At 60.8% G+C, this 57,671-nt stretch carries 45 protein-coding genes (1 of these 45 running past the window's edge); 17 read left to right on the forward strand and 28 right to left on the reverse strand.

The window, feature by feature from the left end:
• Window positions 1–330 precede the first annotated feature (330 nt).
• The 3 genes from NKH80_RS18565 (at window position 331) to NKH80_RS18575 (ending at window position 4,353) form a co-directional block, all read left to right on the forward strand.
• On the forward strand, window positions 331–2,097 hold the full coding sequence (locus NKH80_RS18565; protein WP_352992857.1) for an AMP-binding protein: 1,767 nt from the start codon (window positions 331–333) through the stop codon (window positions 2,095–2,097).
• Window positions 2,098–2,304: 207 nt separating this feature from the next.
• Window positions 2,305–3,165, forward strand: coding sequence for a hypothetical protein (locus NKH80_RS18570; RefSeq protein WP_352992859.1), 861 nt, complete (start codon window positions 2,305–2,307; stop codon window positions 3,163–3,165).
• A gap of 84 nt (window positions 3,166–3,249) precedes the next feature.
• The gene (locus tag NKH80_RS18575) at window positions 3,250–4,353 is read left to right on the forward strand and encodes a calcium:cation antiporter (RefSeq protein WP_352992861.1); all 1,104 of its coding nucleotides are present in this window, start codon (window positions 3,250–3,252) and stop codon (window positions 4,351–4,353) included.
• A gap of 208 nt (window positions 4,354–4,561) precedes the next feature.
• Here NKH80_RS18575 and NKH80_RS18580 read toward each other — a convergent pair whose 3' ends face one another.
• Window positions 4,562–5,266, reverse strand: coding sequence for a hypothetical protein (locus NKH80_RS18580; protein ID WP_352992863.1), 705 nt, complete (start codon window positions 5,264–5,266; stop codon window positions 4,562–4,564).
• Between the two features lie 27 nt (window positions 5,267–5,293).
• Window positions 5,294–6,541 carry a coiled-coil domain-containing protein gene (locus NKH80_RS18585; RefSeq protein ID WP_352992864.1) on the reverse strand — a complete coding sequence of 416 codons (1,248 nt, stop codon included), beginning with the start codon at window positions 6,539–6,541 and terminating at the stop codon, window positions 5,294–5,296.
• Between the two features lie 504 nt (window positions 6,542–7,045).
• Here NKH80_RS18585 and NKH80_RS18590 point away from each other — a divergent pair.
• Window positions 7,046–7,648, forward strand: a complete 603-nt coding sequence (locus NKH80_RS18590) for a cupin (protein WP_352992866.1) — start codon at window positions 7,046–7,048, stop codon at window positions 7,646–7,648.
• Between the two features lie 55 nt (window positions 7,649–7,703).
• On the opposite strand, the gene NKH80_RS18595 is transcribed toward NKH80_RS18590, so the two are convergent.
• Window positions 7,704–8,612: a hydrogen peroxide-inducible genes activator gene (locus NKH80_RS18595; RefSeq protein ID WP_352992868.1), complete on the reverse strand. Its 909-nt coding sequence runs from the start codon at window positions 8,610–8,612 to the stop codon at window positions 7,704–7,706.
• A 147-nt stretch (window positions 8,613–8,759) separates the two neighbouring features.
• Here NKH80_RS18595 and katG point away from each other — a divergent pair, with 147 nt between their 5' ends.
• On the forward strand, window positions 8,760–10,958 hold the full coding sequence (gene katG, locus NKH80_RS18600) for a catalase/peroxidase HPI (protein WP_352992870.1): 2,199 nt from the start codon (window positions 8,760–8,762) through the stop codon (window positions 10,956–10,958).
• An 81-nt stretch (window positions 10,959–11,039) separates the two neighbouring features.
• Here the strand turns inward: katG and NKH80_RS18605 are convergent, their stop codons facing one another.
• A complete protein-coding gene (locus NKH80_RS18605) occupies window positions 11,040–11,717 on the reverse strand; it encodes an MIP/aquaporin family protein (RefSeq protein ID WP_254819333.1) in 678 nt (225 codons plus the stop codon).
• 344 nt (window positions 11,718–12,061) lie between these two features.
• Between NKH80_RS18605 and NKH80_RS18610 the strand changes: the two genes are divergently transcribed.
• From NKH80_RS18610 to NKH80_RS18635, 6 genes are all read left to right on the forward strand, one after another.
• The gene (locus NKH80_RS18610) at window positions 12,062–13,351 is read left to right on the forward strand and encodes an RsmB/NOP family class I SAM-dependent RNA methyltransferase (RefSeq protein ID WP_352992872.1); all 1,290 of its coding nucleotides are present in this window, start codon (window positions 12,062–12,064) and stop codon (window positions 13,349–13,351) included.
• A 126-nt stretch (window positions 13,352–13,477) separates the two neighbouring features.
• On the forward strand, window positions 13,478–13,936 hold the full coding sequence (locus tag NKH80_RS18615) for a PaaI family thioesterase (RefSeq protein ID WP_023677140.1): 459 nt from the start codon (window positions 13,478–13,480) through the stop codon (window positions 13,934–13,936).
• 152 nt (window positions 13,937–14,088) lie between these two features.
• Window positions 14,089–14,757 (forward strand): 5'-methylthioadenosine/S-adenosylhomocysteine nucleosidase, encoded by a 669-nt coding sequence (locus tag NKH80_RS18620; protein WP_352992874.1) that lies wholly within the window; start codon window positions 14,089–14,091, stop codon window positions 14,755–14,757.
• 55 nt (window positions 14,758–14,812) lie between these two features.
• Window positions 14,813–16,375, forward strand: coding sequence for a glutamine-hydrolyzing GMP synthase (guaA, locus tag NKH80_RS18625; protein ID WP_352992877.1), 1,563 nt, complete (start codon window positions 14,813–14,815; stop codon window positions 16,373–16,375).
• A gap of 333 nt (window positions 16,376–16,708) precedes the next feature.
• Window positions 16,709–17,641 (forward strand): alpha/beta hydrolase, encoded by a 933-nt coding sequence (locus tag NKH80_RS18630; RefSeq protein ID WP_352992879.1) that lies wholly within the window; start codon window positions 16,709–16,711, stop codon window positions 17,639–17,641.
• A gap of 19 nt (window positions 17,642–17,660) precedes the next feature.
• A complete protein-coding gene (locus NKH80_RS18635) occupies window positions 17,661–18,605 on the forward strand; it encodes an RNA polymerase sigma factor (RefSeq protein WP_352992881.1) in 945 nt (314 codons plus the stop codon).
• A gap of 358 nt (window positions 18,606–18,963) precedes the next feature.
• On the opposite strand, the gene NKH80_RS18640 is transcribed toward NKH80_RS18635, so the two are convergent.
• On the reverse strand, window positions 18,964–19,611 hold the full coding sequence (locus tag NKH80_RS18640; protein ID WP_352506873.1) for a TetR/AcrR family transcriptional regulator: 648 nt from the start codon (window positions 19,609–19,611) through the stop codon (window positions 18,964–18,966).
• A gap of 101 nt (window positions 19,612–19,712) precedes the next feature.
• The gene (locus NKH80_RS18645) at window positions 19,713–19,901 is read right to left on the reverse strand and encodes a hypothetical protein (protein ID WP_352992883.1); all 189 of its coding nucleotides are present in this window, start codon (window positions 19,899–19,901) and stop codon (window positions 19,713–19,715) included.
• Between NKH80_RS18645 and NKH80_RS18650 the strand changes: the two genes are divergently transcribed.
• Window positions 19,900–20,793 (forward strand): NAD(P)/FAD-dependent oxidoreductase, encoded by an 894-nt coding sequence (locus tag NKH80_RS18650; protein ID WP_352992885.1) that lies wholly within the window; start codon window positions 19,900–19,902, stop codon window positions 20,791–20,793. The genes NKH80_RS18645 and NKH80_RS18650 overlap by 2 nt on opposite strands.
• 638 nt (window positions 20,794–21,431) lie before the next feature.
• On the opposite strand, the gene NKH80_RS18655 is transcribed toward NKH80_RS18650, so the two are convergent.
• A complete protein-coding gene (locus tag NKH80_RS18655) occupies window positions 21,432–22,403 on the reverse strand; it encodes a LysR family transcriptional regulator (RefSeq protein ID WP_352506870.1) in 972 nt (323 codons plus the stop codon).
• An 807-nt stretch (window positions 22,404–23,210) separates the two neighbouring features.
• Here NKH80_RS18655 and NKH80_RS18660 point away from each other — a divergent pair.
• Complete coding sequence (locus NKH80_RS18660) at window positions 23,211–23,807, forward strand: DUF8737 domain-containing protein (RefSeq protein ID WP_352506868.1); 597 nt, start codon at window positions 23,211–23,213, stop codon at window positions 23,805–23,807.
• A gap of 437 nt (window positions 23,808–24,244) precedes the next feature.
• Here NKH80_RS18660 and NKH80_RS18665 read toward each other — a convergent pair whose 3' ends face one another.
• Window positions 24,245–24,724: an SRPBCC domain-containing protein gene (locus NKH80_RS18665; protein WP_352506867.1), complete on the reverse strand. Its 480-nt coding sequence runs from the start codon at window positions 24,722–24,724 to the stop codon at window positions 24,245–24,247.
• A gap of 16 nt (window positions 24,725–24,740) precedes the next feature.
• Complete coding sequence (locus tag NKH80_RS18670) at window positions 24,741–25,100, reverse strand: ArsR/SmtB family transcription factor (RefSeq protein ID WP_352506866.1); 360 nt, start codon at window positions 25,098–25,100, stop codon at window positions 24,741–24,743.
• A 570-nt stretch (window positions 25,101–25,670) separates the two neighbouring features.
• Here NKH80_RS18670 and NKH80_RS18675 point away from each other — a divergent pair.
• Entirely contained in the window at window positions 25,671–26,882 is a 1,212-nt protein-coding gene (locus NKH80_RS18675; protein WP_352992887.1) for a carboxymuconolactone decarboxylase family protein, read from the forward strand.
• Window positions 26,883–27,078: 196 nt separating this feature from the next.
• On the opposite strand, the gene NKH80_RS18680 is transcribed toward NKH80_RS18675, so the two are convergent.
• Entirely contained in the window at window positions 27,079–27,675 is a 597-nt protein-coding gene (locus NKH80_RS18680) for an NADPH-dependent F420 reductase (RefSeq protein WP_352992889.1), read from the reverse strand.
• A gap of 41 nt (window positions 27,676–27,716) precedes the next feature.
• On the reverse strand, window positions 27,717–28,451 hold the full coding sequence (locus tag NKH80_RS18685) for an SDR family NAD(P)-dependent oxidoreductase (protein WP_254818893.1): 735 nt from the start codon (window positions 28,449–28,451) through the stop codon (window positions 27,717–27,719).
• A gap of 262 nt (window positions 28,452–28,713) precedes the next feature.
• On the opposite strand from NKH80_RS18685, the gene NKH80_RS18690 reads away from it, so the two are divergent.
• The gene (locus NKH80_RS18690) at window positions 28,714–29,610 is read left to right on the forward strand and encodes a LysR family transcriptional regulator (protein WP_352992891.1); all 897 of its coding nucleotides are present in this window, start codon (window positions 28,714–28,716) and stop codon (window positions 29,608–29,610) included.
• 263 nt (window positions 29,611–29,873) lie between these two features.
• On the opposite strand, the gene NKH80_RS18695 is transcribed toward NKH80_RS18690, so the two are convergent.
• The 6 genes from NKH80_RS18695 to NKH80_RS18720 all read right to left on the reverse strand — a co-directional run bounded on the left by NKH80_RS18695 (window position 29,874) and on the right by NKH80_RS18720 (window position 37,677).
• Window positions 29,874–32,174: a mechanosensitive ion channel family protein gene (locus NKH80_RS18695; protein ID WP_352992893.1), complete on the reverse strand. Its 2,301-nt coding sequence runs from the start codon at window positions 32,172–32,174 to the stop codon at window positions 29,874–29,876.
• 362 nt (window positions 32,175–32,536) lie between these two features.
• Window positions 32,537–33,607, reverse strand: coding sequence for an adenylate/guanylate cyclase domain-containing protein (locus NKH80_RS18700; RefSeq protein WP_352992895.1), 1,071 nt, complete (start codon window positions 33,605–33,607; stop codon window positions 32,537–32,539).
• 3 nt (window positions 33,608–33,610) lie between these two features.
• Window positions 33,611–34,102, reverse strand: coding sequence for a Rab family GTPase (locus NKH80_RS18705; protein ID WP_352992897.1), 492 nt, complete (start codon window positions 34,100–34,102; stop codon window positions 33,611–33,613).
• A 15-nt stretch (window positions 34,103–34,117) separates the two neighbouring features.
• Window positions 34,118–36,688 carry an OmpA family protein gene (locus NKH80_RS18710; RefSeq protein WP_352506857.1) on the reverse strand — a complete coding sequence of 857 codons (2,571 nt, stop codon included), beginning with the start codon at window positions 36,686–36,688 and terminating at the stop codon, window positions 34,118–34,120.
• Between the two features lie 94 nt (window positions 36,689–36,782).
• Window positions 36,783–37,448: a DUF3450 domain-containing protein gene (locus NKH80_RS18715; protein WP_352506856.1), complete on the reverse strand. Its 666-nt coding sequence runs from the start codon at window positions 37,446–37,448 to the stop codon at window positions 36,783–36,785.
• 37 nt (window positions 37,449–37,485) lie between these two features.
• Window positions 37,486–37,677: a hypothetical protein gene (locus tag NKH80_RS18720; protein WP_352702003.1), complete on the reverse strand. Its 192-nt coding sequence runs from the start codon at window positions 37,675–37,677 to the stop codon at window positions 37,486–37,488.
• Between the two features lie 307 nt (window positions 37,678–37,984).
• Here NKH80_RS18720 and NKH80_RS18725 point away from each other — a divergent pair, with 307 nt between their 5' ends.
• A complete protein-coding gene (locus NKH80_RS18725; RefSeq protein WP_352992899.1) occupies window positions 37,985–40,840 on the forward strand; it encodes a trifunctional glycosyltransferase/class I SAM-dependent methyltransferase/polysaccharide deacetylase in 2,856 nt (951 codons plus the stop codon).
• A gap of 86 nt (window positions 40,841–40,926) precedes the next feature.
• Here the strand turns inward: NKH80_RS18725 and NKH80_RS18730 are convergent, their stop codons facing one another.
• The 5 genes from NKH80_RS18730 to NKH80_RS18750 all read right to left on the reverse strand — a co-directional run bounded on the left by NKH80_RS18730 (window position 40,927) and on the right by NKH80_RS18750 (window position 48,073).
• Window positions 40,927–41,607 carry a redoxin domain-containing protein gene (locus NKH80_RS18730; RefSeq protein ID WP_254818884.1) on the reverse strand — a complete coding sequence of 227 codons (681 nt, stop codon included), beginning with the start codon at window positions 41,605–41,607 and terminating at the stop codon, window positions 40,927–40,929.
• A gap of 19 nt (window positions 41,608–41,626) precedes the next feature.
• Window positions 41,627–44,926, reverse strand: a complete 3,300-nt coding sequence (locus NKH80_RS18735; RefSeq protein ID WP_352992901.1) for an ATP-binding protein — start codon at window positions 44,924–44,926, stop codon at window positions 41,627–41,629.
• Window positions 44,927–45,141: 215 nt separating this feature from the next.
• Window positions 45,142–46,527, reverse strand: coding sequence for a hypothetical protein (locus tag NKH80_RS18740; RefSeq protein ID WP_352506852.1), 1,386 nt, complete (start codon window positions 46,525–46,527; stop codon window positions 45,142–45,144).
• Window positions 46,528–46,650: 123 nt separating this feature from the next.
• Window positions 46,651–47,175 carry a GNAT family N-acetyltransferase gene (locus NKH80_RS18745; protein ID WP_302895874.1) on the reverse strand — a complete coding sequence of 175 codons (525 nt, stop codon included), beginning with the start codon at window positions 47,173–47,175 and terminating at the stop codon, window positions 46,651–46,653.
• A 73-nt stretch (window positions 47,176–47,248) separates the two neighbouring features.
• Window positions 47,249–48,073 carry a hypothetical protein gene (locus NKH80_RS18750; RefSeq protein ID WP_352992903.1) on the reverse strand — a complete coding sequence of 275 codons (825 nt, stop codon included), beginning with the start codon at window positions 48,071–48,073 and terminating at the stop codon, window positions 47,249–47,251.
• Window positions 48,074–48,271: 198 nt separating this feature from the next.
• Between NKH80_RS18750 and NKH80_RS18755 the strand changes: the two genes are divergently transcribed.
• On the forward strand, window positions 48,272–49,687 hold the full coding sequence (locus NKH80_RS18755) for an adenylate/guanylate cyclase domain-containing protein (RefSeq protein ID WP_352992905.1): 1,416 nt from the start codon (window positions 48,272–48,274) through the stop codon (window positions 49,685–49,687).
• 66 nt (window positions 49,688–49,753) lie between these two features.
• Here NKH80_RS18755 and NKH80_RS18760 read toward each other — a convergent pair whose 3' ends face one another.
• From NKH80_RS18760 to NKH80_RS18785, 6 genes are all read right to left on the reverse strand, one after another.
• Window positions 49,754–50,233: a class I SAM-dependent methyltransferase gene (locus NKH80_RS18760; RefSeq protein ID WP_352475785.1), complete on the reverse strand. Its 480-nt coding sequence runs from the start codon at window positions 50,231–50,233 to the stop codon at window positions 49,754–49,756.
• Between the two features lie 207 nt (window positions 50,234–50,440).
• Complete coding sequence (locus NKH80_RS18765) at window positions 50,441–51,622, reverse strand: ABC transporter permease (RefSeq protein WP_352992907.1); 1,182 nt, start codon at window positions 51,620–51,622, stop codon at window positions 50,441–50,443.
• Window positions 51,619–52,617: an ABC transporter permease gene (locus NKH80_RS18770; RefSeq protein WP_254818875.1), complete on the reverse strand. Its 999-nt coding sequence runs from the start codon at window positions 52,615–52,617 to the stop codon at window positions 51,619–51,621. Before NKH80_RS18770 ends, NKH80_RS18765 begins: the two co-directional genes overlap by 4 nt.
• Window positions 52,618–52,619: 2 nt before the next feature.
• The gene (locus NKH80_RS18775) at window positions 52,620–54,518 is read right to left on the reverse strand and encodes an ABC transporter substrate-binding protein (RefSeq protein ID WP_352801166.1); all 1,899 of its coding nucleotides are present in this window, start codon (window positions 54,516–54,518) and stop codon (window positions 52,620–52,622) included.
• Entirely contained in the window at window positions 54,515–56,410 is a 1,896-nt protein-coding gene (locus NKH80_RS18780) for an ABC transporter ATP-binding protein (RefSeq protein ID WP_254818873.1), read from the reverse strand. Before NKH80_RS18780 ends, NKH80_RS18775 begins: the two co-directional genes overlap by 4 nt.
• Before the next feature lie 149 nt (window positions 56,411–56,559).
• Window positions 56,560–57,671 carry the 3' portion of an adenylate/guanylate cyclase domain-containing protein gene (locus tag NKH80_RS18785; RefSeq protein WP_352752083.1) on the reverse strand. The gene runs 229 nt beyond the window's last position, so the window shows 1,112 of its 1,341 coding nt (coding positions 230–1,341); its start codon lies beyond the right edge, outside the window; its stop codon occupies window positions 56,560–56,562.

Consider the following 57,671-nt stretch of genomic DNA (forward strand, 5'->3'; position numbering starts at 1 on the left):
GCCATCGCATCAAGAAATGCGCCTGGAACGATGACTATCTCATCAATGCCATCACTCATATGCGATAGCCCTGCCCTCGAGGGGGGGAGATAAGCAGCTGCGCCGACCCGAAGCAATTTCCCGACATACAGCAATTTTGTTCTTGCTTTGTGCCGGCAGCTATGCTACTAATCTCGCTATGGTGCCAATTGGCCCAGAAGACCCGCCCGCCGAGGCGGGTTTTTTGTTTTTGGCCCTGACAGGCGAGTTCCAGCGCAAGCCCCACCATCGACGGGATTTCCACCACCCCGCCGGGCTGATAGGCTTGGCTGGTCTGCGGAGGACACGGCGATGCCGATCAATCTCGACGAGTTGAAGAATGCCACCAGCCTGCGCGGCAAGCGCGATGGCGGCTCGTTCATTGCGCCGGTCGACGGCACGGCGCATGTCTCGGGCGAGCGCAGCGTGCCGCTGCTCAACCTGACGATCCCGGCGCTGTTTGCCGATACGGTCAGCAAATACGGCACGCTCGATGCCGCCGTCTTCGTCGAGCAGGACAAGCGCTTTACCTGGGAGGAACTCTCGGAGACCGTCGATGCGCTGGCCGCCGGCTTCCTGGCGCTCGGCCTCGAGAAAGGCGACCGCGTCGGCATCTGGTCGCCGAACCGCTGGGAATGGCTGGTGACGCAATTCGCCACCGCCCGCATCGGCCTGATCCTGGTCAACATCAACCCGGCCTACCGGCTGGTCGAGCTGGAATATGCCTTGAACAAGGTGGCTTGCCGAGCGCTCGTCACCGCCGCCAAGTTCAGGAGTTCCGACTATCTCGGCATGATCGAGACGCTGGCGCCGGAGATCACCACGGCCACCCCCGGCAAGCTCGACGCCAGCAAGCTGCCGGCGTTGAAGATCGTCATTCGCATGGACGAGGAGAGTTCGCCGGGCATGTTCAATTTCGCCGACGTGCTGGCGATGGCCGGGCGCGACGAGCATGACAAGCTCGACCGCATCTCCGACGGGCTGAAACCGGACGACTCCATCAATATTCAGTTCACCTCAGGCACGACCGGCGCGCCGAAAGGCGCGACGCTGACCCACAACAACATCGTCAACAACGGCAATTTCGTCACCGCGGCGATCCGGCTTACCGTCGACGACCTGCTGTGCATCCCGGTGCCGCTCTACCACTGCTTCGGCATGTCGATGGGCACGATGGGCTGCGTCACCAAGGGCGCGACCATGGTTTTCCCGAGCGAGGGGTTCGATGCCGGCGCCACGCTGAAGGCGGTGGCAACGGAACGCTGCACCGCGCTTTACGGCGTGCCGACCATGTTCGTCGGCCTGCTCGACCATCCGGATTTCGCCTCCTTCGATCTCACCAGCCTGCGCACCGGCATCATGGCCGGCTCGCCATGCCCGATCGAGGTGATGAAGAAGGTGGTGTCGCTGATGCACATGGCCGAGGTGACCATTGCCTACGGCATGACCGAGACCAGCCCGGTGTCCTTTCAGAGCAGCGTCGACGACCCCCTGGAAAAGCGCGTCTCGACCGTCGGCCGCGTCCATCCGCATGTCGAGGTCAAGGCGATAGACGCCGAAGGCGCCACCGTCGCGGTCGGCGCGCCGGGCGAGCTCTGCACGCGCGGCTATTCGGTGATGAAGGGCTATTGGGACGACGAGCAGAAGACCCGCGAGGCCATCGACGCAGAGGGCTGGATGCACACCGGTGACCTCGCCACCATCGACGCAGACGGCTATTGCAACATCGTCGGCCGGGTCAAGGACATGGTCATCCGCGGCGGCGAGAACGTCTATCCGCGCGAGGTCGAGGAATTCCTCTATCGCCACCCCAAGATCAAGGAGGTGCAGGTGTTCGGCATTCCCGACCCGAAATATGGCGAGGAGCTGTGCGCCTGGATCGTGCTGAAGCCCGGCCAGATCACCACGGAGCAGGACATCAAGGCGTTCTGCGCCGGCCAGATCGCCCATTTCAAGATCCCGCGCTACATCCGCTTCCGCACCGAATTGCCGATGACGGTGACCGGCAAGCCGCAGAAATTCCTAATGCGCCAGGCGATGATCGACGAACTAGGATTGGTGACGCAGAAGACGGCTTGAGGGAATAATCTTACAAAGTTCCGAGCTTCGCTTTAAGTACTAGAGTCGGTTAACTCTGTTTTTGGGGGATTTGTTTTTGAAAATATCGGCGGCTTAATAGGTATGGCATCCAACAGCTGGAATTTATATTGGGTTACTTCAGATGGGTACGAGGATTGTTTTATTGCTGCAAAAAATAGCCGGAGCGCGCGCTGTGTTGAATGTCGCGTGAATGATTTTGAGTTGGGCGAGGTGATTGCAGAACGGATTGTGTCTATCCCCAAAAAGGTTTTTAGAAGATATAGGAGGCAGGATCGCTACAAGGAAAACCCTTGGCCATGGTATGTTTATGGGAAAGAAATATTTCGAGACCTTGGTGCAGAATTCAGAAAAATTGAAAATAAGGAGGAAATGCTGTTATGTGATATCGTGTTTAGTGTCCATGATTACAGGCCGTGCAGTATAGAAAGAGAGAGATCGATTGGATCCAGAGCTGTAGACGAACTGAGAAGGGATCCAGGACTTGCCGATCTGGTGAACAATTATGATGACGAGGACGTTTGGAATGGACCCGTTATTCATATTGTAACCATGCTGGGTATGTGCTTAGTAAGGTGTCACCAAATAGAGAATTACATTGTGAACTCTTTTTTACTTGGGATATCGAAAAAACAAAAGCTTAAATATAAGACGCTAAACGATCTAAAAGACGGTTGGAAAAGGAAAACGCTCGGCAATATGATAGCCTCAATGGAAGAGGCTTGGGAAATTGATCCAATGGTAAAGGCCGGATTTCAGCTTTTTTTGGAAATGAGAAACAGACTGATTCACGGACTAACGACAGACGATAGATTTGACATTCAAACCAGCTGGGGCCAGCGAGAGTTGTTGGCCTTTCTGTACTTTTTCGATATCCATTCCCGTATCGTCAAGAGGGCATTCAGGGCTAGTTTTTACGCAAGTATAGAGTTTGCGATACATCAATGGGGGCTGCCTGACGGAGCTACCAAGAGAATCTTAAATAAGAAGCAGAAAGAGGAATCAGATCTATTCTTCCATTTCTTTACTATGAAAGAAGGTAACATCTAATTCGCGTAGGTCCACCAGTGTGTGCGATGATGCTGTCCAAATAGGCCTTCCGCAGGGTCCGCAGAAATGCACAAGGCTTGAGGGATGAAGGGTTTCGCAAGATCGGCGGTTTCCTACGGCATGCCGTTGGCCGCGCTGGCGATGGCTGTCGCGGTCAGGGCCAGCGGGGTGTCGGTGGACGAAGGGTCGCTGGGCACCAGGATATTTATTGGCGCGCTGTCGAGCGCGATCATGTTCATCACCATTTTCGTGGTGCTCGACCACGCCGAGGTGGTGGCCCGGCGGGTAGGCGAGCCGTACGGCACGTTGGTGCTGACCATCGCCGTGACGGCGATCGAAGTATCGATCATCGTTTCGATCATGCTGCATGGCGCGAACAACCCGACGCTTGCACGCGAATCCGTGTTCTCGACGGTGATGATCACCTCCACCGGTGTTGTCGGCATGTGCCTGACGTTTGGCGGCTGGCGCCATCGCAAGCAGGCAATCGTGCGCCAAGGCACCAGCGCCTATCTGGCGGTTCTGGTCGCGCTGAGCGTCATGACGCTCATTCTGCCGACCTACACGCGAACCACCGATCCCGGCACGTTCTCGGCGGCGCAGCTTGGCTTCGTCAGCGTGCTTTCGGTGCTGCTGTATGCCGGTTTTCTGTTCGCGCAGACTGTCCGCCACCGCGACGATTTCATCGACGCACAAGCACACGGCGCCACAGTGCGAACCGACGCCCACGAAAGCCTCGCCGCCGGCGCTATTCTCCTGCTGATCGGGCTGATCGGCATTGTCATGCTGGCCGAGCAAGTCGCCGCAAGCGTCGAAGATGCGCTCATTGCCTATGAGGTGCCCCAGGCCGACGCCATTGTCGGCGCGATGATCGCCGGGCTCGTCTTGATGCCGGAGGCGATTTCAGCGGTCCGTGCCGCACTCAACAACGAGCTGCAGCGCGGCCTGAACGTCGCCATGGGTTCGGCCTGCGCGACGATCGGCCTGACAATACCGGGCATAGCCGCCGCCAGCCTGCTCACCGGAAGAGGGCTGACCCTGGGGCTGCCGGCGACCGACACGGTGCTTTTGGTCCTGGCGCTTTTCATCTGCAATGTAAGCTTTAGCACCGAGAGAACGACGTTCCTGACCGGGCTGGTGCACCTTGTGGTGTTTTTTACCTGGGTGTTTTTGATATTTATGCCGTGAGGGAGTGGGAGGCGAAGATGGGCTAGACTAGTTTAGAAGCTCGAAGGCGAGGTCGCCCGAAATGCCGCCGAGCCGAGATGGGATAGCGGCGATCATGAAGGTCAGCGTGCCCTCACCTCCGGCGCCACCGCCGAAGAACGCCGCCTTGTAGATGGCGAAGCGGATCGTACCGGCTGTCGGCGTGCAGCGCTGTCAATCAAGCTTGGTGCTATATTATTGCAGTGACCCTGCCCGACGCATCGAGGCGACAACTGACTTGCGCCTGCCGGACTTCGATGCCGCCTTCTCTCGCGTAGTCTATTCGCACGTCGATCGGCGCCGTGAGTGCACCCCGAAGTTGACGCAAGGCGCCTGCGCTTGCCGCGTGGACACGGACGGCGCCCAGCGGCGTCGCAGCGGCCATGATCGCCGCGCGGCAGGCTCGCACGACCGCAATCGGCGTACCGGGTCTCGGTGTCAGTGGCCCCAGAGATCCAAAGGGATATCCCTCGGTGAAGTCACCCTCACCGGCTTTGGAAGGCCTGAGGACGGGTGGCAGCACGATGGATTGCCTGGCGGTCTTCGCAGAGGCAGGGGCCGACGCTGCAGTCGAACTGTCGGGTGCGGTAGCCGCCTCGTTTTCGGCGGACGGATCGTCGCCCACACTGGCATTTGTGCTTGTGTCACCAACGTTGCCGCTGGCACCAACGCCTGCGTCGACTGATCCGTCATCTGCACCGACCGAAGCTCCAAGATTTGCTCCGCCTACGCCGTCGACGCTCGTGCCCGCCCCGACAGATACGCCTTGCGAACCGGCGCTCACTCCAGCACCGACCCCGACACCGCCGGCCCTACCGCCCACGCCTGCTTCAAGTGCCGAGGCAGGCCCAATTGTAGTCCCGATCACCAAGGCGGCTGCGACATACTTGTTCATAGTCGTCTCCCCTGCGGCTTTCGCTCACTAGTCTTCACTGGCGCGGCTCGAGCTTTTTGATGGCCGTGTTGGAAGCAATGCTGCGGGAAGAGGTATGGTTGCCAGCAGAGCAGTTTGCGGCGACTTTTGGACCTTCACTCTCTGTTTTTCCGGCAAGCCCGGTTTACGGGCTGGTTTGGCGCCCGAACACGATAACCTACTTGCAAGTGCACTCGCGGGGGTACGTGTTTTCGGCGCGCACTCCACAGCCGCAGTCCGACGCTTACCCTTGACAGTATCAATTGCCTCACGCGCCGCACTGAGGCTGCGGGCTAGGCCGATAGCCCTTTCACGCTCTTGGTCGAGCGCCGCACTCAATGCTACCGAATTCTGCTTTAAAGCATCGCGTTCCTGGCGAACAATATCGAGGTCACGTACAGCTGAATCTGCTCGTTCGCGTCCCCGTTCGAGTCTTTCTCGAACCTGCTTTAGAGCGGCCTCGGCCACCTGTCGGTCCCTTATGGCGTTGGCCTGCTCGACGGCTGCCAGATTTGCGCCTGTCTTCAGAGCATCGATAGTTTGGCGAGCCGTGGCAAGTTCTTGTTCCAAGAGCTCAACCTTGTGCCGCTCGTCATCAAGCGCTCGCTTCGCAGCAAGCTGGGAGGCTTCCATAGAGGGGTGCGCGCCAAGCGCGGCGGCCTGCTCGCTGTTCCAGAGACTGGCTTCAGCTCTGTAGCTTTCGATAACGCGCTGCGCCGTCTCCAGATCGAGCGCGAGCGCTTCGTCTGTTCGCTGCTGCTCTTTTAGGGCTTGTGCTTGCTGAGCCACCGTGTCTGCCAGCACGTGTGCTTGGGCGCTTAGCTCACGTATGCTGCGCTGCATGACGTCTAGCTCCGCTCGTGCTGCGGCCAATTCGCGGCGTAAAGCCACTTCATGCTCGCCCAGGCGCGTTTGCGCACCCTCCTTGAGTGCCTGTGTTTCGCTGAGCACCAGCTCTCTAGATAGACAGGATCCGAGCGCGCTCGGTTGTGGCTTGCCCGGTTCTTTGTCGACCTTGGTATGTTCGGAAACCACGACCGACGAGCTGTCGTTAGCCATGGCAACCGCTGGCGCTTCGGGCGCCAACTGACCATTTGCCGGAGATGCCAACAGCAGAACGAGGCATAGCGGAATGAGGGACGGCACGCCGTTATACCCCCTGCCGCTTATCTGGTGAGGTAAAATCAATGGCCGTCGTTTAATAAAGGTGAAGTCACAGCGGAGACATTTTGACCTGGTAGTCTGCACATGATTCATCACTGAACCTCAACGATCGCAGCCCTCACCGCTATTGTATTCTCCACTTACTGCACGCCGCGGCGCCGTGGATGCCGCACCAAAAAGATCAATGCTAGTGAAGCACCCTCGGCAACGCCAAAGCGCGGATTCGCGCAAAGGCTGTTTCGTATTTCCTTAGTTGTCATCATTCGAACAAACGGAACTTTCGGCTTTCGGGATGACCATCTTCTCTCCCCAACGGCTGTGATGCGGCGCAAAGCAGCCATTCAGGCTGCGAAGGTCGACCTCGGGTCACACCAGACTTTCCATTTCACGGTACGGCGCATCTCCCCCTCCAATGCCGCCGCCTCCGACCGACGAATATTTGTTGCCAGTTTCACACCTCGTCGTGCTGGATCTTGTCGCGACGCCAAGCACCGTCCATGACTGCCGCACCGTTCGCAGATCTCTGCCGCCAGCGGAACCGACCGCCATCCAACCGGTTAATCGGTATGAAGCTTCCACCAACCCCAAGGGCGCACCATGAGCATTCTGCAAACCACGAAGAAAGCCGTCGAGCAGGTCACTGGTATCGCCAGACCGGACAGGCGAGAGGTTGCCGACCTCCTGAGGCCGCGCAAACCAAACGCGTTTCGGTTCAGCGATGATGGCCTGGTGCCCAACCATCCGTTCTGGCCGCTTGTCGTCTATCGCGGCGCTGTGAAGCTGCCCGAAGACTTCGATCCGGCGGCCGTCATGGAGGCGCTTTTCGAGGCAAATGGCTGGGGCGATAGCTGGCGCAACGGCATCTACGGCTACGTCCACTACCATTCGCGGATACACGAGGTGCTCGGCGTTGCGCGCGGCACGGCCAAGGTCCGCTTTGGCGGCAACAAGGGACGAACGCTGTCGCTGAAGGCCGGCGACGTCGCGGTTCTTCCGGCCGGCACCGGGCACCAACGTCTTTTCGCATCCGACGATTTTCTGGTTGTCGGCGCCTATCCTCCATCCGGCACCTATGACCTGTGTACGACCGCCGCCGACCATGCCAAGGCAGTCGTCACGATCCCCAGGGTTGGCCGTCCGCGCAAGGACCCTGTCTATGGAAGCAACGGCCCGTTGCTCGCAGCCTGGGAAAAGGATTGAAGCCGTTCCTTGCGGGTTGGCTTCGGGGCTAAAACCGGATCCTTGACCCGCCGCTCTACACTGCCAGCACCGCCGCATCCAGCCCGCGGATGATCTTCGCCAGTTCGACGCATTCGTCGTGCCGAACCTTGTTGCGCCGCCAGGCGAGGCAGATCGTGCGCTGCGGCATCGGTTCCTGGAACGGCACGATCTTCAAATCGGGGATAGTGCTGGCTGGCCCGGCCGCCATCTCGGGGATGAGCGTGACGCCGAGCCCATGCGCCACCATCTGTAAGAGCGTCGTCAGGCTGGTCGCGCCATAGCTTGCCATCGCCACCGGCCGCACGTTGCCGCAGACGGCGAGCGCCTGTTCGCGCAGGCAATGGCCTTCCTCGAGCAGCATCAGCCGCTCCAGTGCCGGGCTCTCCGGTGGCACCGGCGGCGAGGCGAAGGCGGGGTCGCCGGCCGGCACGGCCAGGAAGAACCGGTCGGAGAAAAGTTCCTCGGTAACCAGACCTGGGTAATCGAGAGGCAGCGCCGCGACGAAGGCATCGAGCTTTCCCGAACTGGTGTCCTCGACCAGCGAGGCGGTCACGGCTTCGCGCAGTTCCAGCTGCAAGGCCGGGAAATGCCGTTTCAGCTCCGGCAGCACATGCGGCAGCAGATAGGGCGCCACCGTCGGGATGATGCCGAGCCGGAAGCGGCCTTCCAGCGCCGGGCGGCCGCGCCGGGCCGTCGCCTCGACGTCGCGGACGTCGGCAAGAATGCGCTCGATGCGCGGCAGCAGGGCCACGGCCTCGTCGGTCATCCGCACCACCTTGCCGCCGCGCTCGAACAGACGGCAATTCAGCCGCAGCTCCATCTCGGCGATCTGCGAAGACAGCGCCGGCTGGCTGACGCCGGCGAGTTTTGCGGCACGGCCGAAATGCAGCGTCTGCGCCAGCGCCTCGAAATAATGCATCTGCCGGACGGTCAAACCGATCATAAGGAAAACCTATCAGAATAAACAGCAAAGGCAATTTGTCTTTATCGGCTGGGCGGGCTAGTCTGGAACCATTCCAGGATGGCGCGGCCGCTGGCCCTGCCCGGAAAATCAACAAAATCCCGGACAATCAACAAATCGGAGGCAAAGATGGACGCGAAAACCGACGACAACAGCGCCGGCAAATGCCCGGTCCCACATGGATCGGCCAGCAGGACCAACCGCGACTGGTGGCCAAACCAGCTCGACCTTGGCGTCCTCCACCAGCAGTCCAGCCTCTCGGACCCGATGGACGAGGACTTCGACTACGCCAAGGAATTCAAGAGCCTCGATCTCGATGCGGTGATCAGGGATCTGCACCAGGTGATGACCGATTCGCAGGATTGGTGGCCGGCCGATTTCGGCCATTACGGCCCGCTCTTCATCCGCATGGCCTGGCACAGCGCCGGTACCTATCGCATCGGCGACGGCCGTGGCGGCGCCGGCGCCGGCCAGCAGCGTTTCGCGCCGCTCAACAGCTGGCCGGACAATGCCAATCTCGACAAGGCGCGCCGGCTGCTGTGGCCGGTCAAGCAGAAATACGGCAGGAAAATCTCCTGGGCCGACCTGTTGATCCTCACCGGCAACGTCGCGCTGGAATCGATGGGCTTCAAGACCTTCGGCTTCGCCGGCGGCCGCGCCGATGTCTGGGAGCCGGAGCAGGACGTCGACTGGGGATCGGAAACCAAATGGCTCGCCGACGAGCGCTATTCCGGCGACCGCGAACTTCACGGCCATCTCGGCGCCGTGCAGATGGGGCTGATCTACGTCAACCCGGAAGGGCCGAACGGCACGCCCGATCCATTGGCCGCGGCGCGCGACATTCGCGAGACCTTCGCTCGCATGGCCATGAACGACGAGGAAACCGTGGCGCTCATCGCCGGCGGTCACACCTTCGGCAAGACCCACGGCGCCGGTGATGCATCGCTGGTCGGGGCGGAGCCGGAAGGCGCCGGCATCGAGGCACAGGGCCTCGGCTGGTCGAGCAAGCATGCCACCGGCATTGCCGGCGACGCCATCACCTCGGGCCTCGAGGTGACCTGGACCACGACGCCGACCAAATGGAGCAACAACTTCTTCGACAATCTGTTCAACTACGAATGGGAGCTGACCAAGAGCCCGGCCGGCGCCCATCAGTGGACGCCGAAGGGCGGCGCCGGTGCAGGCACCGTGCCGGACGCGCACGATCCCTCGAAGCGCCGCGCGCCGGCGATGCTGACCACCGACCTCGCGCTACGCGTCGACCCGGCCTACGAGAAGATCTCGCGGCGGTTCCATCAGAATCCTGATCAGTTCGCCGATGCCTTCGCCCGCGCCTGGTTCAAGCTGACGCATCGCGACATGGGTCCGGCCGTCCGCTATCTCGGCCCGCTCGCGCCGAAGGAAGAGCTGATCTGGCAGGACCCGATACCGGCAATCGACCACGAACTGGTCAGCGAACAGGACATCGCCTCGCTGAAGGCGAAGATCCTGGCCTCCGGCCTGTCCGTTTCCGAACTGGTCTCGACCGCCTGGGCCTCGGCCTCGACTTTCCGCGGCTCCGACAAGCGCGGCGGCGCCAACGGCGCCCGCATCCGCCTGGCGCCGCAGAAGGATTGGGAGGTCAACCAGCCGGCGCAGCTGGCCAAGGTGCTCGAGACACTCGAAGGCATCCAGAAGGGCTTCAATAACTCGCAGTCCGGCGGCAAGAAGATCTCGCTTGCCGACCTGATCGTTCTCGGCGGCGTCGCCGCGGTCGAGAGGGCGGCCAAGGACGGCGGCCATGACGTGCAGGTGCCTTTCACGCCGGGCCGCATGGACGCTTCGCAGGAACAGACCGACGTCCAGTCCTTCGCCGCGCTCGAGCCGAAAATCGATGGCTTCCGCAATTATGTCAGGGGTAAGCCGCCGATGTCGGTCGAGGCGATGCTGGTCGACCGGGCGCAGCTGCTGACCTTGACGGCGCCGGAGATGACGGTGCTCGTCGGCGGGTTGCGGGTGCTCGGCGCCAACACCGGTCAGTCGAAGCACGGGGTGTTCACCGACAGGCCGGGCACGTTGACCAACGATTTCTTCGTCAACCTGCTCTCCATGAACACTGTCTGGGATCCGGCGGCCGGCTCCGATGAAGTCTACGAAGCGCGCGACCGCAAGACCAGGGCGGTCAAGTGGACCGGCACCCGCGCGGACCTGATCTTCGGCTCGCATGCGCAGCTGCGGGCGCTGGCCGAGGTCTACGGGTCGGCGGACGCCGGGCAGAAGTTCGTCAGGGATTTCGTCGCGGCGTGGACCAAGGTGATGAACGCCGACCGTTTTGACCTCGCGGCCTGATCCGGGCATACGAATTTCTCGACGCAACAAAAAAAGGCGCGGGCCTCGACCCGCGCCTTTTTTCGTTGGGCTTCCGAAAAGTCAGTCCTTCTCGAAGATGCCGGCCTTGGCAACCACGCCGGCAATGGCGCCGCCGATCAGCGGCGCGACGATGAACAGCCACAGCTGGCCGATCGCCGCAGTTCCCGAAAACAGCGCCGGTCCGATCGAACGGGCCGGGTTGAGCGATGTGCCGGTCACCGGGATGATGGCGAAGTGCAGGCCGGCCAGCGTCAGGCCGATTACGAGGCCGGCGAAGGCCGTGGTGTGCTTGGCGTTGGTGACGCCGAGGATCACCGTGACGAAGGTGAAAGTGCCGATCAGCTCCCACAGCAAGGCCGAGCTGACGCCCCATTTCGTCACATCCCAGCCATTAGCGCCGAAGCCGCCGGTGTGGCCGCCCACCTGTCCGGAGACGATGATCCACAGTGCCAGCGACGCGATGATGGCGCCGATGACCTGCGCGATCCAATAGGGAATGACATCCCTGGCCGGCATCCGCCCGGCGAGGAATACACCGAGCGTCACCGCCGGATTGAGGTGCGCGCCCGAAATCGGGCCGATCGCATAGGCCGCCGCGATCAGGCCGATGCCGAACGCCAGACCGATACCTTCCTGGCCAAGCGGCAGCGCGCCGCCGAAGCCGCCCGTCACCACCGAAGCCGTGCCGATGAACACCAATAGAAACGTGCCTAGAACTTCCGCCAGATAAGTCTTCATTGCCCTCTCCTCGTATCGACCCGCGGCTCCGCCTTTTCTGCGACGCGAATCACCGCGCAAAGAGTATTCGCAACCGGAAAACTTGGAAAGCAGAGCAGTTTCGCAAGCCGCTATGCTTGTGAGCGCCAGACATGCACATTAGAGACTTGTAATGTATTGATGAATTGTTTGGTTACGCATGCCGGCGCCCGCTTGGTGGCGGCGGCTCGCGATGCACCAACCCACACTCGTCACCCCTTGCATGGATTGTCTCGCCGTCGGGGAAACAGAACTGTTTCAATCAGGACACGAAAAGCTCTAAGAGCAGGGCCGGATTTTGTTTTGCTGAGTAATGGAAGACGACAATGAGACTGGGCGGGCGGCTGGCGGCAGCCATTGAAGTGCTTGACGACATTGGCCGGCGCCACCGGCCGGTGGCCGATGCGCTGAAGGACTGGGGCCTGTCGCACCGCTTCGCCGGTGGCGGCGACCGCGCCGCGATCGGCAACATCGTCTATGACGCGCTGCGCCGCAAGCGCTCGGCCGGCTGGCTGCTCGGCGAGGACACGCCGCGCGCCATCGGCTTCGGCGCGCTGCTGCTCGAATGGGGCCAGACGGCGCAGTCGCTGAACGAGGTGCTCGAGGGCGACAGGTTCGCGCCGCCGCTGCTTACCGCCGACGAACTGACAACGCTCGGCGGTCGCCGGCTCGCCGATGCGCCGCCGGCTGTCAGGGCAGACATCCCCGACTGGTGCATGCCGCTGTTCGAGCGCGCGTTCGGCATGGCCTGGGTGGAAGAGGGTGCCGCGCTGGCGACACGCCCGCCGCTCGACCTCAGGGTCAATACGCTCAAGGCCGATCGCGGCAAGGTGCTGGCCGAGTTGGCGGAGACCGGCGCCAAGCCTGCGCGGATCGCGCCGCACGGCATCCGCATCCCGCCGATCGAAGGCGACGGCAGGCATCCGAACGTGCAGGCCGAGCCGGCCTTCCAGAAAGGCTGGTTCGAGGTTCAGGACGAGGGTTCGCAGATTGCGGCCGAACTGGCCGGCGCCGAACCTGGAATGCAGGTGCTCGATTTTTGCGCCGGCGCCGGCGGCAAGACGCTGGCGCTCTCCGCGGCGATGGACAATCGCGGCCAGATCTTCGCCCACGACGCCGAGAAGGCCAGGCTGGCGCCGATCTTCGACCGCATCCGCCGCTCGGAAAACCGCAATGTGCAGATCGTCACCAGGCCGGCCGAACTCGCGCCGCTCGGCAGGCATATGGACATCGTCCTGATCGATGCGCCCTGCACCGGCAGCGGCACGTGGCGGCGCCGGCCGGATGCCAAATGGCGGCTGACACAGAGGCAACTCGACGCGCGCAAGGGCGAGCAGGAGACGATACTCGATGCCGCCAGCGACTTCGTCAAACCCGGAGGCCTGCTGGTCTACATCACCTGTTCGGTGTTCGACGAGGAAAATGGCGACCAGGTTTCGGCGTTCCGGGACCGCCATCCCGGTTTTGTCCCTGTCGACCACCGCCAGCTTTGGGACAGCCGTTTTGCGGGCCACGAAGCGGCCATGTGGATAGGCGCTGCGGGCGGCATTTCGCTGTCACCGTTGCTGAGCGGCACCGACGGTTTCTATTTCTGTGCGCTGCGCCGCGCCGGCTGAGCCATTGCCATGGACACAGAGCCGGGGCCGAATGCTGCAGTGCAGCATTTGCGATTGCCTGCCGCCCACCCCTCTGCGATAAATGACTTTGCAATAAGATTTGCCGAGAAATGAAGGGCGACGGCCATGGCAGCAAAGATCGTTCCTGCTCCCGATTATGAGGACCGCGTCAGGACGTCCTTTGCGCGCCAGAACGCGATGATGACGATTGGCGCCGAGCTGACGCTGGTGACGCCCGGCATCATCGAGATCGAAATGCCCTATTCGGCGGCTCTGACGCAGCAGCACGGCTTTCTCCATGCTGGCGTCATTTCGACGGCTCTCGACTCGGCCTGCGGCTATGCGGCATTCTCGCTGATGCCGGAAAATTCCGGCGTGCTGACCATCGAGTTCAAGGTCAATCTGCTGGCGCCGGGCCGGGGCGAGCGTTTCCTGTTCCGCGGCTCGGTGACCAAGCCCGGCCGCACCATTATCGTCGCCGATGGCCAGGCCTATGCGTTCGCCGTCGATGGCGAGGCCAAGCTGATTGCCACAATGACCGGAACGATGATGACAGTGCTCGGCCGCGACGGCATCGAGGGGTGAGGAGCGGTCCGCGCAGCGGACGAAAAGCCCCTAAATGGGCTTTTCGAGCGACGAACGCCCGGAGCCATAGCGAAGGGCCGGGGGTCGATGAGGGCACGTCGCCCTTCTTACCTTCCGGCTCCGATGGTAGGGCCAGAAAGGAGTAGATCGTCGTGACCGGTAAAGTGTCTCGCCTGTCCGGCAAGTCCGTTCTCTTCGTCATGGCGGCCGAGGCCGAATACGGTCCACACCTGCAGCGGCTGTTCACGCCGCTGATGACCGGCGTCGGACCGGTCGAGGCCGGCGTCGGACTTACCGCCGAACTGTCCCGGCTGAAGACCGAAAAGGCGCTGCCCGATCTCGTCGTATCGCTCGGGTCGGCGGGCAGCCGGACGCTGGAGCAGACCGAAATCTACCAGGCCGTTTCAGTCGCCTACCGCGACATGGACGCCTCGCCCCTAGGGTTCGAGAAGGGCGCCACGCCGTTCCTCGATCTGCCTGTCAGCGTGCCGCTGCCGTTCAGAGTTCCTGGCATCAGGCAGGCGACGCTGTCGACCGGTGCGGCAATCGTCACCGGCTCCGCCTACGACGCGATCGCGGCCGACATGGTCGATATGGAGACCTTCGCCTGCCTGCGCGCCTGCCAACTGTTCGACGTGCCGCTTATCGGCCTGCGCGGCATTTCCGACGGGGCAGCCGATCTGAGGCATGTCGGCGACTGGACCGAATATCTGCACGTCATCGACGAGAAGCTGGCCGCGGCGGTTCAGCTGCTGGAACAGGCGATCGCCTCCGGCGCGATCGAGTTTGATCTGTCGCGTGAAGATGCGGAATCGAAGTGAAAGCGCGACCTCGCAACCCCTTGCGCCGACTCGTTTCTTTCTCTAAACGCTCGCCATGAAAACAGCCAATCATCCTGACACCGTCCTGATTGTCGATTTCGGCAGCCAGTTTACCCAGCTGATCGCCCGCCGCATCCGCGAGGCCGGCGTCTTTTCCGAGATCGTGCCCTTCCAGTCGGCCGAGGCGGCGTTCAAGCGCATCAATCCGAGGGCGGTGATCCTGTCCGGCGGCCCGGCCTCGACCGCCGACGTCGGCAGTCCGCGCGCGCCGCAGATCGTCTTCGACGCCGGCGTGCCGGTGCTCGGCATCTGCTATGGCCAGATGGCGATGTGCGTGCAGATGGGTGGCGTCGCCGAAAGCTCCGATCATCGCGAATTCGGCCGCGCCTTCGTCGAGATCGCCAAGGACAGCCCGTTGTTCGAGGGCCTGTGGGCGCCCGGCCAGCGCCATCAGGTGTGGATGAGCCATGGCGACCGCGTCATCTCCCTGCCCAAGGGGTTCGAGGTGCTCGGAAAATCGGAAGGCTCGCCCTTCGCCATCTTCGGCAATGTCGAGCGCAAGATGTACGGCCTCATGTTCCACCCCGAAGTGGTGCATACGCCGGACGGCGCCAGGCTGCTCCGCAACTTCGTCCACAACATCGCCGGTATTGAGGGCGACTGGACGATGCGCACTTACCGCGAACATGCGGTCGAGACGATCCGTAAGCAGGTCGGCAAGGGCAAGGTGATCTGCGCGCTTTCAGGCGGCGTCGATTCCTCTGTCGCAGCACTCCTGATCCACGAGGCGGTCGGCGACCAGCTTACCTGCATCCTCGTCGACCACGGGCTGATGCGCAAGGACGAGGCATCAGGCGTGGTGGAGATGTTTCGCCAGCATTATAATCTGCCGCTGATCCTGGTCGACGCTGCGGACCGTTTCATCGGCGCGCTCGAGGGCGAGGCGGACCCCGAGAAGAAGCGCAAGACCATCGGGCGGCTGTTCATCGAGGTGTTCGAGGAGGAGGCCGAGAAGCTCGGCGGCGCCGATTTTCTGGCGCAAGGCACCCTCTATCCCGATGTCATCGAAAGCGTCTCTTTCAGCGGCGGACCGTCGGTGACGATCAAGTCGCACCATAATGTCGGCGGCTTGCCCGAACGCATGAACATGCAGCTGGTCGAGCCGCTGCGCGAATTGTTCAAGGACGAGGTGAGGGCGCTCGGCAAGGAGCTCGGCCTGCCCGACAGCTTCATCGGCCGGCATCCGTTCCCCGGTCCCGGTCTTGCCATCCGCTGCCCGGGCGGCATCACCCGCGAAAAGCTGGAGATCCTGCGCGAGGCCGACGCCATCTATCTCGACGAGATCCGCAAGGCCGGCCTGTATGACGCCATCTGGCAGGCTTTCGCCGTGCTGCTGCCGGTGCAGACCGTCGGCGTGATGGGCGACGGCCGCACCTACGAGTTCGTCTGCGCGCTGCGCGCCGTCACCTCGGTCGACGGCATGACAGCGGATTTCTACCACTACGACATGGCCTTCCTCGGTGCCGCCGCTACGCGCATCATCAACGAAGTGCGCGGCATCAACCGCGTCGTCTACGACGTGACGAGCAAGCCCCCAGGTACAATCGAGTGGGAGTGACGGGGCGTACTGCGGAGTAGAAGAGGATAGAGCAGCATGTTTAAAGCGATGTTGGCTCGGCGATAATAGTCAATAGTCCCAGCCCCCGGCCACCCGGCAATGGCATAGACGAAGCATCTGGCCGATCGGCGAATGTCTGGAACGAACGTCCCACAGAGAAGGGTGGAGCAGCCTAGCCTTGCTGGGTTTGACACCCGGGGTCCGCGGCAACTGCCACCGGCGAGGCGTTGCATCTGCCGGCCACGTATCCTTTCGCTGGGTTCATCCGTCTTAGCTGTTCATGGGCACGGTCATCCTTGACATCGCCCTCCTGGACGAATTGGAGCGTGACAAATGAACAGCAAGCAGAGCCTAGCGAACAAGATACACTACGAAACGCTCGCGGAGGCTTTCCGCAGCGGTCGAGAATCGCCACAGGAAGCATCCGAGTGGTCCGTTTTGACGGCAGAACCGGGCGGCGTCGATTACGTCGAGACGAACGTCGGCGACAAGACCGCGCTGTGGATTCAGCCAAAAACGGCAGCCAAAGACCGGGTCATGCTTTACCTGCACGGCGGTGGCTATGTCGGCGGATCGATCTGGACCCATCGCAAGATGGTCGGACACCTTGCTAAGGCGATCGGCTGTTACGCTCTGCTCGCTACGTACGACTACGTTTTCCAGAGCAAGTTTCCGCGCCAAATCGAGCAGGCCGTGACCGCGTTCGAATGGCTCGCCGAGCAGGGTGTCGCGCCGAAGCACACCATAGCTGCAGGCGATTCCGCTGGTGCTGGCCTGATCGTTGCGGCGACGATGAAACTCCGCGATGCGGGACGGCCGCTGCCGGCCGCGATCCTCAGCATCTCTGGCTGGTATGATCTGTCGGCGAGCGGGCACTCCTACGAAAGCAACCGCGAGAAGGACGCCTTCTTCCAGAAGGCGGTCGTGGATATGCTGGTATCGCAAGTCCTTGCAGGGACCGATCCCCGGCATCCACTCGCCAGCCCCATCTTTGCCGATCTGAAGGGCCTGCCGCCGATCTATCTGCAAGTGGGCGGAGACGAAACCCTGCTCGACGACAGCCGAGCGCTCGCCGACCGCGCGAAAGCCGCCGGCGTCGAGGTGCGCATAGACGTATTTCCGGGGATGCTGCACTCGTTCCAGATGATGGCCGGCCGCGCTCCCGAAGCCGACGACGCGATCGCGCGGTTGGCACAATGGGTTCGCCCCAAGCTTGGTCTGGCCGCAACCGCGGAAACACGCGCGGAAGGTCAGGAGGTCGCATGACTGGCAAATTGAAACCCAGATGTGGCAGCTGAAGGACATGCCCGAGCGACCGACCGGCCTGTTCGATGCAAGATATCGCGCCTTCCTCGAGACGGTGTCAGGCGTCCGCGCCCAACTGCATCGCTACTGCGCCCGCATGACGGCCTCACGCCTCGACGGTGAGGATCTCGTGCAGGAGACGCTGTTCGAGGCCTATACGAACATTGAGACCCTCGACGATGCCCGCCGGCTGAAGCCCTGGCTGTTTCGCATCGCTCACAATCGCTGCATCGACTTTCTGAGGCGACGCGATGTGCGCGAGCGCGCGGAGCACGCCTATTCGGACGACATCGGCGTTGTCTCTGCAGAGCCGGCAGCGACCGATGCACGCCGCGCCATCGAACGGCTGGTTGGCCACTTGCCGCCCAAGGAGCGCGCCTGCATCCTCCTGAAGGACGTGTTCGACTATTCGCTGGAAGAGACCGCAGAACTCGTGGACTCGACGGTTGGGGGCGTCAAATCCGCGCTCTCCCGCGGACGGGCGAAGCTCGCCGACTTGCCCCCTGAACCTGCCGGTGAACCGAACCGTCTTGATCCCGACACCGCGGGGCTCTTGCAGCGCTATGTTGACCTCTTCAACCGCCATGACTGGGATGGCGTGCGGAGCCTCACCAGCGCCGATGCTCGGTTGCGGGTCGCCGACTGCTTCGACGGCCTGCTCAGAAGTTCTCCCTATTTCGTCGAATACGAGCGAAACCCGGAGACGTGGACCATGGAGTTGGGGGCGATCGACGGAGAGCCTGTCTTGATCGTGCTCTTCCAGCGAGGCGACCGGTGGCAGGTCGCGTGGCCGGTTCGTGTCCATGTCGCCGGTCGCGTCATCGATCGCATCGAAGATTATTATGCCTGTCCATGGATGTTGGAAAACGCCGCGGAAACCGACCTGAATCTCATGACTGGGCCAGCCATTTTGGGAAGAGCATAAGGCGACGATTTCTCACTTCTGGCCTGGCGGAGTTACGATGGTGCGTCCTCAACGAAAAATCGTGGCGTGCAGCTTTGGCTGCGGTACCGATCGGTGTTCCGGACCTGATCGCATATCGTCGGATGGCACCGTCGCATCACCTATCAAATGTTGTCCCGACTGCTGCCGGATCTGCGATGGAGAGAAGCGTCGACCGCATCCAGCCGGGAGCTTGGACCGCGGTAGATGCGAGCGTCTTTTATCGTTGGGAGAAAGATGAGGTGCCGCGATCTGTGCAAGCTCGGCCGCGCGCGCCGGCCCAATATTACGAAGCGCCTGGACGACGGTCCCGGCCAAGCTGCCCGGAGCAATCAAATGCTTATCCGCCCGCGTGGTCGTTGCCACCGTGCGCGGCGATGAACATGGCGACGGCCGACCGGCAATAGGATTCGATTTCGTTGTCGTCCTCTGCTCTCGCCTCATCGAAGCGTGCGATAATCAGGAGATCGGATCCTTTGAAAAGCGCGGCAAACAAGCGGGCGGACCGGAGAGGATCGGGCACGTTCAGAACCGCCTTCGCGTGCAACTGACGCAACAGGGCCTCGATTTGGGCGATGACATGGGCGGGACCGGCTTCGTAATGGAGCTTGCTTAACGACTTTTGATTCGTCTTATCGGCCATGATCATGGCTTCGACACTGCGGACGTCCGGGCTCAACAGCGTGCGAAGCAGGGATGATCCCACCGCCATGAGCTGATCTTCGGCCGAACCGTCGACGCCTTCAAAAAGGGCCTGTGGTGCAAACTGATGGCAGCGGGTCGCGATGGCCGCGCTGAACAGCGCCTCCTTGTTCTCGAAGTGCCGATAGATGCTGAGCTTGGATATCTTCGCCCGCTGGGCGACCTTGTCCAATGTCGTCGCTTGAAAACCCAATTCCACAAAGAGTTCGCACGCGGCGTCGACTATCGTTTGGCCAAGCGCCTCGTTGGCGGGCCGGCCGCGCCGGCCCTGGCTGTTTTCGGTCACGACAATTCCAGTACTTGACAGTATCCTAATTCGTGCATTACGATACCATGTAGTATCTGAAATGTGCAAGCCAATGGGTAGGTTTCAACCTGTCCTCCAAATCAAGTTTCCCTGGGCCGCCCGGCGATATCGAATGCGGCATTGTCCGGCCGGTCAACACAGTGATGGGCGACTTTCTCGTCGATGCCGAAGCCCTGCTCGCTGCCGGTCTCGAGCGCGTATCGCTGGACGATATTTCGCGCCAGGCCCAGCCCAACCCCCTCCATCCACAACACGGAGCTTATCACCATGGATGACGTCATCATCATCGGCGGCAGCTTTGCCGGTCTCGCCGCTGCGCTTCAGCTCGGCCGCGCCCGCCGCAAGGTCACCGTTCTCGATACCGGCCTGCCGCGCAATCGCTTCGCCGGCCACTCGCATGGTCTGCTCGGTCACGATCACAAGCCAGCGCTGGACATCCTGGCCGAGGCGCGGCAGCAGCTGGCGCGTTATCCCACGATCAGGCTGGTCAGTGCCCGGGCCGACAGCGTTTCCGGCGCCATCGACGATTTCTCCGTCCTCACTGGCGATGGCGAAAGCCTTGCGGCGCGCCGCCTGATCCTGAGCTATGGCGTCGCCGACCAGATGCCTGATGTTCCGGGCTTTGCCGAAAGCTGGGGCACGTCCATCGTGCCCTGTCCCTATTGCGACGGCTTTGAAGTCGCCGGCCAGCATTGGGGCCTTGTCTGGTCCGGCCCGCAGTCGCACAATTATGTCAGGCTGTACCACGATTGGACCGACACGTTGACGCTCTTCGCCGATGGTCACGACATTCCACCCGATATCCGGGCCGATCTGGCGCGCCGCAACATACCTGTCGTCGATGGCCGGATCACCGAGATCGCCCATCGCGGGGGCCATATCGCCACCGTCAATCTCGATACCGGCCGCAATGTCGCGGTCGACATCCTGTTCGCCCATCCGCGCAACAAGCCGTCCGCAAGCCTGCATGAATCACTGGGCCTCGCCACGGTCGATACGCCCCTCGGCATCGCCCTCAAGGTCGACGAGCGCCGCGAAACTAGCATTCCCGGCATCTACGCCGCCGGCGACCTCGCCAACCCCCTCATGGCCTCGGTCACCACGGCATCATCGCACGGCGCGATGGCGGGTATCTTCGCCCAGCAGTCGATGCTGGTTTGAGAGCACAGATTCCCTTCTCCGGTTGCCGCGGGCCATCATATTATGAAGGTTGCGGGCCGGTGCCACGGAACGCGGGCCCCCTCTCCCCTGAGGGGCGTCTTTGGCCGGTCAGCCGTCTCGAAGGGGCAGTTGAGCAAAACGATTCCCAGGCTCAGGCCGGTCCGCAAACCGTCCCAAAAGACGCACAGGTTTTCCACAGGTTATTCAACCTCCCCCGGCCCCCTCAGGGAAGAAGTTCAGCAAGCGAGGGCGCGGCATTGAACCTTGAACCGTGCTGTCGCGCCCTCGGAGCGGGTGGGTCTTGAGGTGTCCAGTTTATGCTGCCGGGAGTGTCCAGTTTGCACTGCCAGCGGTATCCAGTTCACCTACAAACGGAGAGGGGATGGCGCCTGGATGACGCTGCCGCGGCGGGTCGCGTTGTGGCGCGCTGTGCTATGAAAGTTAGTGACGGGTACTTTCTTCGTTCGCTGTGAAACCACCTGAGTTGCCCAAAGTGGGTCCGGAAAGGCGATCGACTTCGATAGATGCCGAAACCGCACAAAAAATTTTCGTGCTATTTTTCCCTCGGAAATCAAGACTGTAACGTTTTGACGGCCCATAGGTCGGCTTCTCAATTCTATTGGTCCGCGCTTCCCACGTCAGCGCACTTTCACGTCGCCTGTTCGCTTGTTATCGATGTGAACTGGATTTTTGTTGGCAGCGTCCGATCCGCTCTTTACGTGATCGATAAAGGCTCGCAGTTTCGGCATCATTTGATGGCGGCTGGGATAATAGAGAAACACGCCCGGCGCTATCGGCGCGAACCGCTCCAGAACGCGCACGAGTTTTCCGGCTTTCACTGGCCCAGCTGAGATCGGCGCAGGCACTTGCGCGAGCCCCATGCCCTCCACTGCCGCGCCAAGTACGGTGGGAAAGTCGTGGGCGACGAGCGGTCCCGAGATGAGCGCCTCGACCGGCTTGTTGCCGTTGACAAAGGACCAAGGCGCGATCGACCCGTTCGAGCGGCGCATGCGCAGGCAGGCATGCTCACGCAGATCTTCGATACGCTCCGGCCGCCCCTGCCGGCGTAGATACTCGGGGCTGCCCACGACGACGAGCGGAAACGGCGGCGTGAGCCGCACCGCGATCATGTCCGCTGCGATGAACTGACCGAGCCGGATGCCTGCGTCAAATCCTCCGGCCGCGATATCGACCAGTTCCTCACTCGCGGCGATCTCCACCTCGACCTCGGGATTGGCTTGGCAGAAGGATGCGATCAGTGGCTCCAGCAGGATCGGCACCACCGCGCGCGGTACCGAGAGACGCAATAGTCCAGCCGGCCGCTGCCCGAGGTCACGCGCGGCCTCGCTTGCGGCGACGAGCTCCTCGAAGGCGGGCTTTGCGCGCGACAAGAAACGTTCGCCGGCCTCGGTCAGACCGACGCTGCGTGTTGTGCGGATGAAGAGTGCTGCGCCGAGGCGCGCCTCGAGCGCGCGTACCGCCTGGCTGATCGCCGATGGAGTCACCCCGAGTTCCGCGGCTGCTCTGCGAAAGCTGCGGTGCTGAGCAACGCTCAGGAATGCCTCGACGCCGTCGAGCGCGCCTTGCCTCACTGTGAAGTTCTGCTTCATGGCCCATCAATATTATCGCGGATAGTCGCTTACCGGAAGCGATCCTAGATTTGATGGGCAAATCCTGAATGGAGATTTCCCGATGGCCGAGCCGTCACCCACCCAATCCCAGACCTCCACCGCAACGACCACTGGCGTGTTTGCACTGTTGACGGCAAAGCCCGGCGTGAAGCGCGAGCAGGTTATGGCCGCTATACCCGCTGAGATACGCGCGACGGTCCAACTCTATCTTGAAGGCAAATCCGCGAATGGCACTCGCGGGAAGACGGCAGAGGCGCCGTCTTCCTTCTGAACGTCAAAGACGTGGCTGAGGCGAGTTCGATCATGGAGGCCCTGCCGCTCGCTCAAGAGAATCTGATGGATCACGAGTACATTCCCGTCGGTCCGCTGATGCCATTGCGCCTGCTATTGGGAGCCAGTCAGCCAAGCAATAACTCGGCAGACCGTGAACCCAGCGTTTAGTGCATGAATCTCGGCGCTGGGGCGAAGTCTCATGGAAGGCCAGCTCGGCATTCTGACTCCGGTGTTCGAGGCCGCGTCAATCAACATCTGATTTGAGAAAGCATATGGAAGGACCGCTGATGCCCGTCGCCGCTGTTCCCGCTGGTATCGTGTTCCGAATGTGCTGAACAGCGCAGGCGCCGGCGCTTATCCCGATGTGCTGACCCCGGCTTCATGGTGCCATGCTCGATCCTGCTGCACACGCTGTCACTGCGCCAGTTAATCCGGCGCAGCCGGGCGGAAACGGCGCGGTATTCTGATAGCGGTGCTTGAGGCCGCATGAATCAAGTCGCGATAGGAGATTTCATGTCACCGGCAACGATCTTCGACATTCAACTTGTTCTGGGCTACGTGCCGTGGCTCATCTGCTTCGGTGTGTATTTCTGGCCCAGGCTCAAGTCGATGGACCGCGTTGAGGCGCAGCGCGCCATCGCGATCCTGCACGCTTTCCGCTTTTTTGGGCTGGTCTTTATCCTTCCGGGCGTTGTCGGCCCCGATCTGCCCGCTGGCTTTGCAGAGTTCGCCGCATATGGCGACTTCGCAACAGGACTGCTGGCCATCCTGGCGCTTCTCACGATCAGGGCGCGCTTCTTCTTCTGGCCACTCGTGCTTGCTTACAACATTGTGGGGATAGTCGATCTCTTCGTCGATTATTATCACGGCACCGTGTTCAATCTTGCGGCGCTTTCGGGACAGTTGGCCGCCACTTATGTAATCCCGATTGTCTATGTGCCCTTGCTCATGATCACACACTTCGCCGCGCTCTATCTGCTGGTGCGTCCGCAGTCCAATCCGGCTCGGGCCCACGGCAGCGATTCGGCCGTTGTTGACGGTATTCCGGCAGCTGAGCAAACGATGCTTCGCCAAGGCGCAATTCGAAATTCGATCGATCGATGCCGGTAGTCTCTGAAACCGAGCAAGTTTCGACTTGGCGAATTTTCCCTTTATATTCAAGATCGAAAATGTCTGACGAAGGGGACGAATGCATCGAATTTTTCGCCGCCTGCGCGATGCCAGCTTTGCAATCAGCATGGCGGTCAGGCTTCTGGCGCTAGCACCGTTCCGACTGTGCGGCCGAACTATCCTCGACGAGGACATTTGATTGCGGCCCACCGCGCACGTCGGCCTCAGAATGCGTTTCCGAATGCGGTAGTGCTCCAGCGTAGAATGGCGCGCAAAAAGGTGGTTGAGGCGGACGCGCACGACGAGACACCTCGGTTGGTCGTATTGTCAATGAGGTTGATGATGGTCTCGTAGGTCCGCAGAGGGCGGCGACGACCTCGTCGGGGTTCTCTTCCGCGTAGTGAAGAGCCAAGCGGCCGACCGCGAGATCGACGACTTCATGACCGTCCCACGCGCGCGCCCAGGGTGATAAGAAGCTCGTCCAGTTGCTCGAACGTCTCGACCATTGCATCCGCCGCCCCGGTGCCGGCAGCGTCGAGAACTTCCTTCGAGGGATAGAGCTCGTGCAGGACCAGCAGCGTCTTGCCACCTTTTTCCTCGAAGGTCACCGTGGTCACGGGCCCACCCTCACCATCTTCCTCATTGGTCCAGACGAGGCGCGAGTGCGCTGTCACTTCGAGGTACGTGCCGAAGAACACCATAGCATCGGGTTCGAACTCGAGACGGTACTTGCCCCCGACACGAACATCCATTTCGCAGGAACGCAGGAGCATGCCCATCGACTTCGGCACCCACCACTGCTTGAACAGCTCGGGCTTGGTCCACGCCTCGAACACGATGCGCGCCGGGGCGTCAAAGGTACGCGTAACGACTAGCTCACGCTCGGACTTCCGTTCCACCGTCGTGCGGTTCTTCATGGGGGTAGGCTCACTCTCACTTCCTGCGTCCATCGACCTTCTCCTTCTGTTTCAGTTCCTCGATAACCTTATCCAGCTCGTCGAAGCGTGCGTCCCAGAGCTGGTTGTACCTCTCGATCCATGCCGCCTCTTCCTCTAGTCGGCGCAGGCCGAGCTTGCAGGTCCGCACGCGTCCGACCTTCTCCGTGGTGACGAGCCCCGCCTGCTCCAAGACGCCGACATGCTTTTTCATGCCCGTGAGGGTCATGTGGAACTTCTCGGCAAGGTCCGTGATCGAAGCGTCTGCACGTCCGAGCTGCTCCAGAACGCCGCGTCGGGTGGCGTCCGAGAGCGCGGCGAACGAGGCATCGAAGCGGGTCCGAGCATACTGAACCATGTGGTTCAGTATGTAACACATGGATTAGCGGCATTCAAGGGGAGGCCGGGCGCGCGCTGCGTTGGTTCTCCATTGAGTGTAGAAAAAATTGCGCCGTTAGATCAGTGCGTTGCCATATTCAAGAACAATCGAGTGGGAGTGAGGGGCGTGCTGTGGAGTAAAGTAGGATAGGATATCGCGCTGTAGGCGATACCAGCACAGCAAAAGTAGCCGATAGTTCTCAATTCGCGATGACTGGGATCAGCCGGCATTAGCGTCGGCTCCGATGATACAAACCCTCGACTGCAGAGGTCACGTTCCGAGGGTTTGTATCAAATCCGGCTGTGCCGGGTGTGGGCCGGTCGCGACCAGCATTCCTTGTCGAGCGCCTTCGACTATGGCTAGTTCCGCGATGCCTTCTTTGGTTTCGCGGCCAAGTCCGGGACGCTTCGTGAGAGAGATCGCCGATGTCGTGTCGCCCTAACGCAGCAATAACCGAGCACAGCGCACCGCATCCGGCCAGAGTTCTTTGGAGCTGCCCTTGTCGCCGTGGGCGGGACTCTCGCCACGATCAATCAGAAAGCATATGCAATGACAACAACCTCTCAAGCTAGTCGTTATTCGCGCGGTCTTGAAATCTTACGGCAGATTGGCGGAGAGAATTTCGACGCGCCGATTAATAGTCTTGCCGAGACATCCGTCGACCTTTCTCGTTTCACCGTAGAATACCCATACGGAGACATTCTATCGCGGCCAGGTCTCGACCTCCCATTGCGTCAGCTGTGCACTATTTCAATGCTGCTTGCCGACGGAAGCGCCCAGCCGCAGTTGGAGTTTCATATGGCGGGCTTCCTCAACGCCGGCGGCGAGCCGAAGGCGCTCATCGAACTCATGTTTATATCTGTAGCGCTCCTCGGCTTCCCGCCAACGGTAAATGCGATCGGCCTTATTCGTGCGGTGTTCGCTGAGCGCAAGCTCGCTTTTGAACCCATCGAGCCCTCCGCAGGCGATGGATCGACACGCCGACAGGCCGGGTTGGAGGCGCTCGACCGGCTCTCTGGAGGCGATGTGCAGGCATATTTCGATGGCTTTGCTGCCGGTTCGCCTGACCTCGCGCAACTCTCCATCGAGTTCGCCTTTGGTGAAATGCTGGCGCGCGACGGCCTCGAACAAAAAGCCAAACTGTTAGCAATCATCTCGATGCTTGCTGCCAGCGGCAATCGTGCGGCGGCGCTCCGTCTTCATCTCGCCGGCGCGCTTGCCCATGGCGTGACGCGAGAGGAAATCATCGAGGTGCTGATCCAGCTCAGCGTCTATCGGGGTTTTCCGGCAGCGCTCAACGCGTTCGCCGTCGCCAAGGATATCTTCGCTGCCGGGTCGCCAACGATTGCGGCAAATGTGCCCCCACCCGCCGTGGTCGAGAGCCGCGCAGACCGGTTGGAACGCGGCCGTGCTACGCTTGCAAAGACGTCCGGTTCATCGGGCGATGCCGTAGTCCGCAGTTTCGATGATGTCGCACCTGATCTCGGTCGAATGATCGTCGAGCATTCTTATGGTGAGGTGTTCTCGCGGAGCGGGATCGACATGAAGTCTCGGGAACTCAGCGCCTGCGCTGCTCTGGCAGCCGTTGGGTCTGCCACGACAGAGATTCCGCTTCGCGTGCACATCAACGCCGCGTTGAACGTTGGCGCGACGCGGGAAGAAATCCTGGAAACGCTCATAAACCTCACTCCGTACAGCGGCTATCCCGCGACACAGCAGGCGGTTCGTATCGCAGCCGAGGAATTCTCTAAGCGCGGTTAGTCCCAAAAGGGCAGATCACCTCAGGGGTTTTCAAAACGGCGGACGACGGCCGATAACCGCGGGGCGGACGTAGGAGAGGCCGTCGCGAAACGGTCTCTCTCGCCCATGCGCTTTACTGCTGACGGTCTTTTATCAGGCGCTATGCCGAATGTGCGTGTGCCTGCGAAGCGGAAAATCGACCAATTGATGTCGATAGTCACTCCTTCTTGAACAAATCCTGGAAGATGAGCTGGCCCCAAGTACGGCCGCGTGCGTGCACCAGCGCGCCACCCTCGTTAAGCTTTCCCAGCTTGATGGGGGCGAACCCGAGTTGTTTGGCCAAGGCCGCCACGGGAGCGGTCGCGTCCTCGTCGTCGCTCGACAGAAAGACGACCCGGTGGCCGCCGTCGACGACCGGATCCGCAGCCAGGGTGGCCGCAACCAGGTGATTGAAAGCTTTGACGAGCTTGGCGCCAATGAACGCCTTCGCGATGACGACGGAGGACGGGAGACCGTCCAGCTCTTCAGGGACTGGAAACACGTTCGTCGCGTCGATGACTGTCTTGCCTTCCCAGCTCGGCAGGGCCTTCGCAACCTCGCGGTGCTCCCAGAACGGGATTGCCAAGATGATCGTGTCGGCCTCGAGTGCTTCCCGCAGCGACTTGGCGACGACCGTGGGGCCGATCGCCCGAGCCTGCGGCGCCAACGCCTCGGGCGGCCGGCGGCTCGCGACGGTCACGTCGATGTTTTTACGGGCGAAGGCGTGGGCGAGGGCCTGGCCTATCTTACCGAATCCTACAATCGCGTAGCTCATAATACTTCTCCGATCCGTGTTGGTATTGATTCCCCCGGCCTTCAGATGGCCGAGAAGCCGCCATCGACAGACAACTCCACCCCATTCACGAAGCTCGAATCGTCGGAAGCAAGAAACAGCGCGGCCGTCGCAATCTCCTCAGGACGCCCCATCTTTCCCCGCGGGATCAGGGATTCGAACATCTGCTTCGCCTCCTCGGTGAGAACCTGGTCCTGCATCGGTGTGGCGATCGGCCCCGGGTGCAGCACGTTCACCCGGATATTCCTGCCCTTGAGTTCGTTGAGCCACCCGCGTGCGAATGCGTGCAGCGCCGCTTTGCTCCCCGCATACACGCTGTAACCAGGAAAACCCTTTACCGAAGCAACTGACCCGGTCATGAAGATCGATCCGCCATCGTTGAACAGCGGCAACGCCTTCTGCACCGTAAACAGCGTGCCGCGCGTATTCAGGCCGAAGGCCGCATCGAAGTGCTGCTCGGTAATCTCGCCCAGTGGGACAGCTTCGCCCGTGCCGGCGCTCGCATACAGGACGTCGATCCTGCCCTTTTCCCGCTTGACTGTATCGAACAGGCGGTCGAGGTCGTCGAGATTGGCCGCGTCGCCGCGCACGCCGGTCACGTTCCGGCCGATCAGCTTGACGGCCTCGTCCAGCGCCTCCTGTCTCCGGCCCGTGATGAAAACATAAGCGCCCTCTTCAACGAACCGCTTGGCGCTCGCCAGCGCCATGCCGCTCGATCCGCCCGTGATGACTGCAACCTTACCCTCAAGCTTTCCCATGACTTCTCCTTTTCGTGGCGTCGGGACAGCATCTGCCTCCGAGAACCTCGAAATGGGTCCGCCGGCGTCAGTTATTGAGTGCGGAAGCGCGCACATCGGTGGTGCGAAATCGATCCGGCCGGACGACTGGCGCTATGACCGGTGTCCGCCGTTCGGAATTGGGCCGCGCTCGCCGACATAGGCTATGATGACCGCGCGTATTGCTGTTCGATGTGTTAGATACGGGCTTTGGAAGGCGCACCCCGCGGTGCGGGATTGCACCATGATCGACTGGGACGACGTTCGCTACTTTCTTGCCGTCGCGCGCGGAGGCTCGGTGCGGGCTGCCGCCGAGCGCCTCGGGGTTAACCACACCACAGTGCTGCGGCGCCTTGCCCAACTGGAGGAGCGGCTGGGGGCGCAGATGTTCGAGAAGCTGCCCTCGGGCTACCGCCTGACGGCTGCGGGCGAGGAAGTCCTCGAGTTCGCGGAGCAGATGGAGGCGTCGTCGAACCGGCTGGAGACGCGAATCTTCGGGCGCGACCAGGGCGTACGCGGACTCTTGCGGGTGACGCTGGCACCGCCCCTCGCGACACACCTGCTCATGCCGGACTTCGCCGATTTCGCGCGTCTGCATCCGGATATCGAGATGGAAATCTTGTCGTCCGGCGAGCTGGCAAATCTGACCAACCGAGAGGCCGATGTCGCGATCCGCGTCGTTTACGACCGCAAAACCCTGCCGCTCAATCTTCACGGCCTGAAGGGACCGGAGCTGTTCGGCGGCGTCTACATGTCTCGCGATCGACTAACCGCATGGCGTGCGGGTTCGTCTGATCCCATCCGGTGGATCGTCATAAGCATTCATGGAATCCCGGACTGGGCCCGCGAGGGTGAGGTTCGCACCACGGGGGTTCCGTTCAGGACCACGGACGGCGAGGCGCAGATCGTTGCAGTACGGCAAGGGCTCGGGATGACGACACTGCCGTGCTTCGTCGGGGATGCCGACCCTCTACTGGTGAGGGTGCCGGGCGCCGACCTGCACATGCATGGAACGCTCTGGCTTCTCACGCAGGGGGAGACACGCAAGACGAAGCGCGTGCGGCTCTTCACGGAGTTCGTATCCCGCAGGCTCGCCGCGTACGCGCCGCTTCTCGCGGGACTGTCCGTATCGCGCGACTGACGTCCGCCAGGTAGTCGATGGCGCGGTCTCAAGCGTACCGCAGCCCGATGTAAATCTCGCGACGGTCTTTTTGGGAACTGCCGGTACGGCTCGGTCGGCGGTCGTCAGAAAGAAATCGATTGATGATACCGATAGTCGCTGAAACCGAGCAATCGCGGACGGTCGAAATGGTGTTTGAAATCAAGAGCGCAAATTTCTGACGGATCGGCAAGACGTTCTTCGTCGTGAAAGCGGCGCTGTGACCGGCAGGTGTCACAGCTTCCCTATTCCGTTGTGCTAGCTTTTTTTCTGCGCCGATTGGTATGCGACTGCGCGACGGCCATTTTCAACTCGGGTGTGAGCTCCAACGGCGCATTCTCTGCCCCATGTGGGTTCTGTAGCCCCTGGACCTGGACGGTCGGAAATGGGAGTTCGATGCCCTGCTCTTTGAAGACTTGGCGGAGGCGTACATAGAATTTGCGCTTCATACCGAAGGCGCCTCCCGGTTTGGTTGTGGCCTTGACCCTCAACACGATGCCGTATTCGCCGAACTCCTGTACGCCCTGCATCTTGATCGGGTCGAGCACCCAGTGTTTGAACTCTGGATCTTCCGCCAGTTCGAGGCCGATCCGCTTGATCAGCTTGCGAGCGAAGTCGATATCGGTGTCATAACCAACGGTGATGTTGAATTTGTCGATAACCCAGTCACGGCTCTGGTTCTGGACTGCCCCGAGTTCACCGAAAGGTATCGTGAACAGCGGACCACGATGGTGGCGCAGCTTCACCGAGCGCAGCGAGAAGCTTTCCACAGTACCCTTGTAATTGCCCGATGAAATGTATTCGCCGACACGGAACGCATCATCGAGCAGGAAAAACACGCCTGAAATGACGTCCTTGACGATGGTTTGTGCGCCAAAGCCCACGGCGACGCCGACGACGCCGGCGCCAGCGATCAATGGGCCGATCTGGATTCCCAGCGAGGCGAGCATCATAAGCACCGCCATCACGATGATCGATGCGAGCAGAATGTTCTGGAGGATCGGCAAGAGCGTGTGCAGCCGCGCCTGCTGCGGATCGAGGACCGGAACGTCCTCGTCGCTGATCACAGGGTGCGGTGTTTCGATGCCGAGCTTTCGTTCAATCAAAGCTTTGATGATCGACCAGCCGAAGTCGGCGGCGAGGGCAATCACCACGACATTGATCAAGCCGCGCAATATGAACGTCGTCGTCGTATCGCTGTCCCGCATGGATTGCATGTCCAGACCCCAGACACGTGCGAGAAGGTAAGCCGCCGCCAGGATGAAAATCATTCGGATTCCGCGATCGATGACAGCGATCGTCACCGCCGGGATCGTGGGCCGGCCGACATCTTCCGAACCTGGCCGCAGAACGAAATTAACCCCGCGCTGCGTCACCACGATCGCCAAAGGCAGGAAGAATGCGGCGAAGGTGAACCAGAAGTATGTATTAAGGCCGGCGATACGCTGCAGGAACAGGACGACGAAATAAGCAGTCAATAGCCATGTCGCTTCCGTGTGACCGATGTGGCTCGCACCGTCTCGCTGCGTTCTTGGCCGACGCCAAATGGCAAGCAGCAGGAGCAACAGCAGCACGAAATCGGCGCCCAGTGACAGGACCATCATTCCGTCCTGATCGATGCCGAGACCTGGCAAGAGGATAAACGCGGCGCCGAAGAAGGCGAAGACGCCGACGATCCGGGGTAGCCAATAGGACCAATGGTCAGCCGCGTCGTTGGTGATCGGCAAAGCACGAACCTCGACGGCGTTCTCGACGTTCATGAAGGAAGGGACGAGCATGGCCATGACGTACATGCGCACACCCCATGTAACGACTGCCGCCATCAGAAATGTCAGTACAATCTCGCGGATAAGCATCGGCCAGTCGAACAACATGAATGCGCCGGCGCTGCCCAGTGCGAAAGAGACTATCAGCAGGCTGGAATAAAGCAGGCGGCCACCAATCTTCTTGGCTCGCCCAACGGGCGTATCCTTCGGTTGCGCGATAATCCAGAGACGAAATGGGCGGGTGAGCTTGTACGTTGCCCAAGTGAGCGCCAGGCCGGCAGCGATGAACATTGCAATCAGCACAAATACGCCGGCAGGCCCCTTGCTGGACATATCCTCCATTGTCTCTGCCCGAACGCGCGCGAACTGGCTTGGCAGCAAGGGCAAAGTTCGCACGATTCTTTCGATATGATGCCTGATCCCATCGAGCGTCGAGGATGCCATCGTATTCATCGGGCCTGGTGCGGCCAAGGCGCCGGACGATGCGTCGGTCGGCGAAGCCCCTGGCTCGGCAGGCGCTCCCGTTGACCCGGCGTCCTGATTTCGCTGTTCGGCCACCCAGGCCTTCACTGACGGATCGTCGAGAAGCTCGAACAGCTGTTTGACCCTTTCAGGCGGGACCGTCGCCGGCGCCTGCGCCTGTGCCTGACCAGCCAACAAAAGGGCGATCCCAAAGACGAGCGGCCTGGCAATCAAGGCAAACATCGCGGTCAGGTCTCCGAGACGCCGTGCCGGGCGCGCCAGATTCCTGGCCCCCAATCGTCGAGTGATGCGTGGCATCGTGCTGTAACCTTCCGGTCAAATCGGCAAGCAACGACATCTATGTCCGTTGTTGCCTTACCTTGAAGAAACCGATGTTGCGGTGCAAGACGTCATCGTTCCGAGCCGGACCTTGCGCCGGGTACTTGGCGGTGTTTATTTAGCCGCGGGGGCAGGGCATTCCGACCTCGGCCCAGGTCTCCGGCCGTTCTATAAACTGGGCATCGACGTTAAACCTCAGGAACTGATTTCCTGAGCTGACCAGGACAGACCTTTGGCGGTCGCTCGGTGGTCAACTGCTTCGCGCACCGCTGCGGACATTGGAAACCATGATGTTGCTTGAGATGCAATGCGCTTCCGAGTCGGCACTGCCATCCGGCAAATCAGGCCGGGAGCCGCCACATTCGCACACGACCTGTACCACGCAATTCCGTTTCCTCGAGTGGGTCGCAAGCAAAATTTGGTCCAAGCAGTTGATGAGTTGCATCCGAAATACGGATTTCATCGGGCTCCGCGGACGTTTGGATACGTGCGGCGAGATTAACGGTGTCGCCCCATAGATCATAGGCAAACCGCCTTTTGCCTATGACGCCCGCCACGATTGGTCCTGAGTGAATTCCAATTCTGAGTCTTATCGGTTCTCCTGCGAAGCGTTCGCGCTTGACCTCGTTGCGCAGTTCAAGTGCATAGTGCGCAAGGGCTTCCGCATGATCGGATCGCGCGGCGGGCAGGCCAGCGACCACCATTACACAATCGCCGATTGTCTTGATCTTTTCGCAGCCGTATTGCTCCGAGAGCAGATCCGCCGCCTTGAAGAAGTAATTTAAAATAGCGAGCGTCGTTACGGCTCCGACGCTCCGCGCTCTTTCCGTAAAACCGACGATGTCGGCAAAAAGCACACTCACGTCAGCATGGTTGTCTGCAATTTGTTCGTCCGCTTTTAAGCGCTCCGCGATCGACGCCGGAAGAATGTTGAGGAGTAGGGCTTCGGCGCGTTGGTATTCACGCGACAATCCCTCTTGGCTGGCCCTCAACGCCTCGTTCATCGATTGTAATTTCTCGTTGAGTTGACGCTCCCTCTCTTGCAGAAGCGTCATTTCATAAGCCTTCTGTTGAAGCCGCTGCCTATTGTCGCGTTCGGCAGCGGCGTCAAGAAAGAGCAGCCACACGCAGGCATTGTCAGCAAAAAGATGGAGGTCCGCGACACGCCCGCCGGGCAGTTCGACCATGTCCATATCAAATGGAAGCTCCGGGCAGGGCAACAAACCTTCCATGAATTCAAGCTGCTCTGCAACAGGCTTACCTATGCGAACTGACGAGAGTCCGTAATGTTCAACGTTACCGCCCTTCGCAGCTACGCAAAGCTGGGCGTCGATTTTTAGATATGCGACGGAGCGCTCGTTGTAGAAGAAATCGTAAATCCAGCTTCTAACTTCTCTTGGCAAGACATGCATGGTTTATTTGCTGACCATCGAAGCAAGTTGACGAAATGCATCATCAACGTGTTCACCCGAAAGCGCGCTTGTTAGATAGATTGGCCATCCAAGTTGCCTCAGTTCGTTAATTTCGCTATCCGATATTTCCCACCGGTCGGCCAGATCTGATTTATTGAACAGCAATACAAACGGCATAGCGCCGAATTCAGCCTCGGCCCGTTCGCGCAATGTGAGCGCCACGGCAAGAGTAGCCGCGCGTGTTCCATCGACGACAAGCACGAGCCCACTCGCACCTCGCACATAGCTGACGCGGAATGAGCCGATATCGTCTTCGCCGGCCAAGTCCCACAAAATCAGATCCACGGTTTTGTCCGGGAATGCGACACTCTTCTTGTCGATTTTCACTCCCACCGTGGTCAAGTAGGTTTCTGAAAAGATGCTTTGCACAAACCTGCGAACCAGACTCGTCTTTCCGACAGCGAACCCGCCCAACATGCAGATCTTCTTTTGCAATATCCTGGGCTCCGCCTAGTGGAAGTTTACCGTAACCGAAACTCTGCGGTTCGCGGAGCTCCCGGTTCGGCTATTTTCAGTCTCCGCTGGCTCAAAGGTGCCCGCGCCGCGAACCAAGAGCAATTCCGGATCGACGCCGCGTTTCTTGAGAAGCGCACGAACTGTTTCCGCGCGCGCCGCGCTGATCGACAACTTGGCCGTTTCACGGCCCGTCTCGTCCGAATGGCCGGTCAACATGAATTGTGCTGTTACCCCTGCCTTGCGGGCGTCCGTGGCCAATTCCTTCAACTGACTCGCCAATTTGTCGAGAACCGGCAGTTGCTCTGGTCCCGGTACAGCCTTGCCAGAATCGAAGAAAATGCTGACCGTTTGAATAGCCTCCCTCAAATGAGTCAGTTCCGGAGGGGTCAACTCACGCAGCTCGGAGAGTTCTAGAGAGAGTCCGTCCGCGGACAGCTGTTGGGCGGCGACCCGCGCCCGATCTATCCAGGCGGCAGGAGCCTCACCCTGGGCAACGATGCGATCCTTGATGATCGAAAGCCGTACTGAATCCGGCGGAGTCAGCGACGCCATCAGCCGCTTCACCACGAACTTCGGATGAAGGCTTTGATAGAATTGCCATTGCGAATGAACGCGGGCAGGATCGACCCCTGTTCCGGACAGCAGAACCTGCGGGTCGGCGGCCTGCGGGTCTCTCAGGCCGGAAATATAGAAATGTCCGCCCCTCGCCGTTTGCTGGGCGACGATGATTCCCGCTTGGGCCTCCAGTCGTGACACATAGGCCTGCCAGTGCTCCGCCGCGCGTGCTTCGGGGCTCACATCACGAACTTTGGAGATGTCGAATTCCGGTCCGCCTGCCGAAAGCTGTCGGGCCGCTGCGCGCGCCCGATCTATCCAGGTGTCGGGAGCCTCACCCTCGGCAACGATGCGATCCTCGACGATCGAAAGCCGAACCGATTTCGGCGGGTTAAGCGACGCTGTCAGCCGCTTCAGCACGAACTCCGGCTCAAGGCTCTGATAGAATTGCCACTGCGAATGAACGCGGGCGGGATCGACCTGCGTACCGGCCAACAGCGACTGCGGGTCGGCGGCAAGAGGGTCTCTCAGGCCGGCAATATAGAATTGGCCATCGCGCACCTTTTGTTCGGCAACGATAATACCCGGCTGGGCCTCCAGTCGCGACACATAAGTCTGCCAGCGCTCCGCCGCGCGTGCTTCGGGGCTCACATCACGAACCCTGGAGATATCGAATTCCGGTCCACCTGCCGAAAGTTGCTGGGCTGCTGCGCGCGCCCGATCTATCCAGGTGTCGGGAGCCTCCCCCTCGGCAACGATGCGATCATTGACGATCGAAAGTCGTACTGAATCCGGCGGAACCAGCGACGCCGTCAGCCGCTTCAACACGAACTCCGGCTCAAGACTCTGATAGAATTGCCAGTGTGAATGAACGCGGGCGGGATCGACCTGCGTTCCGGCCAACAGCGACTGCGGGTCGGCGGCAAGAGGGTCTCTCAGGCCGGTAATATAGAATTGGCCATCGCGCACCTTTTGGTCGGCAACGATGATGCCCGGCTGGATCCCCAGTCGCGACACATACGCCTGCCAGCGCTGCCCGGATTGCCAGGAAAGAAAGAACCAACCGCCTGCGGGAATCAAAACCAGCAGGACTGCAGCCAGGACCAGCCACGGAAATCCCTGGTTTGATTCCTCCTGCTTCAGATCAACGCAGGTCTGCAACTGCGTCTCGACGCCAGCCAACTGCGAACTGTCGCCGTCAAACTGCTCCAGGGCCTGTGAGCATTCATCATGGATGCGAAGCAATACATCGCGAATTATTTCATGTAATTCCTCCGGCGGATTTCCCCGGATCACCGCAACCAAGGTCGCAAACGGCCCAACTTCCGACCAGAGACGAAGCTCCCCGAAACGGATAGTGTCCAGGCCACTCTGTTCTTTCTCGTTAAATGAGTCTTTTACAAAATCCTGAATTGCACTAAGCATCGAGGAAATCAGTTGAGGATCTTCGCTGGTTGCGTTTTCGGCAGTTACATGCTTGATCAAAAGCCCGGAATTGCGGTGAATGAGAAAGACATGTTCTACACGATAGACAAGAGAATGCCTAAGAACAACTTCTGAGAAGCTTGCCCCCGTTCTCCAAGCTTCAAATCTCCACTTGAGCCCATGCCAAGTAAATATGTGTCTTAAGGTTTCATTCAGCGACTGAAAGGTTTGGTCGATCTTTTCGCCGATCGACTTGCGAATAGCCGGCAGAAACACCGGGTATAATATATCCGTCAGCGTGCGCGGGCTTTTCTGGATGGACCGTTGCACAGCCCTCTCGACAACTGGCGCAAGGGCCTCGCCGAGTTGCGCATGAGACGCGCGTGCGGCTGCACCGGGGAGGACGCCCCCCACTGCCGCCGCAAGCTGCTCAGGTTCGTCGAGCAGGTGGGTAACTCGTGAAAGCTCCGAAATTTCGCGGCCGACCAGCAACTGGCGAAGCGTTTCCATGCGAGGATCGGCGGTTGGGATTCCGTCGAGACGCGCACGATAGTCCGGATCAACGTTCCGGGCAATTTCGATCAAAAGGCGAGCCAGAGCCTCGCGATCAATCTCTGTATCGTTCGAAGCCGCTCTTTTAGGGAGGCTGATTGGGTCGACAGTCGACGTCAAGTTCCCATCAACTCACTTTCCAGGTACGCTCCGAGTTGTTCTTGCTGCCGACGGGATCCTGATTTAGACATTTTGCAACCTCGACAAACAGGCCAGCCAAAAGATTTCGGTCAGTCTTGACATTGCCAAGATCGGAAAACATTTTCTCCATCAGCATCTGAATGCTTTCATTCTTTTGCTTGATTTCCTCACGCAGCAAATGATCGTTTCGATTTATCCGGTCCGCAACTTCCCGCTCAAGCTCGCTCAACTGATCCGACAACGCGCGCACCTGCTTTTCGAGCGCCTGATTTTGCTCGCGAAGATTCCGATCAATCTCCTTATCGGCGTCGGCTCGCGCGTCTTTTTCGTTCCGCAATTGCGCCGCAAGCGAGTCGACCTGCTTCTTTGCATTTGACTCGTACATTTCAAGATTGCGCTTGGCCTCGGATTCGACATCCTTGAAGCGCTGCAAGACCCGTTCTTCAAGCTTGGAAAAGCGGCGGTCATAGTCCTGCATCTGGTTGCCGAACAGCAGATCACGTATCTTGTCGACACCTACAGCGTCGCCGGGAGGCCCGCTCTCGCGAGCCTGGCCCGCCATGAAGTTCAGCCCGCTTCCGTCTGCATTACTTGTCAGATTTGCGTCCGCTTTATTTGCCGAAGAAGCGGTACTCGAAGATTCCTTGGCCATCCCATGCCCCTTCTTTTGACATTGCCACAGCGCTAATTTAGAAACTGATAAACATGTCAGCAAAATAGCCGACCCGCAAGCCGGAATTTTCTCGGCTCAAGTCGGTTCGTGCGTCCCCATTCGGATAGATTTCGACATGCGGCTCGATCCGGATCAGCTTGCGCTCGTGTCTTCGCCCGCGATCATCTTTTTGCAGATGAAATGCGAGAGCGGAGATGCCCTGGCGCATCGACCTCAGCTCCAAGCCGTCGGGCATGCACGCTTGCTATTTAGCCTGTCTTCAAGTCTTTTGCCTGTCTCTAATTCGCCCCGATCTTGACAGGGCAGTGCTGCCATCCGATGCCGTCATCCGGTTTTGACATTCGCCGACTCTTGCCGAAGAAAACGAAAGCTCGATGATCCAGGACAATGCTACCGCAAGGCGGTATGGTACCGATTTTCAATGCCGAGCAAACCGTCGGCGCAACGCTCGCCGGCAGGCCAAGAAAGATCAACGCATCTTGTTCTGCCTTCGGACCGGGCGCGGGTAAGACGGCGTGGCGCATGATCCCTTGGTTTCAATCGTGGTTCCTGCGCACAACGCGGAGGTAACGCTCGCGCGCGCACTCGATTGCCTTCTCGATCAGGAAATAGTGGATTGGGAGGCGATCATCGTCGACGACGCCTCCATGGACCGCACCCCCTCGATCATCGCCGGTTATGTAGAGCACGATGCCCGATTCCGGACGTTGAGGTCTTGCGCGTATAGCGCCGCCGGCGCGCGCAATAGCGGGATTTCGACAGCGCGCGGCCGCTGGCTCATGTTTCTGGATGCCGACGATTGGGTGGATGCCAGCTTCCTCGCCAAAATGCTGGCGGCACTGAAATCCGTTCCCGATGCAGTGGCCGCCTATTGCGGTTCCCGGCGCGTGATGCCCGATGGCGAACTCACCGCGTTGAGCATCGCAACGGAGGTTGCGATCCAGCCCTTCGAGACATTCGCCCGCAGGTGTGCCATCGCCATTCACGCGCTGCTGGTCGACCGCGAGACAATTGTCGAGTTGGGCGGTTTCGATGTGTCGCTGCGCACCTGCGAGGACTGGGACCTGTGGCAGCGCCTCGCACGTCTGGGCAAAAATTGGGTGATGGTCGATGAGCCGCTCGCTTTCTATCGGACCAGCCCCAACGCGCTCAGCCGCAATTCGACGCAGATGCTGGCAGATGCTGAAATCGTGATCGCCCGCGGCTTTTCCGCCGATCCCAGGGTCAAACACCCGGCGTCGGCTCACGCCAATGGAGCGATCGAGGCGAACGGCGGTACCGCCTCCGAGGCACTCGCGTGGTTCGCGTTGTGGAACGCCGCGTCGGATTGCGGCAGCGGCTCGCGCTCGATCAACCCGCGGTCCCTGCGCGCCCTCCCGCCAGGACGCAAATGGGCGCGAGAGATCGCCAAGGTGATCTTCGATGGCCTAGCGGTCGGAAGCCTGTCGGTGCCAGCGCAATTGGCTGCCAGGTGGGACAGGTTCGGCGGCTCCCTCACCGAGTTGATCATCGAACTCGGCAAGGTCTGGAACAATCCCGACGCGGCTCGCCGCGTCCAGTATCATCTTGAGCAAATGCTGCTCGACGTCGACGATCTCGCCGCGCCGCGCAGGCTGGCGCGGACACTTGGAATTCGTGTCGACGCGCGAAATCCGACCTCGATCGAAATGCCGGAAGGAATCGATCAAATCTATGCCTATCTGATGATGGATGGCCAGATCGAGGCTGTCGTGCAATTCGGCGTACTTGGGACAGTGACAAGGGATTATTGGATCGAATTGATCCTGAATGTCGTGCCCCCTGAGCGGCTTGAGGGCCGGTCCGATCCGGACAGTCACTTCGGCAAACTCGCCCAATTGGCCGAGGAAGCGCGGGAGCTGGTTCGGTCGAGCGCCGAACCTGCGGAGCCTCCCCCGGCGCTGCGCCGCGCACGGGCCAGGCACGACAAGGATCGCACGTCGTTCTGGAATGGCTATTTCGCGACCGAGGATCCCTGGAATTACGGTTCGTCCTATGAGCAGGAGAAATATGAGCGGCAGCTCGAAATTCTGCCTGCCGGTCCCATTGGACGGGCGCTTGAGCTGGCCTGTGCGGAAGGCCACTTCACGCGGCAACTGGCGCCGCGCGTGAGCCATTTGACCGCAACTGACATCTCCGCCATAGCCATCGAGCGGGCGCGCGCGCGATGCGGCGATCAGCCGAATGTTGAGTTCGGCGTACTGGATTTCATGGCCGATACGCTGCCGGGTGAGATGGATCTGATCTTCTGTTCGGAAGTGCTCTATTACCTGGATGATCTCGCCGAGTTGCAACGCTTCGCCAAGAAAGTCGTTGAGGCATTGGCGCCTGGCGGCAGCTTCATCAGCGCACACGCATTCGTGCTACGTGACAATCCTGAGAGGACGGGCTTCGACTGGAACACATTCGGTGCACAAGCGATCTCGGAGACGCTGGCAGGGACCGAAGGTCTTGTCCTCGAGCAATCGATCCAGACCGAGCTCTATCGCATAGACCGCTTCCGCCGCCTGTCACCAGGCGACGTGGCGACGGAACCAGTCATTGATCATGTGCCAATCCGCGCGCGCATCGATATGGGGGTCGCGCGAAAGATCGTCTGGGGCGGGGCGCGGGCCTTGCGCCGCGACGTCGCACGTAGCGAGCGGCGGCAGCGTATCCCTGTCCTCATGTATCACAGCGTCTCCGATGAAGGTCCGGCCGCGCTCGCCCGTTTTCGGCTCACGCCCGCCGCATTCGCCAGCCAAATGACATGGCTGCGCGCCAATGGCTTTCACGCGATTAGCTCCGAGAAGCTGGAATGGTTCATCGCCAACCGTCAGCCTTTCGTTGGCCGCCCGGTGCTCATCACCTTCGATGACGGCTTCCAGAACTTTGCCGACCATGCCTGGCCGACCCTGCGCGCGAACGACCTGACCGCGGAAGTGTTCCTGGTGACGGACTTGGTGGGTGAAAGTGCACAGTGGGACGCCTACAGCGGCCCGCCGACGCAGCTTATGGACGCCGGGACGGTGCGACGCCTCGCCGGCGAAGGCGCCTTCTTCGGAAGCCATCTGGCGACGCATCGCGCGATCGATGGTCTGTCGAGCTCTGACTTGGCCGCCGAGCTTCTGCGCTCTCGTATGTTCATCGAACGGTGGACCGGTCGGCCAACCGCGGCGTTCGCGGCACCCTTCTCGGTCACCGACCGACGGCTTGGCAGGCTGGCCAAGGAGTGCGGCTATCGAATCGGCTTCGGCGGCAGACACGGGCCGGCGGACCTCGATTGCGATCCCATCGACCTTCCGCGCATCGAAATTCGTGGGGATCGTTCGCTCGATGACTTTGTTGCGGTTGTCGAGGCCGTGCTCGCATGAACCGTGAACTTGTCAGTGTCTAGATTTGTAACAAGTTGGTTCCGCGTTTTGTTCAGCGTCCCGTTCCGCTTACCTCGTTCGCAAGTCTATTGGGCGACTTGGGACACGGCTGACATCAGCTCCTGCGGGCTTGGCGCCCCAAACATGTATCGCCCGCCCTCTGGAACCTCCGTGAAGCTCCAGCGGACGATCCCTTGCCGGTCCAGCAGGAACTGACCGATCAATTGTCCGTGTCCCGTTGCTATCATCTGCTCGTCGGCTTCGGTCAGTTCGTAATGGTCCTTCTTGTTGAGGATTTCGCTGGCCTCAAGAGGATCCATAGGACCGGGCAACTCGCCTGGTATGTCGACCCGCATATCCTTTGCCGCTGCCATCGAGACCTTGTACGGCCAGTTCGTCTCGTTTTGGGTGAATTCGAGATTGGGCAGTCCAAAAGCACGATGTGAAGCGCGTTCAGGGTCGGAGGCCGCAAGCAGATTCGGCATCGGATGGTAGCGGAAATAGAGACGCGCCCGTTCGATCGGCGTGTTGACCACCGTCAGGCTCTCCACGCCCTTTTCGCGCAGCTCCGGATCAAGCCGCGCCTGGGCGGCGATATGGCGCCGGCAAAACGCACAATGCAGACCTCGAAACAGGCCGACCAGCACCGGTTTTTGTCCGCGAAAGTCGTCAAGCGCGATCTTGCCTTCCTGGGTAATGGCGTCGAGTACCACGTTCGGCGCACGGTCGCCCGGTTGAAGCGGCACCAAGTCACTACGCGCGGACATTTCCAACCTCCAACCCCGGCTAGTCGAGAAAAGGCAGCACCACGAGCGCTTCCGGGTCGAGCCCGTGCTGGGCGCATATACCCTGCGCCAGGGAAAAGTAGCGTTCGGCCTCGGCCAGATTGTCGAGGTCGAGATTAAGCGTTGCAAGACCATCATAGCACGGAAACAGCAGTTGGGGTTCGCCCGTTTCGCGGGCTACGTCCAGTGCTTCGTGGAACAAACCAACGGCCATGTCCGGACGGCCGTTGCACTGGTGGATCTGCCCAAGCACGATCAACGGCACCGGCAGGTGCTCGCGCTGGTCGAGCGCCCGGTCGATCTCGATGGCCTTCTCGGCAGCAGGTATGCCCTCCGTTGGACAGCGATCCGTGAAAGTACAACAAGCGACCGCCAGATTGGCGAGGAGGCGCGCCTGGAAACCCAAATCACCAATACGGCGCGCCACTTCAAGACCGCGCCGACAGACCTCCATCGCCTGTGCCGGATCGATGGTCGTGTATAGCACGCCGAGATTGGTGTAGCCGCGGCAGGCCGCGCCCAGCAGACCGGCGGCTTCGGCCAATTCAATGCTACGCTCAACCTGACGCACGGCCTCACGGTTTCGCCCGAGGCGAGCCAGCGCGACAGCCTTGGTATTGAGTGCCTCGGCGGTCACAAGAGTGGCATCACACCCGACCTCGGAGACATGCTCCGTTGTCAGATTGCGTACGCAATCCAGCGCCGCGTCTGCCCATTTTGCCGCGAGAGCGTGATCTCCGCTACGGAACGCCTGTCGGCCACGTTCTTGCCACAGATGCGCCTGCTCGATCGGGGCATCCGCCCCATCGAGGAGCGCTGCCGCCTCAGCATAGCAGGGTTCTGCCTTGTCCCGCTTGCCGACGTCCCAGAGCAGCCGACCGATCTTACGCAAAACTCGCGCCGAGGCGACGCGATTGGCCGATTCGCGGTATGCCTGCAACACCGTCTCGTAGTGGTGGTGCGCGACCTCGCGGCGGCCTGCCGGGCCGCTCAAATCGGCAATGCGCTCTGCAATTGCCAGTTTGAGCGGTGCTTGCCCGATCGCGTCCAATGCTGCCAGTGCTCGCTCGTAGAAACGAAGGGCGTCGTCGTTGGCGTATATCATGCGAGCGCGATCGCCTGCCGCCTGCAGGTAATGCGCGCCCTTCTCCCGCTCGGCGCTCTGTGCGAAATGATGACCGAGCACGGTCAAATCCTCGAGCCGTTCCGGCTTGTCGCCGCACAGTTGCTCCAAGGCAGCACCGACCCGCCCGTGGATGTCGGTCCGGCGTTGCAGGAGCAGATTCTGGTAGATCACGTCCTGCAGCAATGTTTGCGTAAAGCGGTAGCTTTGCGACGAGACCGAGCCTGATCCGGCAACTTCCTCGATGATTTCCGCATCGCAAAGCAGTTCGCAGCCGGCTTCAAGCCGGCCGGGGTCGGCCGTCACGGATTTCAGAAGTGTGGCATCGAAGCGCGGGCCGATTACCGCGGCCTCCTGGGCCAACCGGCGCACCTCTGGGGGCAGCCGGTCGACGCGGGCAAGCAACATCGCCTGGATAGTGGCGGGGATGCCGGTTGCGACTTCGCCGGCCACAGTCCGCCATCGCTGGCCCTCTCGCATCAGTACACCGCGATCGATAAGGCCGCGAACAATCTCCTCTACAAAAAGGGGGTTGCCGCCCGCGCGCTCGAGGATTTGATCGAGAAGCCCTCCTGCGGAGTTTACCCAGCTCTCGCCGAAAAGCGCCGCGAGCAGCCTGCGTCCGTCATCACTATTGAGCGGCGGAAGCCTGAGCGCTGTGTGACTGACCCGACTTGAGTCGAGCTGGTCGTTGTCCGGCGCCGGACGATGCGTGACCAGCAACATCAACCGCGTGCGTTCTAACCTGTCCATCACGAAACGTAGTGCCTCGAGCGACACGGCGTCGGCCCAGTGCAGGTCTTCGACGACGATCAACAGCGGCGACAACGCAAGCCGCCGTTCGATGATTGTGCGGACTGCGTAGAGAATTTGCCGCCGCAACTGCTCAGGCTCGACATGCTGCAAGGTGGCATCGGGGTCGCCAAGGCCGAGCACATGATAGAGCAAAGGCATCAGCCGCATCGCCTCCTCGCCCTGCAGGCCGAGATCGGCAAGCAAGCCTGCGAGCTTCCCCCGCATTTCGTCCCCATTGTCGTTTTGCATCATCCCGGCAGCGCTGCGCACCACGGCGCCCAAGGCGCCAAAAGATTGTTCGCCCAGCGGTGAGCACGTGGCCTGCCGCACGACGACGTTGCGAAAACGCTCCTCGTCGCCGACGCGGGCGACGAACTCCTTCACCAGCCGCGATTTCCCGATACCAGCTTCTCCGACGAGGCGGACAAGTTGGGCCGAGCCGCCGCACGCCTGGTCAAGGCTCGCCATCATTCTATTGAGCTCCGCACCACGACCTATTAGTGGCGCACTGAGGCCGAGCGCCTCTAGCCCGCGCGCTGGGCGTGGCACCGCTAGCGGTGCGTCCAGTCGATGGACGAGCACGCTGCCAGCCTTGCCGCGAAACACGACATCACCCAGCGACTCGTAAGAGAAGGCATGCCGGGTCAGCCTGTGAGTGAGCTCGCCTACCAGCACCTCACCCGGTGCGGCCAGCGATTGCAGGCGTTGCGCCGTATTCACTGTGTCGCCGGTCACCGAATAGGATCTGGCGGTGCCGATGCCCAATCCGCCAGTAACGACCGGACCAGTGTTTATGCCGATGTGGAGTAACAGAGGCGAGCCGGAGTGGGGGGTGCTTTCGCCGAGCCGCGCCGTCCGGGCGATCATGTCGAGAGCGGCGCGAAGCGCACGTTCCGGATCGTCCTCATGCGCGACCGGCGCACCGAACAAAGCGAGCAGTGCATCGCCGATGAATTTGTCGACGAAACCACCAAAGTTTCGCACGGCCGCCGTCAATTCCTTGAACAGTTTATTCTGCAGCGCTTGCATGACCTCGGGGTCGAGCTGCTCGCTGAGTGTCGTGAAGCCGCAAAGGTCGGCGAACAGGACCGTTACCGTCCGGCGATCGGCGTCGGAGACGGGATGCAGCCCTTCTTCGCTTTCGATGTTCGGAAGCAGCGACGGAGTTCGAGAAGGCGGCACAATGGTCCGGCTTGGTGCCGGAGCAGGCCGTTCGACGGCTTTTGCGGGCGCACCGACGCTTGCCCCACATTTCGGACAGAACTCGAAATCAGGTGCGCAGGTGTAGCCGCAACTGGCGCATGGCACGGGCTGGCGCCTGCCACACCTCGGACAGAAGGCGTAACCGCCCTCAATCTCGAAACCGCAGCCCGAGCAGTCCATCGAACAAGACCTCACTAGTGGCCGTGACGGCGTGATCTCGCCCGCACTTCACGGCCAGGCTATTCACAAGGATGCACCGATAGCCGTCGACGAGCAAGCGGCAGCGCAAATGGGCATCGAGCCATCCGTGTGGGTCCGGTGGCAGAGCGCTCCCATGACCTCTTGATACAACGGCTGGCTCGCAAACGCTGTCAGCTTGCGGTTGCGAATTAGGCTCAGGTCGGCTTGATCTCTGCCTGGCCGATCTTGCGCCATCTGGCGTTTTCGCGAACCAGTTTCAGGTCGTCGGTCGTCTCGGCAAATGTCCGCAATCGGTATTGCCGGAGCAGGTCCGGGAAGAGCGCTCCTTCCGGCAGGCCGGCAAGCTGCTCGCGGACTGAGATCTTTTCATCGATGACCCGCATGCCCCAGGCATTTTCCCGAACCTGCAGCTCCGCAGCCAGATCGCGCTCTTCCGGCGCGTTTTCGTCTAGCGCGGCCAGAAGGATCGAGTGGAAAAGCGCTACATAGCCAATCTGTCTCAGGCCCCCCACGACCCGCGCGCGCGGCAATATGGCAAGGACGAGGAACGTCAGGAACAAGTTCGGCAGCAGCACGCCGTCCAGCAGCGCCTGCCTGAGATACGGCCGCTCGAACGGGATGGAAAGACCTTGCGGCCTGTCGGGCTCGATCAGGTGCCCGTTCTCGAGAACGAGTTTGCGCACGCGCTCCTCGCGAATGCCCCAGAAATAGTCCGTGGCATTGGGCAGGAATCTGCCAAATGGGCTCGATGCGGCCTCTTGCCAGGCACGTTCGAGACGCTGGCGTCTTGCGGGTTCAATGAGCAGTCTGGAAAGAAGGCCGCCGTCATATTCCAGATGCCGCGCCATGGCAGCCGCGGCGGCCCGATCATCGATGAAAACCGGCAGGGCCATGCCGGCACGATCCCAATTGGCGACCAGATCGTGGTTCAGGGCAGTCAGCGCATCGGCGGCGGTTTCAAACACCTTGTCCTGGCTGGCAAGCAGTGTGCCCAGCCAGCGGCTGGCATCCGTTTCATCGCCCACCGCTTCGAGCGCGCGCTTGTTGAGGGAGACGGGACCGGCCACGCAGGCGCTTTTGCGGCACAGTTTGTGGCGCCCCATGCCGAACAGGTTGACCTTGTCGTCGCCGACATCGAGCCATCCCGGCCCCTCCCGGCCAACTGTCTCCATGGTCATCGTCGTTCCCATGAAGCCGACGAAGGCCGACAGCCCGTTTTCGACCGCGCCGAGCCAGGCAAGCAGGAGGGCATCGAAGGTGATCCGGTCCATCAGAAGCAGGCAGTGCAGGCCGGACTGAATCACCGGTCTGTGCTCGAACTCGTCGAGGGCTTTGCCGATCTCCTCAGGCCGCATGATCCTATCGAGGCGCTGATGCAGGACTTCGCGCAGGATCGAGCGGGCAGCGATCGCCGGGCCCGATGCAGGCCTTGCCACCGGCCGCCACAGATGGCGGGCGTAATCGGAAACCGGTGCATTCCAGTTCTGCTCGATGTCGCGCACGACCTCCGGGCAGAGCAGCGACAGCACAGCCAGAATTTCCAGCGGAGGGGTAGGGGTTGGATCAAAGACGGCGGTCATTGGTCCCGTCTAGCCGCTTGCGGTGTAAACGCCAAGCGAGACCAGACTTGCTGGATGCAGCCCTGTTCGCTGACTCGGCACAAATTGTCAGATTGGCTAAACAGCCAAGGCAAACAGCGGATCTTAGAACCGCAGCCGGGCCATGCTCAGGAGGTCGTGGTACTGCCCGTCGGTAAAGCCGGCCTTCACATGCCGGCCTTCGATCTCAAAGCCGTGGCTCTTGTAGAGACGGAGGGCCGGTTCGTTGTCGGCATAGACGGTCAATTCGACTCGCTTCAGGGCGCGCCAGTTGTCGGCCACGTCAAGCAGCGCGCCAAGTATGGCAGAGCCGATACCTTTGCCAACAAAGGCATCGTCAAGGCCGATATTGATCTCGCCGATGTGCGAACGGCGCGGTGAACCCTGCACGACCAGGCTGCCATGGCCGACGACCTTGCCGTCCAGCTCGGCAACGATCCAGGTGGTTTCCGGGCCGGACTTGGCGATGCGCCGCGCCACCTGCTCCACCATCTCGAAAGGCATCCTGAGCGTGCCCTGGCGGAAGCCCGGCATGTTGAAAATAGCGCAAAGCGCCTCTGCATCGCTTGGCCGGACGGACCGGAGCAGCGGCTGGCTTTTCTCGGAGGGTGGCGACGTCGTGCTGGTCATGGCGTTCCCGGCGAAGGCAATCGGCCCGGTACGATGCACCGGACGCCACCTGAAAATCCAGCCGTCTCTCAACCTATGATGCCGATTGCGAGCTGAAATACCGGGAGGCGGCGTAGAGTTTGAAGACGCCGCTGATGCCGATCCAGCCGAAAAGCGTGAGCCAGCACAATGTCCCGATCGCCGTCCAGTCGATCCGGTGCACCGCAGCGTCGGTGATGACGACGCCGAGGATGGCAAGCAGGCCAACCAGAAACTGTGCCAACCCGAGCACCAGCAGTTCCTCGCGCGGCGCGCTTCTCCAGACGAGATATATACCGCCCGCACCGGCGAGGAAGATTGCGCTGTAGACCTGAGCGTGGAAGGCATCGATCGGCCATGGCCAGATGCCACTGAATGTCAGCGGAAACAGCAACAGGCCGACGCCATAGAGCCCAAGGATCGCGGATTCCACCGGCATGTAGCCGCGCCATGCGGGATTTAAGGTCACGCCTTTCGCAGAAGGACGGGCTCTGGCCCGCCACAGGAACAGCCCGGATACCGCGACCGAAGCAAGATAGACCAAAAACCACAGCCAGGGCGCTTTGCGCTCGAAGTTGAAATAGCCGAGATTGATGAACGAAGCCACCGACACGATGAAGGTGAAGATGAAGGCCATGACGAGCACGAGCCTGCCGGGCGACCAGCGATTCCAGACCAGCAGCGCCGCCATCACGACCATTTCGGCGGTGTAGAAGCCGCCGAGGAAGCGCGCATTGAACGGCGTGACGGCCCAAGGCCAGCCCGGTTTGACCAGAACAGGCACGAAAAACAGGCCGGCGCCTACGATCAGGACGATGATGACGACCGCAGAGAAAAGGCGCAGGGCCGCGGGAAATGGCGGATTGTCCGATGTCGGCATGGGAGAAAATCCCAAAGATGAAGGCTCCATGGACCATCATAATGCTGCTTGCGGCCGGTTGAAATCGGTCTAAGTGAACGGTCACCAGGCTTATCCATTCGAATGGCCGTACGGTTCGTTTCGAAGTAAGATGGAGCATTCGGACCAAAGACCGGTCCGGTCAAAACGCCACGGGGTGCATTTTCCGGAGCCTGCACAATGAACGAAGCTCAGGATCTGTTCTCTCTTCTGCGAAAATCGGCCGATGTCGATCCACAGGCGATCGACGCGATCAAGCGAACCATCGCGGAGGGCGAGGACCGCGAACTTTGCCGCATCAATGCGCCAGCCTTCGCCAGCAAGCATGGCCTCGACGAGGAGCGCGCAATAAGCGCCTTTCTCCATGCCGCGCGGGTGGGCATCTTCGACATTTCCTGGAATGTTCTGTGCCCCGGCTGTGGCGGCGTGCTCGACACCAACGCCACGCTGAAAACCCTGCAAAGGGACGAATACACCTGCGCGCTGTGCTCCGAGGGCTATTCACCGACCCTCGACGAGATGGTCGAGGTGACATTCACCGTCAGTCCTCGCGTGCGCAGGATTGCCGCCCACAATCCACACGAACTGCCGGTGGCGGAATATTTCCGCCAGATCTACTGGGCGTCCGGCGTCGATCTGCCGGAAGAGCATTTCGCGGAAAAGATGGAAACGTTCTCGCTGGAGGATATCGAGCTTGCGCCCGGTGAAAAGGCGGTTCTGCCCATACAGCTTCCGTCCGAATTCATCATCGTCTTCGAGCCGGTCACCCACTCGGCGCAGTTCATTGACGGGAAGGGCGAACCAACAAAGGAGCGCCGGAGCCTCTCTTTGGTTTTCGACCGCGACCATGTCCAGAACCAGACGCTGGAGATGCAACCCGGCCCGTTGCGCATTTCGCTGGAAAACCGGACCGACACCCGCGTGCTGCCGACGGTCTTCATCGCCAGCCAGGCATTGCATGATTTCCTGGGAAAACGCCGGCCCTTCCTGACCGCCAAGCGCCTGCTCACCAACCAGACGTTCCGCGATCTCTATCGCACGGATACACTCGACATCAACCAGCGCCTGAAGATCACCAGCCTGACGTTCCTGTTCACCGACCTGCGCGGATCGACCGAGCTTTACGAGCGGGTGGGCGACCTTTCAGCCTTCGATCTCGTGCGCGAGCATTTCCAGGTTCTGCACGAGATCGTCACGGCGGAGGCAGGCGCGGTGGTGAAGACGATCGGTGATGCGGTGATGGCGACCTTCGCGACGCCTGATCGTGCGATCGCTGCAGCCCTCAGGATGCGCGATGCCATGCGTACGCTCAACGACAAGAGCGGACGCGAGGATCTGCTGCTCAAGATCGGAGTCCATGCCGGCCCCTGCATCGCCGTGTCTATGAATGAGCGACAGGACTATTTCGGCCAGACGGTCAACATTGCTTCGCGGGTCCAGAACCTTGCCAACGCACAGGCGATCTTCGCCACTCGAGCGGTGGTCGACGACAATCTCACCGCTGATCTCTTGCACAGGAATGCGCTGACGCCCGTGCCCCACGAGGTCTCGCTGCGCGGCATTGACCGGGAGATAGCAGTATACACGATCCCCTGAAGGTTTGGCCCCTGAAGGTTCGGCCCCTGAAGGCTTGGCCCTGAAGATTTGGCTCGTCCCGGCCCCTCACACACGCCTATAGATAAAATAACGATCGGCGGGAACCGAAGGTGGCGGCGGGAGGCGTTGCAACTGCGGGTGATCGAGCGGCGTGCCGCTGACCGCGATGCCGCCGACGCGAAGTAGGCGCGCGGTCAGATCGGGAAGCCAGGTAGAGATCACTGCATCGCGATCTTCATAGCCGGTGCCGATGTCGGCATGAACAAGGGCGGCGTCGATGCCAATGAACCTGCTCGCCGTCTCGCGTATTTCGCCGAGCACGAGGTTTTCAGCTTCGGGAATTGAGCTGGCGTGTGCGGCAAGTGCGCGGTCGAACGCTACGATCCGGCGTCCGGGCAGGCGCTCGCGCAAATGGTGGAACGTCCGGCCATTACCGAGGCCGAGCTCGAGCACGGGGCCCTCTATCTTCGCCACCTCGGCGCAGACATGATCGAGTATGTCGCGCTGTGCGGTCATCCTCCGGATGAAACTGTCGAGGCGACTCATGCGCGATTGTATCTCCTGAACAAGTCCACGAAATCAACTGCTCCGACCAGAGCGTTTCGCGGCTGAAACCAGAGGCGACGTGTTAAACCCCGATCGAGTCTTGCCGCGTGTAGAGGCGAACGATGAACACTGCAACAAGCGAACAGGCTGCCGACAAGGATCATACCGGGTGGAGTCGGCGGCGCGGCGCGCGGCGGAATGGCGATGTCACTTGTAGGGGTCCGCGGCGTCCCGCAACCCGTCGCCGAGGAAGTTGAACGCCAAGATGACGAGAACGACGGGGAGCATCGGCAAAAGCAGCCATGGATAGAACGCGATCACGCTGACGCTGCGCGCCTCGGTGAGCAGGATGCCCCAGCTGGTTATCGGCGCCCTCAGGCCGAGCCCGAGGAAGCTCAGCGCTGTCTCGCCCAGGATCATGCCGGGTATGGAGATCGTTGCCGTCGCGATCAGATGCGACATGAAGCCGGGGATGAGATGCCGCCGTATAATGCGGCTGCTTCTGGCGCCCATCAATTGCGCGGCCAGAACGTAATCCTCCTCGCGCAAGGCTAGAAGCTTCGAACGCACGGCCCGCGCCAGTCCGGTCCAGTCGAGCAGCCCGAGGATGACGGTGATGCCGAAATAGATCAGGATCGGACTCCAGGTTATCGGCATGATCGCCGCCAGAGCCAGCCATAGCGGAATACTGGGGATCGATTGCAGAACTTCGATTATCCGTTGAACGATCAGATCGAAGATACCGCCGTGATAGCCGGCCAGTCCGCCGATGACAATGCCGAGCAGGAAGCTGAAACTGATGCCGACGAGGCCTATTGTCAGTGAAATGCGTGCGCCATAGATGATGCGCGAGAGCACATCGCGCCCCAGCCTGTCAGTGCCGGCCAGAAAGAGCTGGCCGTTTTCGGCGGGGCAGACAAAATGCCTGTCACCTTCGATCAGGCCCCAGAACCGGTACTTGTCGCCCTTGCAGAAGAAGCGGATCCGCTGAACATCATCGTGTTGTTCGATGTAGTTCCGCTTGAGCGTGTCCATATCCAGCGTCATTTGGCGGCCATAGACGAACGGCCCGACGAACTGGCCGTTGTGGAACAGGTGCACCCGTTGCGGCGGCGAATAGATGTAGTCCATGTTGCGCGTGTGCAGATCGTAGGGCGCCAGGAACTCGCAGATCAGTATCCCGAAATAAAGCGTTGCCAGGAATATGCCGGATACAAGGGCAAGCCGGTGCCGGCGGAATTTCCACCACATCAGCCGCAGCTGCGACGCCTGAAAGACCTTCTCCTGCTCCGGCGTCATCGCCTCGACCGACTGCAGGTCAAAGGGCTCGATGGAAACGTAGTGTTGCAGTGGGGCACCCGGAGCGGGCAGCGGCGATTGCGTGTTCATTTGGTGCTGCCGCCTTGCAAACGAATTCGCGGATCAAGTAGCGCCAGCGCCAGGTCGGAAATCAGGACGCCGATGACCGTCAGAAAGGCGAGGAACATCAGGAACGACCCTGCCAGATACATGTCCTGGCTTTGCAGCGCCTTGATCAGCATCGGCCCGGTCGTCTCCAAAGACAGCACGATTGCCGTGATTTCGGCGCCGGAGATGATGGCCGGCAGGATAGAGCCGATATCTGAGATGAAGAAATTGAGCGCCATGCGCAGCGGATATTTGACCAGCGCCCTGAAGGGATGAAGGCCTTTGGCGCGCGCGGTCACGACATATTGCTTATGTAGCTCATCGAGCAGATTGGCGCGCAGCCGCCGGATCATGCTTGCCGTGCCCCCGGTGCCAATGATCAAGACCGGAATCCAGAGATGGGCGAGGATCGACTTCGCCTTGGCCCAGCTCATCGGCTCGCCGAGATATTGCTGGTCCATGAGATGGCCGATAGACGTGCCGAACCAGATGTTCGCGAAATACATCAGGATCAGCGCCAGCATGAAGTTCGGAATCGCAAGGCCGAGAAGGCCGAAGAAAGTCAGGCCGTAGTCGCCCCAGCTGTATTGATGCGTGGCGGAGTACATGCCGATCGGAAAGGCAATGAGCCAGGTAAAGATGATCGTGACGAAGGAAACCAGCACCGTCAGCCACATTCGGTCCCCGACGACGTCGCGAACCGGCAGCTCATATTCGAAGGAATAGCCGAAATCGCCGTGCAGCATCCCGCCGACCCAGTAGAAGTAGCGAATGACCGGTGGCTTGTCGAAACCATATTCCTTGCGCATCATCTCGATGCGATCGGAATCCACCGCTTCGCCCTGAGCCCGAAGCTCGGCAACATAGCTGTCGAAATAGTCGCCTGGGGGAAGTTCGATGATCGTAAACACCAGTGCCGATATGACCAGCAGCGTTGGAACCATCACGGCGATGCGCCAGACCAAATATCGAAGCACGCTCAGGACTCTCCAAGCCAGAATGTATCCGGCATATAGACACCGAAATAGGCGGTCGGGTCGTAGCCGTAAAGCGCCTTGTCGGGCAGATTGCGCAGCCGCGAGGATGCCAGAACCGGCTGATGCGTTCCGTTCACCGTGCCGATCGAAAACACCTGATCGGTATAGATCGACAGCATTGAATTCCAGATCTCGGCGCGCTCCGTGGCTTCGGTCGATGCGTTCCAGCGCTTGAGTAAATCCATCAACTCGACCACGGGCGGAAGATCGGGCGCTTCGCCGACCTTGCCACGGGACAAGTAGTGAGCACCCCAGAGCGGCCATTGGAGCTGGTCGTCGACGGTGGGGGCCAGTTGGTAGGGGTTCATGTCGGCGGTCGGCACGCCGTTGTCGATGCCCGACCACATCGACATCATGATCTGGCCACCAAGCGCGCGGCTGCGGAAGATGTCGCGCTGCGAAGTCCGGATGAACAGGGCGATGCCGATCTTGCGCCAGTGATCAGTGATGAGCTCGAGCGCGTCGGTTTCCAGCGTGCTTTCGCCTGCCGTTTCCACTACGAGCTGCGCCGGGCGTCCGTCGGGAAGTATCCGCAGGCCGTCATCGTCACGCGCCTGAAGCCCGACCTCGTCGAGCAGGGCATTGGCCTGGTCGGGATCATGGGCGACCCAGGCTTTCGCGAATTCCGGCCGGTAGAGCGGGCTCTCCGGCAGGACCGTATCGGCACTTTCCTGCGCCAATCCATAGAACACGGCCAAATTGATCTCGCGCCTGTCCACAGCGAGCGAAAGTGCGCGGCGCACGCGCACGTCACGAAAAAGGCCGCGCCACACTTGGTCGGCACAATTCAGATTGGGCAGCAGCGCCAGCCGCGAACCTTGTGTGCGTTTCCAGAGATGCATCTTCACCGGGTAGCGCTTCTCCGCATCCTTCAGGAAGGCGTAATCGGTGAAGTCAATTCCCATGCCTTGCAGGTCGCTCTCGCCCGCACCGGTCTTAGCGGAAATGATCGCCGACGAGCTGACGTTCATGACTATCCGGTCGACATAGGGCAGTTGCCGGCCATTCTCGTCTATTCGATGAAAGAACGGGTTCCGCTCGAAGACGAACTGCTCAGCCGGCGGCTTGGTCCGGTTCTGCCAGGGATCGAGCGTCGGCAGTTCCGGGTTCTCCGGGCGATATTGGCGCGACATGCGGATATGCAAGAGCGTCCATTTCTTGGCCCGGTTCTCCTTCATTAGGCCGGCGAGCCGGAATGGATCCTGGTATTTCTTGTGGAACTGCTTGAGATAGGCGGCCGGCAGAACAAGCGATAGGGGCGAAGCAGCGGCGAGCTTGGGCAGGAAGTCGGGATTGGGCGCATCCCAACTGTAGCGGACCGTCAACGGATCGACGATCTCGAAGCGTGGCGGCTTGCCGTCCGCCAGCAGGGCCGGGGCGAGCCCGCCTTGCGAAAGCTCATCGTTCAGCCAGACATCTTCCCAGCAATAGCGAAAATCCTCCGACGTCAGCAGGCTACCGTCAGACCATTTATGTCCTTCTCGTATCTTGAAAGTGAAGACACGATCATCCGCTACATCGAAACTTTCGAGAATGTCGGCTTGCAGGTTAAGCTTTTCGTCATAGCCGACCAGGCGAGCGTACCCGTAGATCGTCATCATCCGGATATCTTTCTGGCTGCCAATGATCGTGCGCAGAGTGCCGCCATATTGGCCGGGCTGCCGGCCCATCGCAGCGAGATTCAACGCGCGCGGGCGCTTGGGCAGGCGTTCGGCGAGTGCCGGCAGCGCCCTGGCCTTCAGCTGCGGCTGAAGAAATTCCGGCTCCAGATCGCCGGCGCGCAACGTGCCCGGCAGAAATGCCGAAGCCATGAGTCCAAGGACGGTGCGCCGGCTGATCAATGGCGTAGCTCGCTGACATCGGCCGAACGTCGCGCCAGCACGAGGTGGCCGCCGCCAAGATCGAGCGGCGACAGCATGTCCTCGTCGCCCTGGTCGCGGAATTGCGGTCCCCATGCGCTGGTGTCGGAAGCGCCGCTGAGCTTCAGAGTCTTGAAATCCATCGGCCTGTCGAGATCGGGGAAAGGGACTGCGGCGACCAGTGAGCGCGTGTAGGGGTGGACCGGTTTCCTAAGCAGAATTTCGCGCGGCGCTAGCTCGACGATACGCCCGCCGCACATCACCGCGATGCGGTCTGCCATGTAGTCCACCACCGCCAGGTTGTGGGATATGAACAGGTAGGTCAGGCCCAGTTCCTTCTGCAGGTCCTTCAGAAGATTCAGGATCTGCGCCTGGACAGAGACATCGAGTGCCGAAACTGGCTCGTCGCAGATCAGGAGTTCAGGCCCCAGCGCCAACGCGCGCGCGATGCCGATACGCTGACGCTGTCCGCCGGAGAAACTGTGCGGATAACGCTTTATGAAGCGCGGGTCGAGTCCGATTGCCTGCATCAGGTTCTTGACCGTGGCGAGTCGGGACGCGGCATTGCCACGTTGATGGATTTCCAGCGGCTCGCTCAAAATGTTTTCCACCGTCATGCGAGGTGAAAGCGACGAAACCGGATCCTGGAAGACCATCTGGATTTTCGCGCGCAGCATGCGCAGAGCGTCTCCCTCGGCTTTCAAGACGTCGATCGGACCATCGCGGCCGTTGAAGATCACAGAGCCGCCGCTAGGGGTGACAGCCCGCATGAGGACCTTGCTGACGGTGGTTTTGCCGGAGCCGCTTTCGCCGACAAGACCCAGGCACTCGCCCCGCCTGATATCAAAGCTCACGCCGTCCACGGCGCGAACAGAGGTTTGATGACCTCCGCCGAACCATCCGGACTTGCGGATCGTGAAGGTCTTTGTCATATCCCTGACCGACAGCAGGAGGTCGTCCGGCCCCTTCGATGCCGGCGCCGTCTGCTTGCCGAGCAGGTTCCCGACATTCACCGGCACCTCGCGGAGCGCCTTTAGCCTTTCGCCGGGCTTCAGGTCGAAATGCGGAACGGCTGCCATCAGGCCCTTCAGGTAAGGGTGGCCCGGCCGGCGGAATATCGCCTCCACAGGTCCCGCTTCCATGATCTCGCCATGGTACATGACCACCACCTCGTCGGCGACATTGGCGACTACGCCAAGGTCGTGCGTGATCAGCAGCATCGCCATGTTCAGCTTCGTCTGAAGCTCGCGCAGCAATTGCAGGATTTGCGCCTGGATGGTGACGTCCAACGCCGTTGTCGGCTCGTCGGCGATCAACAGGGCGGGCCGGCAGATAAGCGCCATGGCGATCATGGCGCGTTGACGCAATCCTCCCGAAAGTTCAAACGGATACATGTCATAGGCGCGCTTGGGGTTGGGAAAGCCGACAAGTCCGAGCATTTCCTCGGTCCGCGCCTTGCGCTCCACCCGAGCCGTGGGCGTATGAATCTGCAGGGATTCGCTGACCTGATTGCCGATCGTATGCAGCGGCGACAGTGATGTCATCGGCTCCTGAAATATTTTGCCGATGCGGCTGCCTCTCAACGCCCGGATTTCGGGTCCGTCACGCGGCATCTGCAGGATATCCTGCGTCGTGCCGGGCTTTTCAGGATCGGAAAACAGGATACGGCCGCGAACATGGGCTGTGTTCGGCAAAATGCCCATCACTGCCTGGCTGAGAACCGATTTTCCGGAACCGGACTCGCCCACAAGCGCGGTAACCTTGCCGGGCAAGACGCGAAGATTCGCACGCCTGACGGCATGCAACGGTCCCCCTATAATGGCAAAAGAGATGCCAACATCCTCGATCCGCAGCAGATCAACGCCCAAATTCATTCTCACACCAGCCCCCACTCTGGCCGCTCCAGAAGGCGAGACTAGCGCATTGCCAGCCTAGAGCAACTTGGATTCGAACAGTCGCCAGTTCCCTGGCGGAACCGGCGATCGGAGTGCGTACCAAACGCGTTCGGATCAGATCGTGGCGGTTACTGGAGCTTCCTCGGGTCGCCCGCGGACGGCCGCGCGGCATTGCGATGAAGCAGCATGACCTGCTCGGCGTCCGATATTCGGTCGTAAATCGGCTCCACCGCACCGTCTTCGTCGAACGAGAGAGCACCCGACAAATCGGGTGAAAGCACCGTTAGCTTCTGCCTGATGCCCGCCAGTTCCTCCATACCGAGCGCCAGCCAGTTGTTGGCGCCGCAATAGCTCGCGAAGTCTTTGCTGGCGAGAACGCTGTGCGGATATTTCTTGGTCAGGGTCTGGAGGCGCTGGACCTCGTTTACAGCCGAGCCGAAGACGGAGAATGTGAGCCGGTCGGTAAGCCCGACATTGCCGAACATCACATTGCCGACATGCAGGCCGATACCATAGTTTATGTCGCTCAATCCCTGCTGCTTTCTGCGCAGATTGAGATCCATCATGCGCGCGGTGGCCTTGTGCGCTGCTGCAAGAGCGGCCTGGCAGGCGATCTCGGACTGTGAACGGTGCCTTGCGCAAGGGTAAACGGCAATGAAGCCATCCCCTATGAAACTCATGATCTGCCCGCCCTTGCGATTGAAAGGCGCAGCAGCGGCGTCGAAAAACTGGTTCAGCGTATCGATATAGACTTCGCGGCCGGAGGTTTCGGCAAGTCTTGACGACCCGCGCATGTCGCCCATGACCAGTGCCGCCCGGATTGTATCACCCTCGCCGCGCTTGATCTGACCGTCGAGCACGCGCCTGCCGGCGTCGCCGCCGAGATAAGTGGTCATCATGTTGTCGGCAAGCTTGGTGAGCACGGCCATCTTGGTTGCGATAGCGAGATGGTTCTGGATGCGCAGCAGCGCCGCAATCATGCTGTCGCTGAAGCCTGCGGCACTGTCGGTGGACCAAGACCCGATCATGCCCTGACTGGTGTTGCCGCTGAAGGGATGGACGAAAGCCATGTAATCGGTGACGCCCATCAGCTTGAGGTCATCGAAGACAGGAAATTCCGACGGCACCGACGGGTCGAGCCGGCGCCGCAGATGGTCGAGCTTGTGGCTGAGCAGATGGTAGTATGGGCTGGTCAGGAATCTGTCGGAATGAACGCCGTTCTCCTTGCGGAAGCCTTCCA

It is taken from the genome of Mesorhizobium sp. M0904 (assembly GCF_040319475.1).
In the GTDB taxonomy this organism is placed as follows: Bacteria; Pseudomonadota; Alphaproteobacteria; order Rhizobiales; family Rhizobiaceae; genus Mesorhizobium.

Coding starts and splice junctions, on each gene's coding strand:
- NKH80_RS18690 (WP_352992891.1), top strand. CDS start 28,714: ATGATCGACTGGGACGACGTTCGCTACTTTCTTGCCGTCGCGCGCGGA.
- NKH80_RS18745 (WP_302895874.1), bottom strand. CDS start 47,175: ATGACCAGCACGACGTCGCCACCCTCCGAGAAAAGCCAGCCGCTGCTC.
- NKH80_RS18760 (WP_352475785.1), bottom strand. CDS start 50,233: ATGAGTCGCCTCGACAGTTTCATCCGGAGGATGACCGCACAGCGCGAC.
- NKH80_RS18590 (WP_352992866.1), top strand. CDS start 7,046: ATGAGCATTCTGCAAACCACGAAGAAAGCCGTCGAGCAGGTCACTGGT.
- guaA (WP_352992877.1), top strand. CDS start 14,813: ATGAAAACAGCCAATCATCCTGACACCGTCCTGATTGTCGATTTCGGC.
- NKH80_RS18740 (WP_352506852.1), bottom strand. CDS start 46,527: ATGACCGCCGTCTTTGATCCAACCCCTACCCCTCCGCTGGAAATTCTG.
- NKH80_RS18780 (WP_254818873.1), bottom strand. CDS start 56,410: ATGAATTTGGGCGTTGATCTGCTGCGGATCGAGGATGTTGGCATCTCT.
- NKH80_RS18665 (WP_352506867.1), bottom strand. CDS start 24,724: ATGAAGAACCGCACGACGGTGGAACGGAAGTCCGAGCGTGAGCTAGTC.
- NKH80_RS18580 (WP_352992863.1), bottom strand. CDS start 5,266: ATGAACAAGTATGTCGCAGCCGCCTTGGTGATCGGGACTACAATTGGG.
- NKH80_RS18660 (WP_352506868.1), top strand. CDS start 23,211: ATGTCACCGGCAACGATCTTCGACATTCAACTTGTTCTGGGCTACGTG.
- NKH80_RS18675 (WP_352992887.1), top strand. CDS start 25,671: ATGACAACAACCTCTCAAGCTAGTCGTTATTCGCGCGGTCTTGAAATC.
- NKH80_RS18595 (WP_352992868.1), bottom strand. CDS start 8,612: ATGATCGGTTTGACCGTCCGGCAGATGCATTATTTCGAGGCGCTGGCG.
- NKH80_RS18765 (WP_352992907.1), bottom strand. CDS start 51,622: ATGAACACGCAATCGCCGCTGCCCGCTCCGGGTGCCCCACTGCAACAC.
- NKH80_RS18685 (WP_254818893.1), bottom strand. CDS start 28,451: ATGGGAAAGCTTGAGGGTAAGGTTGCAGTCATCACGGGCGGATCGAGC.
- NKH80_RS18715 (WP_352506856.1), bottom strand. CDS start 37,448: ATGGCCAAGGAATCTTCGAGTACCGCTTCTTCGGCAAATAAAGCGGAC.
- NKH80_RS18695 (WP_352992893.1), bottom strand. CDS start 32,174: ATGCCACGCATCACTCGACGATTGGGGGCCAGGAATCTGGCGCGCCCG.
- katG (WP_352992870.1), top strand. CDS start 8,760: ATGGACGCGAAAACCGACGACAACAGCGCCGGCAAATGCCCGGTCCCA.
- NKH80_RS18655 (WP_352506870.1), bottom strand. CDS start 22,403: ATGAAGCAGAACTTCACAGTGAGGCAAGGCGCGCTCGACGGCGTCGAG.
- NKH80_RS18700 (WP_352992895.1), bottom strand. CDS start 33,607: ATGCATGTCTTGCCAAGAGAAGTTAGAAGCTGGATTTACGATTTCTTC.
- NKH80_RS18670 (WP_352506866.1), bottom strand. CDS start 25,100: ATGGTTCAGTATGCTCGGACCCGCTTCGATGCCTCGTTCGCCGCGCTC.
- NKH80_RS18615 (WP_023677140.1), top strand. CDS start 13,478: ATGGCAGCAAAGATCGTTCCTGCTCCCGATTATGAGGACCGCGTCAGG.
- NKH80_RS18750 (WP_352992903.1), bottom strand. CDS start 48,073: ATGCCGACATCGGACAATCCGCCATTTCCCGCGGCCCTGCGCCTTTTC.
- NKH80_RS18585 (WP_352992864.1), bottom strand. CDS start 6,541: ATGAATCATGTGCAGACTACCAGGTCAAAATGTCTCCGCTGTGACTTC.
- NKH80_RS18735 (WP_352992901.1), bottom strand. CDS start 44,926: ATGGACTGCTCGGGCTGCGGTTTCGAGATTGAGGGCGGTTACGCCTTC.
- NKH80_RS18650 (WP_352992885.1), top strand. CDS start 19,900: ATGGATGACGTCATCATCATCGGCGGCAGCTTTGCCGGTCTCGCCGCT.
- NKH80_RS18605 (WP_254819333.1), bottom strand. CDS start 11,717: ATGAAGACTTATCTGGCGGAAGTTCTAGGCACGTTTCTATTGGTGTTC.
- NKH80_RS18645 (WP_352992883.1), bottom strand. CDS start 19,901: ATGGTGATAAGCTCCGTGTTGTGGATGGAGGGGGTTGGGCTGGGCCTG.
- NKH80_RS18755 (WP_352992905.1), top strand. CDS start 48,272: ATGAACGAAGCTCAGGATCTGTTCTCTCTTCTGCGAAAATCGGCCGAT.
- NKH80_RS18680 (WP_352992889.1), bottom strand. CDS start 27,675: ATGAGCTACGCGATTGTAGGATTCGGTAAGATAGGCCAGGCCCTCGCC.
- NKH80_RS18575 (WP_352992861.1), top strand. CDS start 3,250: ATGAAGGGTTTCGCAAGATCGGCGGTTTCCTACGGCATGCCGTTGGCC.
- NKH80_RS18730 (WP_254818884.1), bottom strand. CDS start 41,607: ATGTCCGCGCGTAGTGACTTGGTGCCGCTTCAACCGGGCGACCGTGCG.
- NKH80_RS18630 (WP_352992879.1), top strand. CDS start 16,709: ATGAACAGCAAGCAGAGCCTAGCGAACAAGATACACTACGAAACGCTC.
- NKH80_RS18635 (WP_352992881.1), top strand. CDS start 17,661: ATGTGGCAGCTGAAGGACATGCCCGAGCGACCGACCGGCCTGTTCGAT.
- NKH80_RS18720 (WP_352702003.1), bottom strand. CDS start 37,677: ATGCGCCAGGGCATCTCCGCTCTCGCATTTCATCTGCAAAAAGATGAT.
- NKH80_RS18565 (WP_352992857.1), top strand. CDS start 331: ATGCCGATCAATCTCGACGAGTTGAAGAATGCCACCAGCCTGCGCGGC.
- NKH80_RS18610 (WP_352992872.1), top strand. CDS start 12,062: ATGAGACTGGGCGGGCGGCTGGCGGCAGCCATTGAAGTGCTTGACGAC.